The organism is Aestuariibacter sp. A3R04, from assembly GCF_018860805.1.
Taxonomy (GTDB): domain Bacteria; phylum Pseudomonadota; class Gammaproteobacteria; order Enterobacterales; family Alteromonadaceae; genus Alteromonas.
Map to the genome: position 1 here is coordinate 346,029 of NZ_JAHKQR010000002.1, position 42,057 is coordinate 388,085.

Genomic DNA, 42,057 nt, shown 5'->3' on the forward strand with positions numbered 1-42,057 from the left:
ATTGGGCCAGAGTCTTCGAAACAGATATTAGATAATTTAGATCTTGCGGTTTCTCTGTTCGAAAAACAACTTTCCGAGAATTTAAGAGAAAATCACTGGTGGCATTTAATTTCGTGGGTACTCACACTGCTGTCTGTCATTTTCGCTGTAAGACTTTTATTTACACCGCTGAGTCGGCTGATTGAAGCACAATTCGATGAGGTCAAAAGAGCCCAGTTAGATGCAAGACTTGAAAAAGAGCAAATCAATAAACTGGTAGCAACAAAAGAAGAGTTTCTCGCCAGCATGAGCCATGAATTTCGCTCACCTATCTCCGCGATAATAGGCGTCCTGGAGCTGCTTCCAAACATGCAGGAAAAACGGGAGCAACTTATCCAGCGAGCTGAACAGTCTTGTTTCCGCCTGCTTATGCTTACCAATAATCTCGTTGACAGTATGCAAAACCGGCAATTGGACGAGGAAAAAGACAAAGAAGAGTTTGACCTGGTACGCCTCCTCGACGATGCCCTTAGTCATTTTTTCTATCAATGCCAGGAAAAGGGCCTAAATTACGAAGTATTTAATGAAACAAGCCTACCGCATTTAGTCGTTGGCTCGCCCTCTCCGTTGAGCAAAGCGTTTAAAAATCTGCTGGATAACGCCGTTAAGTTTACTCACCATGGCATTATTTCTGTGTATAACCGGGTTGCCGTAAATGATGGCCAGCTCATTTTGCAAATTCGCGTAGTGGATACCGGAATTGGTATTGATGATGCTGCGAAAGAAAGCATCTTTGACCGCTTCTACAAAGCTCACAATAAACCCAAGCTCTATAGTGGAGCTGGCGTGGGGCTGTATGCTGCAAGACATCAGGTACGAGAAATGGGTGGCGACATTACCGTCGTCAGTGCACTGAATTCCGGATCAGAGTTTTGCCTGTCTGTACCCCTGCAAATGCCCAGCGAAAAGGAAAAGCATCCTGTCGCAACTGCAAAAGGAAAATTTGCAGTGGTGGATGACCAGGAAATTACCAGGCTACATCTCTCGTACATGATTGAACAGGAAGGTTTTGCAGTAGACACATACAAGTCCGGTGCAGAACTCCTCAGTAATCGCGATGTAATTAAAGACTACGATGGTATCATTACCGATTATTTTATGCCTGGAATTAACGGTACCGAGCTGGCGAATTACTTACAAGCCATGCTCGGCAAACACACACCACCGCTTATTTTGGTATCAGCAGCTCCCCAAATCGCCAACATTGTTTCGAATTCAGAAATTAATGCTTGGCAGGTGTTTGTTAAACCCATTGATAGAAATCGGTTTATCGATGCCCTTAAATACCTGTCTAAACCTGGATATACCCTGTCTCCGTTACCTTCTTCGGCCTCAATACTCATAGTGGAAGACGAACCAATAAATGCGGAAATTCTGTTAGACATGATAGAAAACCTCGGATATCGCGGAGACGTAGCAGAAGACGGAGAGCGGGCGTTGTCAAAAGCGGGTAATAATCACTATGATGTTATCCTACTGGATCTAAACTTGCCGGATATCAGTGGTTTTGAAGTAGCTACGATTTTGAACGAACAGGGTACTCAGGCACAAATGGTTGCCGTAACAGCCAGTGCTTACGAGACCGATCGAGCGCGCTCCCTGGCCACAGGCATGAGATATCACTTGGTTAAACCCGTTGCTTATCAGGAACTAAAAAATACCCTAAAGCTTCTTCTTTGCAAGCCGGTAAACTAAATTGGCTTAACTTCGGATGCTGTACTTGGCGCGCACGAAGTGCGGTTTCTGCCATTGTTTTTTGACCGATAAAGTGCTTGATCAGCTTTTTCCAGCCACGCCATTGGCGAAGGATATTTCGGGCTAAATTCACATAATCCGATACTTACTGTGAATTGAATTTGCCGCCCTTCAAATTCAATAAACATGGCCTCGCACAACCGGCGAATGCGTTCGGCTACGCAATGGGCGTTGTGCGCGGAGGAATCAACCAGCACAATCGCAAACTCCTCTCCCCCGTAGCGCCCTGGTAAATCCGTTTCTCTGATACTTTTGCGAATGACTTGTGCCAGGGTTTTAATCACTTCATCGCCGGCCTGATGCCCGTACGTATCATTAATTTTCTTAAAGTGATCAATGTCCAGCATTAGCGCTGTAGAGGGCGTCTCCCGTCTGAGGCTCAGCTTGAAAAGTCGCTCGAACTGCTCTTGCCAGTAACGACGATTAAAAAGCCCAGTTAAACCGTCAACCCGACTCATGTGTTTGAGCTCGTCATTTAGCCGTTCCACCCGCAATTTACTCAGCGCCTGATCGGTAACATCGTAAACCAGCATACACATTCTTTCCACTTCTCCGGTTTGCGCAGTCAACGGAAACATGGTGATGTTCTGAAACATCTGTTTGGCATCAGATGTAATAGGTCTGGACGTGGCAAATTTAAACAAGTACGGACGTTGTTCCCAGATGATAAACACAGGCGTGTTCAAGTTAAACACAGGTTGTGCCTTGCGCGTTAGCCACGAGCGTTCAATTTCTGGAAACAACGAAAAAAGCGACTTTCCCAAAACCTCACTTGACAGTTTTTCAGCGTGGTTCTCCATAAACTGGTTCCACACCTCTATGCAAAAATCCCGATCTAACACCACTATACCCACTTCGATGGAACTGAGCAGCTCACTCTGTAGGTGCATGTGTTTTACAACCTCGGTCATGCAACACACTCCTCTTCAATCAAACGGCTAAATATCTTATCCATTGCCGTTTGCGGGAATAAAAGCAGCATATCAAAGCTGATGTCTTTGTGTTTGATGGCATACGCGATTTCCACCGCCATAACCTTTCCCCACCTCATGCCATTGCCACTGAGAAGTTCGTCGAGCTCATTGTGCTGACCAAGTAAAATAGGATGACTGTGACTGAACGCAACATGGAGTTGTGCCGACAGTGCGTTCAAACACGCACCAGTCAGAATATTCGACACGTCTATCAAGGCTTCTAGTTGGTTTTGTTCACTGTCAGCGTGACCGCCGTAATTGAGTAAATCAATGATATTTTCTACTTTCGTGTCGCTGAAGATAACCAGTGCTTCACCCCGTATTCCGGCACTGGTAAATCCTTTCGATACCGCTGAGACCCGCTCATTGCGGCCTATTTCTGCAATAGCCATATGCAGTTCATTGGACTCGATCAGGTTCACGTTGGGTACGGGTAAATCAATAAACTCCCCCAACAACCGAGCCAGGCTTTCGCCAGCCCGACCCATTGCAACATTCACCAGTTCACGGTAAACATCAATTTTGTCATGAATAGAGGATAATTGCTGCTGGCCCACCGCGACTTCACGCTTGGATGCAGAACTATCACCGGTGTAAATACCGTATTGAGATAGTAATGCATTAAGTTTCTGATTGTCGATGGGTTTGCGAATAAAGTCGAGGGCACCTAGCGCCAACATTCGCTCACGAGCACTTGGCTGCACATCACCAGAAACCACAATCACTAAACAAGGTAAATCGTGTTGCCGGATGTATTGCATAGTCTCATAGCCATCCATGACCGGCATATTTAAATCCAAAAAAATGACGTCAGCTTTTCCCGACCGTATCGCGCCAATGGCTTCTTTTCCATTACTGGCAAACGAAATAGCGACATCCCAGCCATCGGGGATAGCCCTCGCCATTTGCTTTCTGGCAAATGCGGAATCGTCACATATCAGTACAGGTGTGGCCATCCTTACCTCCTGAAAACAGGTAGCAACTGCGCTCAGAAACTGAGCAGAGTATACAGAGTATTATTATTATTAAATTAGACAGCTGAGGCTGCCTTCCTATTCGCACAGAATAGGTAGCATAAACAACTTCTTGTTTTAGGTCTACTTTGTATAACAAAAAGCCTATATAGCCGAGCTACGACCACTCTGGTAGAAGATGCGTTACCTCGTCGTCAAGAGAAGTTCAGTGTTATATTTACCGCAAGCGCCTCCTGGTTTGCCGTTAAATAAGTTGCCGATGTCATCCGGGCGGTGGAGCAAAAAGCCTTGTGCGAAGTCAATCCCAAGCTCCTTAACTTTCGCAAGAACTTCTTCTTGGGCGACAAACTCAGCGACTGTTTGGAGCCCAACTACATTGGCGACATCGACGAAACAGCGAACCGCAACTTCATCTAAAGGATCAGTCAAGAGGTCTTGAATAAATTGACCGTCAATTTTCAATACGTCAACATCGAGGTTTTTTAAGTAGCCAAACGAAGATGCGCCTGCTCCAAAATCGTCCAATGCAATTCGAACTCCGAAATTCTTCAAACGTTCAATAAATAGTGAAGCATCTGTAAGGTTCGTAATTGCGACCGTTTCCGTAATTTCCATACACAGCTTAGTTCTATAAAGTGGCTCGAGCCTCTCTAGAAGGCCACACACATAGTCATGAAAAGCCCTATCGCCATGCCGGGTTCTGATGGCGTGATCTGTATCGCAGAAAACGTGCACTCGATTGCGGCCTGCATCTTTCGCTGCAAAGCACGAACTATCCGCCGCCTGCATAAGGGATGCGGCTGTTGGCCAACGCTTATCCATTGTAACTAAACCAATACTCGCTCCAATACGGAACCGATGGTTGTTGTGAACGAAGCGAAATGACTCCATTTTATCGCAAATTTGCTGTGCAACGTGAATGGCTGCTTTCTCATTACAGTGCTCTAATATCACGCCAAACTCACTATGCCACTACAGAGGTTACTTTTGGCAGGTGAGGCCACTTCCAATAGCCCTTTTCAGACTTAACAGAGGAGACCGAATAAGTTCTATCGTCGTTGTAAATAGCAACATGGCGTCGAACCACTTTGTTGGTTTCCGCCCAAGCCAAAAACTCGAAGACTATTCGAAGGATATTGTATACATAGCTGCTTGCTTTACCTTGAGCATCTAGCTTGTCGTCCCGAAATTCCAGCAGGTGAGTGTCAGTAATATCGCTCCATTTAAAATTACTAACCTTGCTGTCGAAAAATTGTAGTGGTCAAGTCATTTTTAAGCTTTTCTAATAGCCTTTTAAGTCGGGTTGGAGTGCCATATTCTGAGTTAACCCCTGTAATATCACCTCCTTCCTTTTCAACTAAGTCACTTTCAAAGTGAGCAACAACATTTTTGCACCACTGGTATTTATCAAAACCGCGATAATTAGATAAGGAGCAGTGTTGAAAACCATATTTTTTTTGATGACAGAACGAGCTATTTTAACCTTATGCGTCGGCAGCTTTTTTGCGACTGAGCAACTCCTGAAGAAACGATGTTAGTTTCTCAGGAGTGTTATATCTCTCTAGCCCGACCATTGATTGAGGCTGCCTTACACCGCAACTGGTGCTGCTATCGCAGGGTGAGGGTCATAACCATCAAGTTCGAAATCATCTATCGTATAATCAAATAATGAATTGGGCTTACGTTTTATTACTAATTTAGGAAAAGTTTTAGGCTGTCGTTGTAATTGCTCATTTACCTGTTGGATGTGATTCATATAAATATGAACATCCATACCAAACCATACTATTTCGCCCACACCGTAACCTGTTTGTTCGGCCAGCAAAGTGGTTAAAAATGCTAAATTAGCGACATTGAAGGGTTGCCCTAAAAAACCATCAGCGGAACGTTGCACCATGGCACCAGATAACTTTTGGGTATTTGGGTCGACAAAGAATTGATAATGCTTGTGACAGGGTGGCAAAGCCATCTGGTCTAACTCCCCAACGTTCCATCCATCAAATAAAATTCGTCTCGAAGACGGATTATTTTTGAGCAGATCAACAACCTGGGAAATTTGATCTATCTCCTTACCATCTTCTGTTCGCCAGTGGCGCCATTGCTTGCCATATACGGGGCCGAGATCACCCCACTTTTCAGCAAACGTATCGCTGTCGAGTACCCGTTGTTCAAACTCTGCCATCGACAATGATTTGTCTGCGCTGCCTTCAGGTTGGGCGTCAATAAATTTCTTGTAAGGCCAGTCGCTCCAAATGTGTACATTCTGCTGAACTAGTTCCCGAATATTCGAGCCACCAGATAGCATCCATAGCATTTCTTTAAACGCCGTTTTCCAAAAAACACGTTTAGTAGTAAATACTGGAAAACCTTCTGACAAATCAAACCGCATGGTATGGCCGAAGATGGCTTTCGTACCTACCCCGGTTCGGTCTACCCTTTCACTCCCCGTATCAAGGATCAGTTGTAGCATATCCAAGTATTGTTCTTCAGGGTGTAAATGCTTCATTTCGTTTCGCCACCTTTATAAATGCTAAAATTAGCCTGTTTTTACCACGACCTTGCTACCCGATTTCTGGCCTTTATCATTCGCTTCGTCGTACAAAGTTTGCTTTATTTTTCCTGCTTTACTGGCCGGTAGTTGTAGGCCCAGGCGATCAACCCGAGACCTGATAAAATCATGGGAATGCACAACAACTGCCCTTGGCTAAGTCCCATGGAATAAAGCCCAATGTGCTGATCGGGCTCGCGGAAATACTCCACAATGAAACGGAAACTGCCGTACCCTAATAAGAATAAGCCACCTACCGAACCGGTTGGCCTTGGCCTGGCTGAGTAGAGCCAGAGAATGGCAAACAGCACTACCCCTTCTAAAGCAAATTCGTAGAGTTGAGACGGGTGCCGCGGTTGCTCACCCGCGCCGGGAAAGATAATTGCCCAAGGTACATCCGTTGTCCGTCCCCACAACTCAGCATTGAGAAAATTCCCTATTCGTCCAGCACCCAAACCAATGGGAACCAAGGGCGCTACGAAGTCGCCGATTTGCAAGAAAGTAGCATTCATGCGCTTGGCTTGCCATGCGAGGGCCACCAAAACCCCCAGAAGTCCGCCGTGAAAAGACATCCCCCCGGTCCATATACGAAACAGGTATGTAGGATCCTCTAAGAACATCCCAAATTGATAGAACAGCACGTAGCCAATGCGACCGCCAAGAATCACCCCAACGAAACTCCAAAACAACAAATCACTGAGTTGTTCGCGGCTCCAGTTAGTTTGCGAAAGACGTTTCTGTGCCAGCATGTACGCAGCGATAAACCCCACCAAATACATCATGCCGTACCAGCGTACACTCAACGGCCCAATACTAAAAATGACCGGGTCTATATTCGGAAATACCAGATAACTGCTTTCTGTCATGGTTTATTCTAATCCTACAATCATTCGTATACTCACCAGCACCAGTATGCCGGCAAGAATTCTTTTCAATAAACTCGTATTCATTTTCTGGCCTAACTTAGCACCTATATTCGCAGTAAACACTGAGGTTATAACAATCCCCAGTGTTGCTGGCCAATATACATAACCTATGGCATGGGCCGGTAGGTTTTGCTCGCCATGTCCGCTGAAAATAAAACTGGCGCTGCCAAACACGGCAACAACCAGCCCACTAAATGCAGCGCAACCAATGGCCTGACGAATGTGCACCTGAAGCCACACTAGCGCAGGGACTAGCAAAGCCCCACCGCCAATACCCATAAGTGCACTGACGCCGCCTGTTGCTACACCGACAGCCGCTAAACTACTTTTACCGGCGGAATGAGCTGATGGTTGTCGTTTGCCGAATAGCATATGCATGGCTACCGCAATAACAAGAACAGCGAAAACATTTTTCAAAGTATGACCGGAAATGGAAGTGGCAAGCAAAGCCCCTCCCACCGAACCAACAGCAATGCCCAATCCGCACCAGAGCATGATAAATGGGTCTAAATTACCAAGCCGGTAATGTGCCCTGGCAGATGAAATACTGGTAAATATTATCGTCGATAAGGACGTGCCTATGGCCATGGGCATAACCGTGTCGGTATCAACACCGAGAAAATGCACCATCAGGTAAGACAACGCCGGTACGATGATGAGCCCACCGCCTATCCCCAGCATACCTGCCAGAAGTCCAACACCCAAGCCTATCCCCATACAGGAAATAACAATTATTGTAATGGGATCCATTCGGCCTCTTCCTTAAAAAACGGGGGTAGCGTAACACAAAAAAACAGCCGGGATGACGCAGAAATTACAGGAATAGATGAATTGACGATTGCTTAAGAGGATCAGGAGCCTGCCCTTACCAAACCCCCAAGCCCCCGGTGCTCCAGGTACTGGTTGATATGACTGAATACCTCCTCGTGCGCAGAAGCGGTCAGGGCCTTAGTCAATAGCATTCGCGAATCATGCAGACTTACATTGCGAATAACCCAGTTAATTTTTCTCAAATTATGGGCGTTCATACTCAACTTTCGATATCCCATAGCAACAAGCAAAATTGCTCCACCTGGCTCACCGGCAATTTCACCGCACACAGTGACCGGCACCTGATTGGCATCTGATTGCTTTACGATGTCGTAGAGCGCGCTCAACACCGCTGGATGATAACTGTTGTACAAACCGGCAACACGGGTATTGTTTCTGTCAACAGCAAGAAGATACTGAGTAAGGTCATTACTGCCCACGGAAAAGAAATCAACTTGTTTGGCAAGTTGAGGTAACTGATACAACACAGACGGCACCTCTAACATGATGCCAAGCTTGGGCTTATTCAGCATCCTATCTGTGTGCTTGATTTCATCACAAATTTCGTCAAAAGCCTGTTCGATAAGACGACGGGCTTCGTCCACCTCCGACACCGAGGAGATCATAGGCAGCATTATTTGTAGGTTAGTGAGGCCAATACTGGCCCTTAGCATAGCGCGAATTTGTACCAGAAAAATGTCAGGGTGATCAAGTGTAAGCCTTATCCCCCGCCAGCCCAGAAACGGATTTTCCTCGTTTATGGGAAAGTATGGCAAGGGTTTGTCTCCGCCCACATCCAGTGTGCGCATGGTAATCGTCTGCTCAGGTGTTGCCATCAGAATTTGCCGATATAACTCTACCTGCTCTTGCTCCGAGGGGAAGCGCTGACGAAGCATAAACGGGATCTCGGTACGATATAGACCAATGCCATCTGCATTGGCAAACTGCGTTGCTTCGATATCGGCAGACAAACCGGCATTGACGTACAGTGCGATGCGGCACCCATCCTGGGTTTCACTCGCCAGGTTAGCATCGGCCTCTATGCGTTTTGAGAGAATTTTTTCTTCGTCTATCAGCTGAACAAATTCACTGCGAATGGTGGCCTCAGGAGAGACAATAACTTCACCTGAATAACCGTCTAACAACAACTCTTTTCCATTCAACAGTGCAGGGGACACGTTTTGGCAGCCCATTACTGCCGGTACGCCCATTGCCCTGGCAAGAATAGCAGCGTGGGAGTTATTCGACCCGCGAATTGAAATGATGCCTTGCAGGTACTGACGGGGAAATTCGGCCAGCATTGACGCACTGACTTCTTCAGCCACCAGTATACTAGGCTGTGTGGCTTCCCGGGCAGAGGGTTGTTGGCCTTTCTCTTCGTAGAGAATATTAATAAGAATGCGATTGGACAAATCTACTATATCAATAGCCCGCTCTTGCATATACGGGTCTTCCATATTCTGGAAACGCGCGGCGTAATCTTCCACTACCATTTTCAACGACGATGCTGCATCCCACCCCTCGCGAATCTTTGCTTCCACTTCCCGACCAAGGCTGTTGGCGTCAAGCAAGTGATGATACAACTGAAAAATGGATTTCACGTCATCGGGAATACCCAAATCAAGGCGTTCTGACAATATATCAACGTGCTTTCGGGTTAGTTCAACGCCCCGCCGGTACAACCGAATTTCCAGGTCTGGATCAGAGGCTCGTTTGACTACCCAGTTTCTCAGGGTAATAGAACTGTCAGTGGAAAACCCCGTGCCTATTGCTAAACCTGGTGACCCTGGAATGCCACGTACATTTTTTTGTATCGGCATTGACTCCACAGACGAGCTGTTACTCAACGCCCCACGTATCTCTGCATTGGTGACTTCTAGCGCCAATTGTGCCGCCAAGGTTACGAGAAAGGCTTCCTCGTTCTCGCTGAACCGGCGCATGGCTTGTTGTTGCATGGTGATCACGCCTAACACACGGCGCTGATGGATTATTGGCGTACCGAGAAAAGCGTTGTAGCTCTCTTCTTTCACCTCTGGATAGTGTTTGAATCGCGGATGTTTATGGGCGTTTTCAATATTTAGGGGTTCTTCACGTTGACCCACGAGCCCAATAAGCCCCTCAGAGAAACCTATTCGCACCATTTCCACTGCATCCGGATGCAAACCGTCAGTGGCTTTTAGGATAAAATCCTGTTTTTCTTCATCGGCAAGATAGATAGAACAGGAATCGACCTCCATGGTTTGCTTTACCCGGCTTGCCACACGAAAAAGCGCCTGATCCAATTCGGGGATCTGGTTCATCTCCTGAACAATGCGCTTTAGTGTAGTAAGGATATTCCCGGTTTCGGCCACCTGACAGTCTCCCTGAGTATTAGCCGTTGCGTCTGCGCTTGCGGTTGCGCTTACCGGAACCTGTCGATTGCGGACGCTGACCAGCCGGCATTGCCACGCCTGCAAATTCTTTCATCACTTTGCGATATACATCGCGTTTAAAAGACACGACATTGCGGATGGGATACCAATAACTCACCCATCGCCAGTCATCAAATTCCGGATGCCCGCTATTGAGCACGTCGACATCTTTCTCCTGGCAGTCAAGCTGAAGTAAAAACCACTTTTGCTTTTGTCCTATGCACACCGGTGAACTACCCTGGCGTATTAACCGCTTTGGCAATTTGTATCGCAACCAGTTGCGGGTAACCCCCAGGATAGTAACATCCTTTTTTGTTAACCCTACTTCTTCGTGCAACTCCCTGTACATAGCTTGTTCTGCAGTTTCCCCTTCATCAATTCCGCCTTGTGGAAACTGCCATGAATGTTGACCATAACGTCTTGCCCAAAACACCTGACCCATTTTGTTGCAAATCACTATGCCCACATTCGCACGGAATCCGTCGGCATCTATCACATAGACTCCCGGGCACGATAAACTTTTCTATTTCTGCATTCTTCCATAAACTATAGCCCTTTCAAAGCATTAATACGAATTCGTCGAATATTAGCAGGAGTAGCCTTTGCAGCCGCCAACACTACCGCCCTCAAATGAGGATGAATTACTGCGACGAAGCCATCAAATCGCCGGGCTTTCTTTGGGTGAACTCGCCCATTTTGCGGGCGTAGTTGCACCTGAGAACCTCAAGCGACACAAGGGCTGGCCGGGCATGCTCATTGAAAGATGGCTTGGTGCAACGGCAGGATCCAAACCGCAACAGGATTTTCCCGAACTGGGAATTGAGCTGAAAACCATTCCAATCGACAAACACTTCTCGCCGTTAGAAACCACCTATGTTTGCTATGCGCCGCTCATAAATCAGCCAGGTGTCACATGGGAAACTTCGAACGTAAGAAATAAGCTGCAGCGGGTATTGTGGGTTCCGCTGGAAGGAGACCGACAAATTCCACTGTCGAACAGACGGGTAGCCACTGCATTTTTCTGGCACCCCAGTGCAGAAGAAGACGCTTTACTGCAAAAAGATTGGGAAGAACTCACGGAGCTCATAACCCTTGGTCAATCGGAAACCATTACAGCCCGCTTGGGTGAAGCACTGCACATTCGCCCCAAAGCCGCCAGCGGACAAGTACTTACCGATGCATTAGACCCGGATGGCAAGAAAATAAAAACCCGGCCACGAGGTTTCTACCTGAGAACGTCATTTACGCATGGTTTGTTGCAGCGGCAGTTCGGCTAATAGTATTAACCTGAGTAAGTGGCAACACCTAAGACGACTGTTGATGGCGTTGAGACTTTCGCATGTGTCGAACCAGTACCTCGCCGAGGAACTTCTCTGAGTTCAAACCAAGGCGCTTTGCCACAACAGCTATATCCGCATCGGTGTGCAGTAGCACATTCTTGGCATAGTCAAGACGATACTTGTACACAAACTGGCGAAAATCTTTTTTCTCCAGCAGACGCAACGCGATAATGAGAATTGTTGGGTCAACCCCGCAATCCCGGGCAAAGTGTTTAAGAGTAAGAGCCGGAATTTTGTAGGCTTTTTTCTCGATCATTGTGCGTTCTGCCCGCATCAGCACTTCACGCATTACACCTGGCTCGGCCTTGAGCTCATCAAGGCGCACGTAATCCAAAGGCGACGGTGACACGTTTTGTGGCCTGACTAAGGCAATTAAAACTTGCAACATGGCGACGGCAAAGAGCACCGTATACAAAGATTGCCAGAATACGATGTTGAAGAAGCCAAATGCGCCGGCGGTCATCAGCAGAATGCAACAAAACGACAGGCCCACTGTAATACCCATAGCACCACCAACCCAGCGCAACCTGTATTCCTGCACCTCCACCACCTGACAGGGCAAATGTCGATGGTAGTTTTGTACTAGCTCTGTAATGAGAATACCGATTATCAACATACCAAACCCGGTGATCATGTAGGCCAGATAAATATCCCAGTTTTCTATTGGATGGCCCACCGGTGAAGCAGAAAGCCAAGCCAGCCGTTCACTTTGCGGAATAAATAGCACTGGAACTTGGCAAACCAAGGCCAGGCCCACCGGTACCCAAAGCAAAAACTTAGATGCAGGAGGGCTGTCAATGACCATGTTTTTCACACATCGATAGGCAAAAGACAGGCATAATAAGGGCACGAAAACCGTCAGGCCGGTTAATGCGCCGACCTCGACATTAAAAGCACGCATAACTTCATCGACCAGAATAAAAGGCCAGCAGATCAGCGCAGCCAGCACCCACTCCACAGCAATAATTCGCTTTCGCTCCACAATGCACTTTACCAGTAAGAAACAGTAACACGCAGCAAGTACAGCCAGTGTATAGCGATGCAACATTTAACCTTTACTCCTTTTCCCTGTGAAGATGAACAGTGTCTGGTATCACCAGTAGATATCGCCCTGCATTCCCGCCTGTCGGGTACGCTCCATTACGCGCATGAGACTTGCGAGTTTCTCTTCCACCCACGTGAGTACTTCGCCGATGTCATCCAGTTCAGACTCGTTAGCCATGGCGCGTAACATCAGCAGCGCTTTCATCTCGTCAATTCCTGTCAGGATATCCAGCCACGGAGCGCGAAAATGATGACGTTCTTCATCGAACAGCCCTGCCAGCAAGTAGCCGTTCCACAACGTCTGGCGCAACAACACTTCTATGGCAATGTAGTTTTCCGGTGTCATATTACGGCTCTTCGGCAGGGTTTGCTGAACTGTTTGCCAGCCCTGAGAAAGCCAGCCCTGAGCGTGTTCCATCACCGGCACATCATAAGCCTTGGAGTGAGAACGCCAAGGTTTTGCGGCGACAATTTCTGCCAGCGCCAGTTTAAGCTCATTGCTTTGCCCACTAAAAAACAGCGACTCGGGATCGTGAGCGTGGATCAAGCCCGCCTTGCGCCCCTGCAAATAACTAATTAACGCCGGAAACTTGCTCAAACACTTGTTGAACAAGCTTTTTTTAGACAGTAAATAGCGCAAAGACTGTAAATCATCCTGCCACAGCCAGTCCTGCATATATGCCATTAATAACTGGTGTACCGCTAGTAATTGCGGGCATTGCAACACCGGCAGGTAAAGTGAGACAGTTTGCATCAGTAAGCGCGCGCATTTGACTATCTCAGCGAGCACTTTCACTGAACCTGTTTCGTAAAATAAGTGCTCGTGCTTTTGCCAGTGAGACAAGGCATGCTGTACGGCTGAACAAAAAGCGGCTTCCGTTGTTTCCTGTTGTTGCAGCGGTAAAAAAGACGACAAAGGCACCACTACCGGAGAAATCCCGCTGAGCAACTGATAGCCCTGTGCGGCTTTAGACACATCACTTAGCCTGACAGGTGTGTGTCTGGCAATTATCTTTGCCAGGGTAAACAGCGACGCTACCGAGCCGGCTTTGAGTTCCAGCTCCACTTCACGTATGGGAGCACTGTTCTTCCCCGTTGTTGCTTCCCCTTCATCTACCACCACTTCAATACTGTCGCTATCCAGGGTGATATTAAAGGCTGTGCGCACAAAATGAGTACTGAATTGTCTTTCTAGCTGGCGGTTTACCTGTTCGACGTGCCACCCCGACGGCCACACATTTTTGTCAAACAGCGTAAGATCGGGCTCCGCGCTAACCAAATCTATATTGTATTCCGCTCGTTGATGCAGCCCGCCACTCACCTTGCCATGGGTCTTCATGGTCTGCTCAAAGACGCCGTTACAACCACGCACGCGAAAGCCCATCTTTTCATTTTGAAAGTGATGTTCAGGCGTGTCGTAGTAATCGTTTTGCAAACGCACCTCAGGCTCCCGGCTTATCTGGTAACCTGCTTTTTCAATGGCAGGCAGCACACTGGAGATAAACGGCGCGAGTGGGCGTTCTCGGGTGACAAATTTTATTTCAATTTCCGACATAGAATCCGTGGAAAATGATGGGAAAGTATGAATGACACAATACCTTTGTCTACCTTTTTTAGCAATGGAACAACATTGAAATCCGTGGTTTTTATGCGTGTTAACGGAACTGCAGCCAATGTTTCAGGTCGAAGCACGAAGCGTGCGCTTGCCTTTCTGGTGAGCAGCCCATACCATCACAGAGTTTTTATCACTATAACGGACGCATTATGTTACGAAAGTGGCTGACAATCGCACTGATTGGTCTATCTTTTCACGTTTTTGGGCAGCAAGATTCCATTGAGGAATCACTGCAGCAAAGCGCATCTTCAGCAAATTATATCCGCGACGACCTTTTCGTCTTCCTTCACGCAGGACCGGGCAGAAATTACCGCATCCTCGGCTCTATTGGCGCCGGCGCGCCAGTTACTGTGTTAGATACAGATTCAGAAGCAGAATTTACGCAAGTGAAGGACAACGAAGACCGCACCGGGTGGGTAGAAACTCGTTTTATCAGCGATACCATGTCGCGAGCAGAGCAACTCCCTCTTCTCACTCAACGCCTGGCAGACAGTGAAGCAAATGCACAGGGCCTGCAAACAGAGAATACGCGCTTAAAGCAACAGTTGAGCTCAACTCAGCAGGAATTGGCCTCATTGAAAAAAAGTACAGGCGCGCAGGAACGGGAAATCAAAAGCCTTACGGAACAACTCGGCGCCCAAAGCAAAGACGAAATGATTAAGTGGTTTACCTGGGGTGGCATTGTCGCTGGTGGAGGCGTGCTGCTAGGCGTCATTTTAACTTTCCTGCCGCGCAAGCGCAGACGCAATGACGAGTGGATGTAAGTCTTCACTGCGGCGTTAGAACAAACCGTAGAAGTATTTGTGTAAACCAACCCGTCTCAAAAAATGTGACGGGTTGGTTATTCTGGATTACTCGTCGTCTTCGATTAGGGTCATCAACGACGTATTCCCACCTGAAGCTGTTGTATCAATACTGATTGTCTTTTCGGTTACCAGGCGCTGAATGAGGTTGTCATTATACTCAGCAGTAATTACCGGCAATATCGCTCCCTCACGGGAAGATAACATGGCGGTAATTTGAGCGGTTCTCTCTGTATTCGAATCAACAACCACTCCTGCGAGATGCTCATGCATTAGCAGATCATTCAAATGACTCAATCTCGCTACCTGGAATACACCTTCAGCCGCACCAGTTTCATTGAAGTTCTTCTGGAAGGCCAGCGCCTCTTCATAGAAAAGATCGGATACGACCGACACCACCACGTTGCCAGTTGCCAGTGCAGTAACAATAGACAAGGTCCAGTATTCAAAAGTTACGCCTTTGTCGGCAAAACACACCAACACGCCACGAGGTTCGAGATACAGCTTGTTCGACTCCCCCGTAGGCCCTGGTAACTGTTTGGGCTTGGATAACTTGCGCTCCACACTGGTCAACTGCTGCCGCGATGTAGCCAGAGTGCGGTTCAAATCGTCTGCCAGTTCATCCACAATGTCTTCTTTCGCCAGTTTCGCCAGTAATTGACGTACCATTGAGATACGGTCGTTCAGCGGTGTGTGCCGCCATTTTGACTCTACGCTCACACCTTTATCCATCAGGCGAATAGCGGCTTCTTTATCTTGTTTTTCACCGCTCAAGGCGGCGTCCAGGTTGTCCAAATCATCCACCTGAGACGGTTTTGGTGTCGCTCGCTCCTGCATTAAACGACGCAAATAATTCGGTCCGCCGGCTTTGGGGCCGGTACCTGACAATCCACGTCCGCCAAAGGGCTGCACACCTACAATGGCACCAATCATGTTGCGGTTAATATAAACATTTCCCGCGCGACTGCGCGCCGCCAGTTCGTTGGCTCGCTCTTCAATACGCGAGTGCACGCCCATGGTCAAACCAAAACCAGTGCCATTAATTTGGTCTATCACGCCATCGATTGCTTTGCCGTTGAAGCGAATAACATGAACCACTGGCCCAAATACTTCCCGCTTCAACACATTAATATCGTCAATTTCGTATAGTGTCGGCGGGAAGAAATAGCCATCTTCATATTCCTTTGGAACCTGGGCGCGATACAGCAAGGTGCCATGGGTTTCCATGTATTTCTCGTGTTCCCTTAGACTATTAAAGGCCTTCCCGTCGATAACTGGGCCTACGTCGGTGCTCAACAAGGCCGGATCACCTATTGCCAACTCCTTCATTGCACCTGTGAGCATATCGATGAGGTCATCGGCAATGTCTTGTTGAACAAAAAGAACGCGCAAGGCAGAACAACGCTGTCCGGCGCTCTGGAAACCAGAATGGATCACATCATCTACCACCTGTTCAGGTAACGCAGTAGAGTCGACAATCATACAATTCTGCCCACCGGTTTCGGCAATGAGAGGCACTTGCTCTCCGCCCCGTTCCGCTAGCAACTGAGAAATCAAGGTACCGGTCTGGGTCGAGCCGGTAAACATCACCGCTTTGATGCGCTCATCTGGTAACAGGGTACTGCCAACGTGCTTACCCGGCGCGATGATGAGTTGCAGCGCGTCTTCTGGTAACCCCACGGTATGCATAATTTCTACAGCCCGTTTGGCGATAATACTGGTTTGTTCAGCCGGCTTCGCCACCACAGTATTGCCGGTAACCAAAGCGGCTGCCACCTGACCCATAAAGATGGCTAACGGGAAGTTCCAAGGGCTTATACAAAGCACCACGCCACGGGGCAGGAAGCGTTGATCTTCATCCAGTTCGCGGGCGCGAACGGCGTAATAACGGCAGAAATCTACCGCTTCACGCACTTCATCAATACTGTCTTGGGTTACCTTACCTGCTTCGCGGATACAGATGGCAATAAGCTCTCCCATGTGGCGCTCTAAAGCACTGGCCGTTCGCTCGAGGATGTCTGCGCGTTCATCGACAGAACGCTTTGACCAAGCAGCAAAGCCATAGTGAGCTCTCTCCAGAGCAACGGTCATATCATCAGGGCAAGCGTAGTGATGGTATCCCACCACATCCATTGTATTGGCCGGATTTTTCACCGCCGCGCAGCCCTCAGGCAAAGCACCGTCAATCACAGAATAGGTGTTTTTCCAACGAGCCAATTCGTGCTGCAACGCATTCACCGCATTGACATCAGTGAGATCCAGCCCCCGGGAGTTGTCCCTTTCCGGTGCGTACAAGTCGCGGGGGGAACTAATTTGCTTATTGTAGCGAACTTTAAGGCGCTGGGTTTTTTCCACTGGATCTTCGAGCAGTGATTCCACTGGTTTTTCATCGTCCACAATAGCATTTACGAATGATGAATTTGCACCATTTTCGAGTAATCGTCGGACCAGATACGCCAGAAGATCTTCGTGTTCACCTACCGGCGCATACACACGACATTGTATTTTTTCCTCAGTAACGACCTGGTCGTATAAGGTGTCGCCCATTCCATGGAGACACTGGAATTCAAAACCTTCCTTGTCTTCCCCCGCCAACTCAATAATTACTGATGCCGTGTAGGCGTTGTGGGTGGCAAACTGTGGGTAGATGGTATCTCTGTAATCCAGCAGGCGGTTTGCGCAGGCGTGGTAGGATACATCCGTCGATGATTTTCGGGTAAACACGGGAAAACCATCTACCCCAGCCTGCTGGGTAAGTTTAATTTCCGTATCCCAATACGCGCCTTTTACCAGACGCACCATCATGGAGCGCCCCACCTCAAGAGTCAGCGTCCGCAACCACTCGATAACGTGAATACTGCGTTTTTGATACGCTTGCACCGCCAGGCCAAAACCCGTCCAGCCAATGAGGTCTGGATCGCGGAACACGGCCTCAATAACATCCAGAGAAATATCGAGGCGATCTGCTTCTTCGGCATCTACCGTCAGACCAATATCATATTCTTTCGCCATCATGCACAAGGCTTTGAGTTTAGGTGGAATTTCTTCCATCACACGCTTGGCGTGCAAAAACTCGTAACGGGGGTGAATAGCCGATAACTTCACCGAAATACCCGGTGAACGTTTAGGGCCTCGGCCTGCTGCTGCCTTGCCGATGACGTGAATAGCATTGACGTAAGCGTCATAGTAGCGGTTAGCGTCCTTCATGGTACGCGCGCCTTCGCCCAGCATGTCATAGGAATAAACATAGCCTTTGGTTTCTTTTTCTTTGGCCCGCTCAACCGCATCATCGATGGTCTCGCCCATCACGAACTGTCGGCCCATTACACGCATGGCAATATTCATGGCACGGCGAATAACAGGTTCCCCCAACCGACCCAGTGTTTGCTTTAACAGCCCGAACTGTTCTTTGCGACGCTTATCCGCATAATTAATCATGTTTCCCGTCAGTAACAATCCCCACGCTGATGCATTCACAAACATGGAATCTGAGTTACCTAAATGCGGCGTCCACTGCCCCTTGGATAACTTATCGCGAATGAGTTCATCCTGAGTAGCCTTATCCGGGACCCTGAGTAACGCTTCCGCGAGGCACATGAGTACAACGCCTTCGGAGGTAGATAAAGAATATTCATTGAGTAAGGCATCAACCCCACCGTGACCTTCCTGCTCCCTTCTGATCTGTAATACCATCTTTCGGGCGCGCTCCCAGGCCCGGCTTCTGGCTCGGGGATTCACTTCAGCAATGGGGAGAATCTGATCGATAGCAGTAGACTCATCGATGCGATAGTGGTCGCGTATCCGCTGACGGATAGACGACAGAGTATTGAGATCGTCGTGACTGAGCATTGACACCTTCTTCAGTTAGTTTGCTGGTATTTACCTGATTGATTAACGTTTGACCGCACGTTGCACCAGACCTGTTCAAATAGCAAGTGAAGTCGCAAAACTGGCGGCAAAATTGTGTAAACTCTGATGGTTTATAGCAGCGCTGAGCAGGAAAGATCAGCGCTGCTGTCGTTTGCGGCGGATGCTACACAATATACCTCTCTGTCGCTAATAAAATATGCGCTGAAAATAATGAATGTGATGGCGAACGGTTTTGCACCTTCGACGTCTATAATTTGAAAAGCCGACGCGGTCAGTAGACCCGTGGGCTTTGAGTGGGCATAATAAACAACAGACAGAAAAACAGGTAAAGACTGTGTGGCAGGATAAATGGGTTACTATTGTACTGGTAATTTTACTGGGGTTGCTCCAGTACCGCTTGTGGTTTGGTAAAAATTCTATCCCCGATTACCTCAAGCTCGAGGACGAAGTGGAGCAACAAGCCATGCAAAACGCCAACCTTATCCAGCGCAATGACTTGTTAAAAGCCGATATCAACGACTTAAAAATTGGCCTTGAATCCATTGAAGAACGCGCACGTAACGAACTAGGCCTTATCAAAAAAGGCGAAACTTTTTACCGCATTCTTCCAGCAGAAAACGAATAATAGCTATGTCAGAACAATCCGTTGTTGCCGTTGTACCGGCAGCAGGTATTGGCAGCCGGATGCAGGCTGATAAACCCAAGCAATATCTGACCCTTGCAGGGAAAACCATTCTTGAACACACATTGCATACGCTATACAGCCATCCTGCGGTGGACAAAGTGGTGGTGTCGATCAATCCCGACGACCCATATTTTGTAACGCTAGACATTGCAAAAGCACACTGGCTCACGGTAGTAAATGGAGGCGAGACCCGGGCAGATTCAGTACTGGCTGGAATCACCACGCTGCAGGATGATACCTGGGCGATGGTTCACGATGCTGCCCGCCCCTGTGTCAGCCACAGTGATATCGACAAGTTGCTTTGCGTACAAAACCGCGCTGACGTAGCCGGAGGTATTCTTGCCACACCAGTAAGAGACACGATGAAACGGGCGTTGGACGGTACCACTGAAGTTTCTCACACGGAAAGCAGAGACAACCTGTGGCACGCACTGACTCCGCAACTGTTCAAAGCTGGCGCGTTAAAGGCCGCCTTAATGCGCTGTGCCGACGGTGAAGTAGCAATTACCGATGAAGCCTCTGCCATGGAGGCTGCGGGATATCGTGTGGCCCTGATAGACAGCAATCCGGCTAACATTAAAATTACTCATCCTGCTGACATGCCGCTAGCGGCATTTTATTTTCAGCAGTTAACTAAACAGAGGTAAGCAATGCGAATAGGCCACGGTTTCGATGTTCACAAATTCGGTGGGCATGGCCCCATTGTCGTAGGTGGTGTCAGTATTGACTATGAACAGGGTTTATTAGCCCACTCTGACGGTGATGTGCTAATCCACGCATTATGCGATGCGTTACTGGGAGCGGCGGCCATGGGCGATATTGGTAAGCACTTCCCGGATACTGATGACGAATTTTCAGGCGCCGACAGCCGAGGTTTACTTCGCCATGTTATTGGCTTATTGCAAAAAGACGGATATGTACTTGGCAATGCAGATATGACTATTGTTGCTCAAGCACCGAAAATGGCTCCGCACATAGCCACAATGCGCACACGTCTGGCAGAAGACTGCCAGTGCGACATCAGTGCGATTAATGTAAAAGCAACAACGACAGAAAAACTGGGATTCGCCGGCCGCAAAGAAGGTATTGCCGCCCATGCAGTCGTGCTAATCACAAAGGATCAGTCTTAATGCTGTCTTCTTCAAACTGGCGCTATGCCAGTAACGACAATAACCGCCCTTCGGCAATTTTAAAGCAAACACCAGAAGATTTCAGGGTGACTGAGGAACTGGGGTATGACACCTGCGGCGAAGGCGAGCACCAATATCTCTGGGTAGAAAAGAAACTGGCCAATACAGCCTGGGTAGCAGAGCAACTCGCCAGATACACAGGCTTGCCGCTCAGGCAGGTTACCTATGCGGGGCGTAAGGACAAGTACGCGGTAACCCAACAGTGGTTTAGTCTGCACGCACCGGGGGCGGCAAATTTTGACTTTTCATCCTTTGATTGCGAAGGCGTTAAAATTCTTGGCCATCACCGCCACAATAAAAAGCTTCGTACAGGGCAACTGCAAGGAAATCGGTTTGCCATTGCCCTAAGGCAGGTATCTGACCCTGAACGCCTGGTAGATAATTTAAAACGTGCCGCGTCTGAAGGTGTTCCCAATTACTTTGGTGAACAGCGTTTTGGCATGGTTCGCCTGGACGACAGCGGACGACGTCAGGAAGGAGGCAATCTTCAATTGGCCGAAAAAATGCTGAACGGAGAAGTTATTCGCAACCGCAACAAGCGCAATATGGCCCTATCTGCCCTGCGCAGCTGGTTGTTTAACGAGATCGTCAGCCAGCGCATAGCACAGGGTAAACTCGATACCCTCCTTCCCGGCGACGCACTCATGCTAAACGGATCAAACAGCTTTTTTATCAACGATAACAGTGACGATTTGCCCGCCCGTTACACGCAACAAGATCTCGCTCCCACTGCTGCATTATGGGGGAAAGGCACACCGCCCAGCCTCGAAGAAGCCTTGGCGCTGGAGATGTCTGTCGCACAAGCCACTCCAGCAGTCTGTGATTTTTTGCAGGACGCTGGTCTTAAACAGGAACGCAGGCCGGTGAAAATTTGGCCCCGTCAACTTGAATGGCAACATATCGGTGATACAGTGAGGGTTGAATTTAGTTTGCCCTCAGGCTGCTATGCCACCACTGTGCTTCGCGAGTGTGTAGATTTTTAGTTTTATTTAGCGATGCAACGGTAACCCGAACGTATGAAGGACAGCTAATGCGAATTTTATTGAGTAACGACGACAGCGTGTTTGCAAAGGGCATAAATGTGTTGTTCAGAACACTTTCAGAACAACACGACGTAACGGTAATTGCGCCAGACCGCAACTGCAGCGGCGCCAGCAATGCATTATCGCTGCACGACCCGCTGCGTATTCAGCAACTGGACAATGGCTTCTACTCTGTGAATGGCACACCATCAGACTGTGTTCATCTTGGGGTGAATTGTTTTTTGGACGATGACCCGGAGCTGGTGGTGTCGGGCATTAACCATGGCCCCAACCTCGGTGACGACGTCATTTACTCTGGAACAGTTGCGGCTGCAACCGAAGGCCGATACATGGGCCTGCCCGCTATTGCCGTGTCTTTGGCAAGTCACAATGGGAAGCACTTTGACACCGCCGCCCAGGTTGTGCTGCAAATAATTAGAAAGTTGCAGGCTCATGCCTTGCCGTCTAACCAAATTCTCAATATCAATGTCCCTGATATTCCCTACGACCAACTGGCCGGCGTCAAGGTAACCCGTCAAGGCAAACGACACAGGGCTGAAGCTATGGTGAAGTCTACCGATGCCTTTGGTCGTGAAATATACTGGTATGGCCCTGCGGGCGCTGAACAGGAAGCTGGCCCAGGTACCGATTTTCACGCAGTTGCAAATGGTTTTTGCTCCGTCACCCCGCTGAGCGTGGACATGACGGCGCATAGCAGTCTGGCCGAAATGGAAGACTGGATGAACAAAGACATTAATTAAATCCGCAGACAGGAACACACTCACTACAATGAGAACAACAAGAAAAGGTGAAATGCTCGCTGAGTTGCTATATGGCGAGGGCGTAAGAGATCAAAACGTGTTGACTGCGATTGCGGCAACCCCTAGAGACTTATTTCTGCCCGACGCATTGAAGCACAAGGCGTATCAAAATACGGCTCTGCCTATAGGACAAGGACAAACCATATCCCAGCCTTATATTGTGGCCAAAATGACAGAGCTATTATTAAAGGCCCCAAATAAACCTCAAAAAGTGCTGGAGATAGGCACTGGCTCAGGCTACCAGACCGCGGTGCTGGCTCAGTTGTTTGGCCACGTTTATACCGTGGAGCGGATAAAGTCGTTGCAGTTTCAAGCCAAACGCAGAATGAACCATCTGAATCTACACAATATTTCCATGAAACACGGTGACGGCTGGAAAGGTTGGCCCAGCAAAGGCCCCTACGACGCAATTCTGGTGACAGCCGCTGCGACCACGTTACCCCAAGATTTGTGTGACCAACTCATCGAAGGTGGGAGATTAATTATTCCCGTGGGGAGTGAACAACAAAACCTCTTGTGTATTGACAATATAGACGGCGAACTTAAATCTGAAACCATTGAAGCTGTCCGCTTCGTTCCCTTAGTTGCAGGAGAACTTCAGTGAAGCTATTTCAACCCTGCTACGATTTGGCGTTGCGATGGGCCAGACACAGGCACGCCAGCCGCTATCTCGTCGGCCTGAGTTTCGCAGAATCCATGTTCTTTCCTATCCCCCCGGATGTAATGCTCGCTCCCATGTCGATGTCACAGCCCCACAAAGCTTGGTTTTTTGCCACTCTCACCACCATTGCCTCAGTATTAGGTGGCATAGCTGGGTTTGCCCTAGGTTACTTTGCCTTTGAGATGTGGATAGAACCCCTTGTGGTATCAGCCGGTTACGAGCAAAAGTTAAATACGACAATGGGTTGGTTTGAGCAATATGGTGTGTGGGTTGTGTTTCTCGCCGGTTTTTCCCCCATCCCATATAAAGTATTTACCATTAGTGCTGGTGTGCTAAATATGGCCCTCTTGCCATTTATTGTTGCTTCCGCCATAGGACGGGGCGCCAGATTCTTCCTGGTTGCCGCGCTCATGCGATGGGGAGGGAAGGCAATGGAAACCAAGCTAAGAGAGTACGTAGAAATACTTGGTTGGATTACTGTGGCATTAGGCATTGTTGCTTATTTTATACTCAGACACGGTTAATTATGCTTGTGAAGCGTAGGAGTCTTGCCCTTATTGTTGTCTTTTTCGTCATTATTTTGACGGGCTGCAGTAACAGAAATGCCCCTGCACCGGTCACACTTTTGAATAGTCAGCCAGAAAAAAATAAATTGGGGTCAGTAAACGATACTTACGTAGTAAAAAAGGGCGATACCCTTTTCGCTATTGCTTGGTACACTGGAAACGACTATAGGGACTTAGCGAATTATAATGACCTTTCAGCACCTTACGCAATATTCCCCGGACAAACGCTCAAACTTAATGCCGCGGAAGTGGTTAAAAAAAAGCCTCACATTAAAAAAGAGCCTTATCCTAAAGTGCAAGAAAAAACTGGTACGACCACGGAAAATTACGACAAAAGGAGTGTTGACCGCCCCCCAACCCGGGCGTACGATGAGAGTGAAATAAATGTTAACAACCAAGCAGTTACGGTCGTCAAACCATTGACGGATAACGCCAAAAAGCCGACGCGAAGAGGCTTTGCGGAAAAAGTGTCAAAATGGTATTGGCCATCGAGTGGTAACATTATTTCAACATTTGATAATAGCGAATCTGGGAACAAAGGCATAGATATAAGCGCCCAAAGAGGCTCACCTATTTTTGCTGCTGCTGATGGTAAAGTTGTTTATGTTGGAAACGCCCTGCGAGGCTACGGTAACCTGATAATTATCAAGCATACCGACGCGTTGCTCAGTGCATACGCACACAACGACGAGTTCAGGGTGAAAGAACAACAATGGGTATCAGGCGGTCAGCAAATTGCCACTATGGGAGATAGTGGTGCCGACAGAGTTAAGCTTCATTTTGAAGTGAGATACCGCGGTAAATCGTTAGATCCGCTGCGCTATCTGCCCAAAAAATAATAACAATAAATAATAATAAAGCTATTTAGGAGAACGTCGCAGGGTAACCAACAACGCAGGAGATGCAGTCGTGGGTCAACAAAAAGCCGCTGTAATCGATAGTAAGTCTCATCGTGATGAGATGGACATGCCAGTTAGCACTAAGGCTGGTGAAGTTTTAACTGAAACCCTTGATGACACCGCAGATGATGCGGTGCTAGCACAGGAAGACCAACCCAAAAACCTAGACGCCACTCAACTGTATCTCGGTGAAATCGGCTTTTCCCCTCTGCTTTCAGCGGAAGAAGAAGTCTATTTTGCAAGACGAGCGTTGAAAGGCTGTGAACCTTCCAGAAAACGAATGATCGTGTCTAACTTAAGACTGGTTGTAAAAATAGCGCGCCGCTATAACAATCGGGGTCTGGCACTGCTTGATCTTATTGAAGAGGGTAACCTTGGTCTCATCCGCGCTGTGGAAAAGTTCGATCCTGAACGGGGCTTTCGCTTTTCAACCTATGCAACATGGTGGATAAGGCAAACCATTGAGCGGGCCATTATGAATCAAACCCGCACTATCCGGCTTCCCATTCACGTTGTGAAAGAGTTAAATGTTTATTTGCGTTGTGCTCGGGAGCTATCACAAAAACTCGACCACGAACCCACGGCAGAAGAAATTGCTGCTGAGTTAGATAAGCCCGTAAGTGAAGTTAGCCGCATGCTTCGTTTGAATGAGCGCATAACCTCAGTCGACACCCCCATTGGCGGTGAGAATGACAAAGCTCTGTTGGATATTCTTTCCGATAGTAACGACTGCGGCCCTGAAGACAACCTTCAGGACAACGACATGAAAGCCAATATTGTAAAGTGGCTTGAAGAGTTAAACGCCAAGCAGCGCGAAGTTCTGGCCAGACGTTTCGGTTTACTGGGCTATGAACCATCTACATTGGAAGACGTTGGTGCCGAGATTGGTCTTACTCGTGAACGCGTGCGCCAAATACAGGTAGAAGCGCTTCGCCGGTTAAAAGATATGCTTGGCCACCAAGGGTTAACGCTGGAAAGTATGTTCGACCAAATGGGTGAATAAATTTCCAGCCTTATATAACTAAAAGCCATGTACTATCAACATGGCTTTTTTTTGGCAAAATTTACTGGCGCTGAAGTTTTTCAAACTTATACGAATATGGGTTTTTCTCGTCAGCGCCGTGAGAAGACGTCCACACACATTCCCAAATGCCCGCAGCCTGATAATCAGGAAATTGCGTATCGCCCTCAACAGTGAGATCAATGTGCGTCAAATAAAGCACATCAGCCCGCGGAAGAAACGCCGAGTAAATTTTGCCGCCGCCAATTATCATCACCTCGTCACTGCCATTGACCAAGCTTGCAGCTTTCTCTATTGCTTCTTCAGGGGACGCAACTACGTAAGCCTCGTCGGGTAAACCATGGAACTGCTGGCGAGTAATGATGATATTAGGTCGTCCTGGAAGTAACCTACCAATTGATGCAAAAGTACGTCTGCCCATAATGACAGGTTTACCCAGCGTTACAGCTTTAAAGTGCTTCAAGTCGGCCGGAAGGTGCCAAGGCATGTCATTATCAGCACCAATGACCCTATTGTTTGCCATGGCGGCTATCATTGCAATTTTCACTCTACTACCTTACTAACAGCACTGAGCTCTATTCTTTTGTGTACACCACGTTGGGATGATCATCCCACTCATCGTCATCGTCATCGTCATCGAAATCTTCACTGTCGTATTCCAGGGCTTCTTTGTGATAAGTATCCCATTTGAATTCAACCTCTTCTTTATCTTCTTCCGAAATGATTTCTGTAGGAAGGGTTTCAATGAAGTTCATGATGTCATGACAAAGCGGATCAGTATTTAATTTCTGAAAGGCCGATATTTGATAGACAGGTCCATCCCATTCTAGTTGCTCGGTGATACTTGCACACAACGCATCTGCTTCTTCCTCAAGCAGTAAATCTACTTTATTAAAGACTAACCAGCGAGGCTTTGCCGCAAGTTTAGGACTGTACTTTTCCAGTTCAGAAATAATTTTCTTCGCGTTTTCAGCAGGGTCGCTTTGATCAGCAGGCATTAAATCGACCAGGTGTAACAACACGCGGCAACGTTCAAGGTGCTTTAAAAAGCGAATACCTAAACCGGCGCCTTCAGCGGCGCCTTCGATTAACCCCGGAATATCGGCAATCACGAAACTGCGCTGAGAGTCTTGTCTTACAACGCCTAAATTGGGTACCAAGGTAGTAAACGGATAATCTGCCACTTTCGGTTTAGCCGCCGAGACAGAGCGGATGAAGGTAGATTTACCTGCATTGGGCATACCGAGCAGACCAACGTCAGCCAATAGCATAAGCTCCAACTTCAAATTGCGGATTTCACCGGGTGTTCCATTGGTCTTTTGTCTTGGTGCACGGTTGGTGCTACTTTTAAAACGCGCATTACCAAGGCCGTGAAAACCGCCCTGGGCGACTTTTAAGCGCTGACCGTGTTTGGTGAGATCACCCAAAACTTCAGCGGTTTCCACATCCGTGGCACGGGTACCAACGGGTACGCTCAACGTTAAATCAGCGCCACCGCGGCCAGTACAATTGCTCCCCTGACCATTCTGCCCTCTTTCAGCGCGATGAAAACGTTCGAAGCGATAATCAATAAGCGTATTCAGGTTTTCATCAGCCTGTAGATATACTGAGCCACCGTCACCGCCATCCCCGCCGTCAGGGCCGCCTTTAGGGATGTATTTTTCACGTCTAAAGCCAACTACGCCGTTACCGCCGTCGCCGGCTTCAACACGAATTTCAGCTTCATCAACAAATTTCATTTATCACTCCGAGTCGTAATCGACGACTGTATTTATTGTGTTAGTTTACACCATTGAACATTAGTTCGACAGGTTCACTAAAGGTGCATCACTACATCGCACTACCAGGATATTCAGATCCACGTCCCACCCTTTCTCGGGTGTTTAAAAAAAAACCCCGCTTGCGCGGGGTTTTTCTAAGCCTGTTCGGCGAGAAGCTTTCGCGCTTACTCAGCTACGATGCTCACATATTTACGGTTTTTCGGTCCTTTAACGTCGAACTGAACTTTACCGTCTTTCAATGCAAACAACGTGTGGTCTTTGCCGATACCCATGTTGTCACCAGCGTGGAAACGCGTACCACGTTGACGAACAATGATGTTACCAGCGAGAACTGATTCACCACCAAAGCGCTTAACACCCAGGCGTTTACTTTCTGAATCACGACCGTTTTTGGTACTACCACCAGCTTTTTTGTGTGCCATGTGTTCGTGCTCCTCTTATGCGTTGATACCAGTGATTTTCACTTCTGTGAACCACTGACGGTGACCCGCTTGCTTGCGAGAATGCTTACGACGACGGAACTTAACGATTTTAATTTTATCGCCACGACCGTGTGTAACCACCTCAGCAGTCACCTTACCACCAGCAACGATTGGCGTGCCGATTTTTACATCGTCACCGTTGCTTACCATTAAAACTTTGTCAAATTCAACCGTTTCGCCTGGGGCTACTTCGATTTTTTCAAGACGAACGGTTTGGCCTTCGGCCACACGGTGTTGTTTACCGCCACTTTGGAAAACCGCGTACATAGTTAACTCCGCTCTGCGTACACTGACGCTTCAATTCAAAAAACAGGGCGCGAATTGTACGTGAAACATCCGTAAATCACAACCCCGAAAAACACAAAATTTGATTATTTTTCACCCTTCACCGTTTTTCGTGGCCCAGAGCGCGATAATAAAGGGTTTTCTCCTTAATATTGCAATTTTACCAGCTTATTTTGCGATTAGCTCACGGGTTTTTTAGTTATCCGGGTGGATACCCATAAAGTTTCAGGTACAATCACATCTTTATACAAAAAATAACGAATTAGCACGCACATAATGTCAATGGATATAAACACCATTCGCGAATTGGCAGCCGACGATATGAAAGCGGTCAATGCCCTCATCCAGCAGCAAGTTGACTCTGATGTTTCCTTAATCAATCAACTCGGCTTTTACATTGTCAACAGCGGTGGTAAACGCCTTCGTCCACTGCTCTCCGTCCTCGCTGCCCGGGCGATGGGGATCACCACAGGTAAACATCACACTCTGGCAGCCATCATTGAATTCATTCACACATCCACTTTACTCCACGATGACGTTGTCGATGAATCGACATTACGCCGCGGACAGGAAACGGCTAATGCTATTTTTGGCAATCAGGCCAGTGTGTTAGTAGGTGATTTCCTCTATTCCCGCTCATTCCAGATGATGGTGAGTTTAAACAGCATGCGCGTGATGGAAATACTGTCTGATGCCACGAATCGCATTGCCGAGGGCGAAGTGCTGCAGCTCATGAACTGTAACGACCCGCAAACCACTGAAGCGCGCTATTTTGATGTCATTTACGGCAAAACTGCACGTTTGTTTGAAGCAGCCACTCAATTGGCCGCTGTGCTCACAGACCAACCTGCCCATATCGAAACTGCCATGCAGGACTACGGCAAGCACCTGGGCACCGCGTTTCAACTTGCCGACGACATTCTGGATTACGCGGCAGACGCCGATGCAATGGGCAAGAACACGGGTGATGATCTCGCTGAAGGCAAACCTACACTGCCATTGCTTTATGCCATGTGGCATGCAAAAACACCGGAAGACAAAACACTTATCCATGAGGCCATCGAAAAAGCTAACGGGTTGCCACATCTTACCCGAATACAGCAAATCATGGTGGACACCGGAGCACTCGACTACACCCGAAAATGTGCAGATGAAGAGAAGGCTAAAGCCATCAGAGCGCTGTCTGTTATTCCCGCGTCGCCTTTTAAAGAAGCACTAATAGGGCTGGCACACATTGCCGTTGAGCGTACCAAATAGCCAACGGCCTTTTAAAAAAAACACAGTTAGTGGGCTGATTCCAGCATAAAACCTATCATGCCAATCAAAAAGCCCACTATGGCGCCTAGAGGCGGCAGCCACTTATTTTCCATGGGAATTTGCGGTGCCATATCCTGAAAAACTGAATACAGGATCCCTCCTGCGGCGAACAACATAATACCGCCGATCAGGGCAGGATAATCAGCCAACCACATGTAACCTGCCCACGCGCAAAGCGGCCCGAGCAAGGCCAAAGTCGTAAATTTCAACATTAGTCTTTTTGGGTTAGACGCCTCAGAACTTGCCATTTCACGGTATGCATTGAACCCTTCTGGCAGGTTTTGTACCGCAATGAGTATACCGAGTAATAGGGTACTGCCCCCCATCGCCGCCGTGGTGCCCAGTGCCAGCGATTCCGGGATGAAATCACTGAGCATGGCGGCGAGTTGGCTAGCTGGCGTTTGATGCCTTGCCAAATATATATCCAGTGCCATGAAAGCAAGTGCACCCGTTACAAAACACAAAGAGGCACTTACCACATTGTGATGGGCTACTCCGTCCGGAACCAAAACCAGAGCCACCGCTGAAATGAGCGCACCCGCCCCCAAGGCAATAACCCCATGACGAACTTCCTGTTCCAGCCAACGGGGCTGGATGGAATCGTTAAAGGCCAATAACGCCCCCGCTGGCATCGTCATGCCCGCCGCCAGAGCAATAAGCACCACATTAAGTAACTGCCCGTCTTCGAACACTAGTTTAACCCCAGGTCTCGTGTCATGTTTTCATTTCTGTCTCGATGGACAATGATGTTGTCTTCAATGCGGATACCTCCATAAGGCCGGTACTGTTCAACGGTCCCCCAATTGATGTACTTCGACGCTTCCGAAGATTTGAGTTCTGCCAACAAACTATCGATAAAATACAAACCCGGCTCAATGGTGAATACCTGGCGGGCTTCGACTAGTCTGGTGCAACGCAGGAAAGGATGCTCTTCTGGCGGTGGTTTTGGTGTGCCACGGTCATCGTTAACCAGCCCTCCCACATCGTGTACCTGCAATCCGAGGAAGTGGCCAATACCGTGGGGGAAAAATGTTTGGGTAATCTTATTAGCCACTATGTCTTCAGGACTCAGGTTGACTAAACCGACATCGTGAAGAACTTGAGCAATACCGTCGTGTGCCAGTAAATGGATATCGGTATAAGCCACACCGGGTTTTAACGCATCTGCTAGTGTTGTGGTTATCTTGTCTACCTGTGCAATTAATTCAGCAAAAAGATTGTCGCCATTGGAGTAAGTACGGGTAATGTCTGCGGCATAACCATGATAGGCGGCACCCGCATCAATCAAAAAAGAGCGAGATTGTGCAGGGGCATCGAGATCACAATGCATATAGTGGAGGATTGACGCGTGTTCATTTAACGCAACGATGCTAGTGTATGGCAAATCGTTGTCGCCATGACGGGCAGCACTATTGTAAGCCTGTTTGATGACAAACTCGCTCTCGCCGTTAAAAAATGCCTGCTTTGCCGCGTTGTGGCCAAGCACTGCCAAGCGGTTTGACTCACGCATGCACATTAGTTCGTAATCAGTTTTACAGGCACGCTGATAGTGCAAGTAATGCAACGCCCGATCTGGATTCACATTCGTAAAACCAAGGGCACTGGCAACTTCGATGTATTCCCCCACATACGCGTAGTTTTTCTTGTCGTATGGCAAGTATTTTTCTACGGCATCCGCCTGTTTTAACAACGTGATATCAAAGCTGTCGGTCCAGAAATCGTTGGGTTCAGGGGGCACTTTATGCCAAAAGTCCACAGGGCGGTAAAAAATGAGTTTGGGCTTGTCAACACCATTGACGACCAACCAACAATGGGGATTGTCCACCACAGGCACCCATGCCTTGAAATGTGGATTCACTTTGAACGGATAGTCGTTATCATCTAAAAACAAGCGTTTGCTTTGCCCTGCATGAATCACTAACCCTTCGAGCCCTTCGCGCTGCAGTGCTTCTTTTGTTCGACGCTGAAGTGTTGCTATATGTTCACAGTAAGCATCAGAAAGTAATGTCATAAACCCTCAGTAATATTCACAGACTGTATTTTCGTTTCTAAAGAGTAGCTTAACACGTCAGGTGAACTATAGTTAAAGCACAAGGTTATGAGACGTGTTAATTTAACTCTCTTGTACGCATTCTTTGATCTTTTTGTCTAGTGAAGTGCCTGTTACATGAAAATTAATGCTGCTTCCTCCTCTCTTGAGGAAAGTAAAGATATGGTGGCTGATGTACTAGCCCAACTATCGGTTAGTGAACCGCCGTCGCTATTGTTCGTGTTCCTCAATGCCAATCACGACGCTGACGACATTCGACAGTCTTTATACGATGCCTTTTCCTGTCCGCTGATCATTGCCACTTCCAGTAGTGGGGGATTTATCTGCACATCAGAAATTTGTGACCCCCGCGCTTCGCTGACAGTGCTGGCTATTGTCGACCCGGATGGAAGCTATGGCGTAGGAACCGCAGCGGTACTTGATAACAACGACCGTCAGGCTGCATCAACAGCAACCCAGCAAGCACTTCAGAATTCTGCCACGCCCTATGAATCTCCTTCGCTCATTTGGTGTGTTCCCACACCAGGCACGGAAGAAAATATGCTCGAAGGGGTTGCGGATGTAGTCGGCCCGAACATTCCCGTATTTGGTGGTAGCTGTGCCGACAATGACGTGTCCGGCAACTGGCAGACGGGTAATCAGCACCAGGTCGGCTCTGCTTTTATCACTATAGTAGTCATGACACCATCGTCCCCTCTTGGCATGACATTTAGCTCGGGTTATCAAACCACAGAAACTGCGTTAACTGTAACCGAGGCCGCGTATCGCAAGCTTATTACCATAGATAATCAACCTGCCGCACAACGCTATAACACCGTCACCAAAGACATAATTAAAAACGCCCTAAACGGCGGGCAAATTCTCGCTCAATCGTCGTTGCATCCCTTGGGGCTGGAAATCGCATCACCGGTTGGCATAGCGGAATTCTTGCTGATCCATCCTGCCAGTGTTACACAAGACAGTAGCTTACAACTTTTCGCAAACGTGACGACAGGCACCACTTTACACCTAATGGAAGGAAGCATTAAAGGCTTGGTTAATCGGGCGGAGAAGGTCATTCAAAACGCGGTGGACTTGTTACCTCCATCACAAACACCCGCAGGGGTGCTGCTTGTGTACTGTGCCGGCTGTATGATGACAATCAGAGAGCAACTTCCCGTGATGTGCAGCCAGGTGCAGGCTCGCTTTCCCGGGTTGCCCGTGGTTGGTATGTATTCCTTTGGCGAACAGGGACGGTTTCTCGACAATCAAAACCGACACGGCAACCTCATGATATCGGCAATCGCATTTTCCTCATGAAACAAGACCAAGAAGCCTTAAGAGAACAACTCAATCTGGTATACCGGCTTAAGGAGCAGGCAGAGACACTTGAGCGTCGCACCCGCCATATGCTTGCGGGCATGAAAGATATCCTCGAAGCTAAGGACGCAGACGACCTCTACATCCGAATGTTCTCTCATTTCAGAACGTTGCTGCCCTATGATGTTTGCATGGTTCTAGAACAAGAAGAACCCGGTTATATGCGTTGCGGTGCAGCAACACTGCCCTCGGTGAGAAATACATTGTGGGAAGTAGGCGACATGCTTAAAAGGGTGTTAGCGGGGCATTCCGTAGCCCTGTTTAACATTAACGTCCACCCGGAAATCACCAACCTAGGCTTTCTGCAGGAAGCCGGCGTTTCCAGCTTGCTACTCAGTCCGTTCCAGGTAAACGAGGTAGATGCCGTGGTCGTTTTTGCCCGCAGAGACATTGGCTTTTACACCCAGGAACACGTTCAAATTGCCGATGCACATCAGGCCTTTACAGAACAAGCGCTGCTTAGTGTAAACGCTCGTCTGCAAGCGCTTGAGTCTGAACAGCTGCGGCGTGAAAAGGAACGCGCAGAACAATCGCTACTGATGTCGGAAAAAATGGCATCTGTGGGTTTACTTGCTGCTGGGGTTGCCCACGAAATAAATAACCCTGTAGGCTTCATCAGCAGCAACATCAGCTACTTAAAACAACACATACCAGAGCTAGAGCGCTTCTCAACGCTGCTAAACCGTTTATTTAACGCCCATTCAGAACTCGCTATCCACGATGCGCTAGAGGCCTGCAAAGCATGGTACGATGACAACCATTTCCCCCACTTGATACGGGATATCAGAGACATTTGCGACGAGTCTGACGAAGGGTTGAAACGGGTTGCTGACATTACCACTAGCCTAAAATCGTTTACCAGGGCTGATTCGTCCTCCGAAGACAGTACCTTCGATGTTAACCAGTGTATTGAAGATACCATGCCGTTAGTGAACCCCGAACTTAAACACCACGTGACCACACAGCTTACCTTAACTGATGTGCCCGCCGTACAAGGAAGCCCAAGAAAGCTCAGTCAGGTGATCATTAATCTTATGGTCAACGCGGGGCAGGCCATTAAAAACAACGGCCACATCATTGTTAGTACCCGCACAATAAGTGAAAACGGCAAGGATACCGTTGTTATTAAAATTACGGATGACGGCTGCGGGATTAAATCGGCCGATCTTGAAACCGTATTTCACCCTTTCTACACCACCAAACCTATTGGGCAGGGAACCGGCCTGGGATTGTATATCTCATTGACAATTATTGAATCGCTGGGCGGTAGAATTTGGGTTGAAAGCAAGCTCAACCGTGGCACCACGTTTACCATTCAGCTTCCCGCGGCAAAAAGGGAAATGGTTATTTAGGCGCATATACCCCACGCTGAGCCCGTTGGGGCACGGCAAGACCAGTGACAGGTGGAATAGCAGAAGCCGCCAGTTGCAAGAACAATTCCGAGCTACTTCCTAGCTGTTGCTCATAAATATACCGGTATGCCATCACGGCTTTTACGTAGTTGCGCGTTTCTTTGTAGGGAATTGTCTCAATCCATATATCGGTTTCCACGTTTTTATCTGCAGGTAACCATTTCATCACTCGCTGCCAACCTGCATTGTACGACGCTGACACAAGCACGGGATTATCACCCATTTTATCCATCAGATAACGCAGGTATTGCACACCAAATTTCACATTGTGTGTGGCATCGAATAAATCGTCAGTGGCAACTCTTCCTTCAGAAATGTACCGTGCTGTTCCCGGCATTAATTGCATGAGCCCCCTGGCACCCGCCGGAGATACGGCATCCACCATGAAGGAGCTCTCTCTGCGCGCAATGGCCATCGCAAATGCAGGATGAACATCGTAGGCTTGCCCTACCGCAGAGAACTGTTCAGTATAAGCCAAAGGAAAACGTTTCTCGACATCGTCCATAAACCCGCTTTGAGTAAAGGTGATAATAGCCTGATCAAACCACCCCCAATCACTGGCAAGCAACGCGGCATCTTTTACTTGTGAACTGTCTAAAGAATTAACTAAAAAACGCCATTCTCGTCTGGCGTCAATCAGCCGACCTAATGCAAGAAACTCCTTTGCACGCCGGGCAGCAGGACGCTGGGCGATCATAGTTATATTTGCATCATCCCGCGGTGCCGGCTGGTGCTGTAAAGCTGGTTGACGATTCACTTTGGCACTGGCCATAAACCCGTAATAATGCCGTTCATTTGCCAACGTTTCGTAAAGTGATAACGCCTCGTCGGTCTGCCCCAAAGCCTCCAGACTTCGAGCCTGCCAATAGCGGTAGCTCTCTTGCGTTTTAACAGCGCCAGGCGCTTGCTCTATCAGCGCCAGTACCGCCTGCCACTTTTTGTGTCTGAGTAAATACGCTACATGCCAGTGCTTAACATCCGCTTTTGCTCCCGTTACATCCGCACGTTGAAGCCAAACTTCGGACTGAGGTTTGTCGTCAATGGCAAGGCTCAATGCGATGGCGCGGTTAATGGCGAGTACCTGAGAGGTGGAAAACAACTTTTTCGGCTGCCAGTAACGGTGAGCTTTAATCGCGCGTTCTGCCTCTTTCCAAGCGAGCTTTTCTAATCCATATGTCACAATCTTCATTTCTGACTCTGGATGTTTCAATGGAAATTTGCCGTGTGCTAGCACCAGTTCTGGATTGCGACGCACTTCGTACCAAAGATCCGCCAAATACTGCTGAGACGGCGGTAATTTCATTTTCAGATAAGGCACTAATTTCGGATTACCGGAAAGCGCAGCCTTTTCAATGCGCCCCAACACGTGCGCATCCGTCATCATGCCGGCATCTTTCCACTGTTTAAACACCGGGTCACATTCATCTGGCTGTGAATAGCCAGATAACCACAGCGCTTCTACTTTGCCCAACCAATAATTTGGCTGACTGGCATCTTCGAGTTGATACTGAAGATACTGACACGTAATAGTCGCTCCCATGCCATCGCGGTAGTTCGCGAGAAACGCTTTTTTCTCGCCGTGCTTAGCCAGATAACGCAACCAGCGCCCGCGCAATCCGTAAGTAAAGGGTTGATTGTGGTAGGTTAGCAAAAATGACTCAATTTGGTCACGATGCGCCATATCCATTGTTGCATCGATTTGCTGGCGTACTAAGTAAGGATACAGGGGATAATCTGACAGCGCACTGACAGCCGGTTGCAACGAATTGGCCTTTTTAGGCGTAGCGCGCCCCAGTTGCTTCTCAAGTTCTGCAAACTGAAGCCGCTGTTCCGCTAGCACTGGTGAGACCGTGTTCTCTGTTGCACTCACCCCGTGCGTCATTGCAACACACAACAAACACGTGGTGACATAACAAGAGACCTTAATACGCTTGAGCATATTTATCGCGACTGTTCGCATAGCACCATCCGAAAAAAAGTGAACCTTTGGTACGTTAACCGATGTAAAAACCGCAATGAAAAATTATTCATTCCAAAGGCTAATTTACACTGGCGAATCGCCCTTTCTCCTACCATTATACTAGCAGGCTTCATTAATTCGAGCTTGAATTTCATAACGTGCGTCGCCACATCATGGTAAAAATGTAAACACTTGTTTGAATTTTTATTGCAACTTGTGTGTTGGGTTGTCAAAATCAATGTACCCTAACCTGTCAGAATTAGGCGCGGCTAAATAAAATCAGCCCCGGCAATTCTGACTCCTCGCCATTGCCGAAGGAGAATAGAATGATTTACGAAGGCAAAAGTCTGACCGTTACACTGTCAGATGATGGTATTGCTGAGCTGATTTTCGATGCAGCGGGCTCAGTCAACAAGTTTGACCAACAAACTGTTCTAGAACTAGATGAAGCAACTTCCGCTATGGCCGCCCATGGTGATATTCGCGCAGCCATAGTGCGAAGCGGCAAACCCGCCTTTATCGTAGGTGCAGACATTACTGAATTCACTGGTATGTTTGAAAAAAGCGATGAAGAGATTTTGAACTGGGTAGCAAAAACATCGCAAGTCTTCGATCGCTTCGAAGATCTACCTTTCCCTACCATCGCGGCGGTGAATGGCTTTGCGCTAGGCGGCGGTTGTGAAATGGCATTGGCGTGTGACATGCGAATTGCGGACACCACAGCTTCAATTGGTTTACCCGAAGTTAAACTAGGCCTTATGCCTGGTTTTGGTGGTACGGTTCGCTTACCTCGCCTTATTGGTGCAGACAACGCCCTTGAGTGGATGACCACCGGCCGCGATAGAAAAGGCGCGAAAGCCTTAGCAGAAGGCGCAGTAGATGCAGTTGTAGCGCCAGAAGCACTAATTGAAGGCGCGCTTTCAATGGTGAAAGACGCTGCTGAAGGAAAATTTGACTGGCAGGCTCGTCGTGCGGTTAAAAAAGCCCCACTACAGTTAAATAAAAACGAAGCCATGATGAGCTTCAGTACTGCTCAAGCGATGGTATTTGCACAAGCAGGCAAACATTACCCAGCACCACACAAAATGGTTGAGACAGTGCAAAAAGCCTCTGTACTAGACCGCGACGGTGCGCTAAAGCTTGAAAATGAAGGCTTTGTAGCGCTTGCGAAAACCGACGCAGCGAAAGCACAAATTGGTATTTTCCTTGCCGACCAACTTGTTAAGAGCAAAGGTAAAAAGCAAGCGAAAGCAAGCACAAGAGACACTAAACTTAACGCTGTACTAGGTGCAGGCATCATGGGTGGCGGTATTGCATACCAAAGCGCTGTGAAAGGCACGCCGGTAATTATGAAAGACATTAACCAAGGTGCACTGGACCTTGGCCTTTCAGAAGCAGCGAAAATTCTTGGCAAAGGTATGAAGCGCGGCAAAGTTGATGCGACTAAAATGGCGCAAACACTTAACGCTATCACACCTACCCTTGAGTACAGCACTCTAAAAGATGCAGACCTTGTCATTGAAGCGGTGGTAGAAAACCCGAAAGTAAAAAGTATTGTACTTAAGGAAGTAGAAGACAATGTAGCAGACGACGCTATCATCTGTTCAAACACCTCTACTATCTCTATTAATCAGCTAGCTGAAAGCCTAGACAAGCCAGAGCGCTTCTGTGGTATGCACTTCTTCAACCCAGTGCACCGCATGCCACTAGTTGAAATTATTCGTGGCGAAAAAACGTCAGAAGAAACCATCAATGCAGTAGTAGCGGCAACCCTTAAAATGGGTAAAACCCCTATTGTGGTTAACGACTGCCCAGGGTTCTTGGTAAACCGCGTATTGTTCCCATACTTTGCGGGCTTCAGTAAGCTACTTATCGACGGCGCTGACTTTGTAGCGGTTGATAAAGCAATGGAAAAAATCTTCGGCTGGCCTATGGGCCCGGCTTACCTAATGGACGTTGTAGGCATCGACACGGGCGATCACGCAGCAGACGTAATGGCAGCGGGTATTCCAGAGCGTATGGCTCGCCTGGACAACGACCCGGTAACCCTGTTCTATAAAGAAGAGCGTTTAGGTCAGAAGAACGGTAAAGGTTTCTACAACTACGGTGTTGATAAGCGCGGTAAGCCTAAGAAAACACCTGCTGAAGAAGCATACGCACTAATGACACCACATGTCGCCGAGAAGACAGACTTTGAAGCTGACGACATTATTGCACGCCTAATGATCCCTATGGCAAACGAAGCAATTCGCTGCCTGGAAGAAGGCATTGTAGATAGCGCAGCTGAAGCAGATATGGCGCTACTTTACGGCTTAGGTTTCCCACCATTTCGCGGTGGTATTTTCCGGTGGATTGAAACCATTGGCTTGGCGAACTTTGTTGCTATGGCAGACAAGTACGCTGAACTTGGTCCAATTTATCAGATCTCAGACGGCGTTCGTGAAATGGCCGCTGCTGGTAAATCCTATTTCGCATAAGACCCGGAGGAAAATCTAATGAAAGAAGTGGTCGTAATCGATTGCGTACGTACCCCTATGGGTCGTTCAAAAAACGGTGTTTTCAGAAATGTGCGTGCAGAAGACCTATCTGCTGCGCTGATGACCGCGCTACTAGAGCGTAACCCTGGCGTAAACCCAGCGGAAATTGAAGACATCATTTGGGGCTGTGTTCAGCAAACGAAAGAACAAGGCTTCAACGTTGCACGTAATGCGCAACTACTAACAAAAATTCCACGCACTACAGGCGCGGTAACGGTTAACCGTTTATGTGGTTCATCAATGCAAGCCCTTCACGATGCAACAAGCGGCATCATGACTGGTCGCGGTGACATTTACATAATTGGCGGTGTTGAACACATGGGTCACGTACCGATGAACTACAACATCGACTTCCACCCAGGCCTTGCTAAATATACGGCGAAAGCGTCGGGTATGATGGGTATGACTGCCGAGCTACTTGGCCGTCAAAACGGTATTACCCGTGAGCAACAAGATGCATTTGGCGCGCGTTCGCATCAGCTAGCGCACAAAGCACACCTTGAAGGCCGCTGGGCTAACGAGATTGTGCCTGTAGAAGGCCATGATGCAAACGGCGTGTTAAAGCTCATTGACTACGATGAAGTAATACGCCCAGAAAGCACTGCTGAGAGCATGGCGGCACTTCGCCCAGTGTTCGACCCAGTAAACGGTACGGTTACTGCGGGTACGTCTTCTGCACTGTCTGATGGTGCATCAGCAATGCTGGTAATGTCGGCAGACCGTGCAAAAGCCCTTGGCCTTACGCCACGTGCGAAAATTCGCTCGATGGCAGTGGCAGGTTGTGATGCGGCAATTATGGGTTACGGCCCGGTTCCAGCAACACAAAAAGCCCTTAAGCGCGCTGGCCTAACGATGGACGACATAGAACTTGCAGAGTTTAACGAAGCGTTCGCCGCACAGGCACTATCGTGCATTAAGCAACTAGGTTGGATGGACCACCTGGATACTAAGATTAACCTTAACGGTGGTGCTATTGCACTTGGTCACCCACTAGGTTGTTCTGGTTCACGTATCTCAGGTACGCTTATTAACCTAATGGAGTCACAAGACGTGAGCCTAGGTTTAGCAACAATGTGTATTGGTTTAGGCCAGGGTATTGCTACCGTATTTGAGCGTGTATAAGCGTTTATTTGAGTGTTTCAAATAGCGATTAAATAGCTAACCTTTGAAAAGGGCCCCTGGGCCCTTTTTTGTTGGTTATGAAGTCATTGAGTGGTTGTGCTAAATGGCTATTTAAGTATACGAGACAGCGGACTCACCACACCTTGCGCACCTTGCTGAAGTACGTGGGTATAAATTTGCGTGGTCTTCACGTCTGAATGCCCTAACTGTGTTTGTACCGTTCTAATATCAGCGCCGGCTTGCAGCAAGTGCGTAGCAAAAGAATGGCGCAGTGTGTGAGGTGTTACTTTCTTTTTAATGTTGCAGGCTTTAGCTGTATTTCGTATTGCCTTCTGTATGCTCGACTCATCAATATGATGCCGGCGCACACTTTTGTCTTCAGGATCGACAGACAGTCTTGGAGAAGGAAACAAGTAGTGCCAACCCAATTCTCTTGGCGCGTTTTTATATTTCTCTCGCAATCTATGTGGTAGGTAAACACCGGCATATTTAGGGTTTTCTAAATCGGCCGCCAAAAAGTTTTCGACTGTGGCTATTTGCCGGGTAAGGCCAGGCTTCAATTCTGCAGCCAACGTAACAATGCGGTTCTTGCCGCCTTTTCCATCCCAAATTCGAATGGCGTTGTAATCAAAATCAATGTCTTTCACTCGCAGCCTTACCGCTTCCATTAGCCGAAGGCCGCTTCCGTATAGCAAAGATATGGGTAATTTTAAGTTGGCGGGGATTTGCTCGAAAAGAGAAACAACTTCTTCTTGCGTAAGCACTACCGGAAGCTTAGCTTGCCTTCGGCTTGCAACAAAGTTGAGCTCTAGCGACAGAGGGCTTTCCAATATGTCACGATACAGAAAAGCCAACGCATTAAGCGCACTCGCTTGTGTAGCAGGAGCGACATTTTTAGCGTTAACCAAGTGAGACAAAAATGCCTCAACCTCTATATTTCCCATTTCAGATGGGTGCCTATTGTTGTTGAAGCGAATGAAGCTAATTATCCATTTACTATATAGTTCTATCGTACGTTTAGCATAGCGACGATTTCGCATATGCTCGACTACCATTCGCATAAACATTGATTTCATTTTTTCGTAACCTGAGCACTGGATATTAATACAGCATTGCATTTCTTTAAGGCAACGTAAAATAAAAAGGAAAGATTCCGTACTTTAGTACTGTGTTTTCAGATACAAAGTGTAGGGTGTTGATGCACATGACATTACGTGCGAAAGTGGGTAGATTATTAAAGTAATATACGGATTTTATCCACGTTGCATAAAGGATTTTTCCCGTACATTAAATTGTTAGGTGCCGGTTTAGATTCAAATGATTTTTCAAAGTAAAAAAGCAAATACGATTCTTGTTCTTAGCAGCATCTTATGGAGCTTTTTGGCTTACCGTAATCTAGGCTTTTTGTGCTTATTTATTTTTATCGCTGCTTTCATTTTTAGCAGAAATCAAAACGCTAAAATTATTGCTTGGTTTGCATTCTTTGTTTCGACGCTTATCCCTCTAGACTTCACTTTTATCGACTTGGATGGACCTCCAAAAATTGTGCCTTATGTAATGGGCTTACCTACAGAAGAAGCATTCGCAGCTGCTGAACGTGGGGAACTAGTGTTGGGTAGTTGTATGGTTAATGGTTTAGAGCCAAAAAAAGTTGTAGTGTGGTAATGGCGCAAGCACCTAACAAAAAAATTATGTGGGACACAAACACGCAGGCTCTGCTTCGCAGTTTAGCCTACGAGTTTGTGCCCCATATTTAGGTGTTATGCGTCACGAGACAT

Annotated in this window: 37 protein-coding genes (1 of these 37 cut by a window edge); 18 read left to right on the forward strand and 19 right to left on the reverse strand. The window is 47.9% G+C overall.

Features of this window, described 5'->3' with window-relative positions:
- On the forward strand, positions 1–1,734 hold the 3' portion of the coding sequence (locus tag KO518_RS04760; protein WP_216024686.1) for a response regulator. 456 nt of this gene lie to the left of the window's left edge; the window shows 1,734 of its 2,190 coding nt (coding positions 457–2,190); the start codon falls outside the window, past its left edge; it ends in the stop codon at positions 1,732–1,734.
- Here the strand turns inward: KO518_RS04760 and KO518_RS04765 are convergent.
- From KO518_RS04765 to rppH, 8 genes are all read right to left on the reverse strand, one after another.
- Positions 1,731–2,705, reverse strand: a complete 975-nt coding sequence (locus tag KO518_RS04765; RefSeq protein ID WP_216024687.1) for a diguanylate cyclase — start codon at positions 2,703–2,705, stop codon at positions 1,731–1,733. The two genes, KO518_RS04760 and KO518_RS04765, sit on opposite strands and share 4 nt — an antisense overlap.
- Positions 2,702–3,724, reverse strand: coding sequence for a response regulator (locus KO518_RS04770; RefSeq protein ID WP_216024688.1), 1,023 nt, complete (start codon positions 3,722–3,724; stop codon positions 2,702–2,704). The genes KO518_RS04765 and KO518_RS04770 overlap by 4 nt, the downstream gene beginning before the upstream one ends.
- 201 nt (positions 3,725–3,925) lie before the next feature.
- Positions 3,926–4,696 carry a GGDEF domain-containing phosphodiesterase gene (locus tag KO518_RS04775; protein ID WP_216024689.1) on the reverse strand — a complete coding sequence of 257 codons (771 nt, stop codon included), beginning with the start codon at positions 4,694–4,696 and terminating at the stop codon, positions 3,926–3,928.
- Between the two features lie 634 nt (positions 4,697–5,330).
- Positions 5,331–6,248 carry a thymidylate synthase gene (gene thyA / locus KO518_RS04780; RefSeq protein WP_216024690.1) on the reverse strand — a complete coding sequence of 306 codons (918 nt, stop codon included), beginning with the start codon at positions 6,246–6,248 and terminating at the stop codon, positions 5,331–5,333.
- 104 nt (positions 6,249–6,352) lie between these two features.
- Positions 6,353–7,156: a prolipoprotein diacylglyceryl transferase gene (gene lgt, locus KO518_RS04785; RefSeq protein WP_216024691.1), complete on the reverse strand. Its 804-nt coding sequence runs from the start codon at positions 7,154–7,156 to the stop codon at positions 6,353–6,355.
- Between the two features lie 3 nt (positions 7,157–7,159).
- Entirely contained in the window at positions 7,160–7,966 is an 807-nt protein-coding gene (locus KO518_RS04790) for a sulfite exporter TauE/SafE family protein (RefSeq protein WP_216024692.1), read from the reverse strand.
- 101 nt (positions 7,967–8,067) lie between these two features.
- Positions 8,068–10,359: a phosphoenolpyruvate--protein phosphotransferase gene (gene ptsP / locus KO518_RS04795; protein ID WP_216024736.1), complete on the reverse strand. Its 2,292-nt coding sequence runs from the start codon at positions 10,357–10,359 to the stop codon at positions 8,068–8,070.
- A gap of 37 nt (positions 10,360–10,396) precedes the next feature.
- The gene (gene rppH / locus KO518_RS04800; protein ID WP_216024693.1) at positions 10,397–10,933 is read right to left on the reverse strand and encodes an RNA pyrophosphohydrolase; all 537 of its coding nucleotides are present in this window, start codon (positions 10,931–10,933) and stop codon (positions 10,397–10,399) included.
- A 106-nt stretch (positions 10,934–11,039) separates the two neighbouring features.
- Here rppH and mutH point away from each other — a divergent pair, with 106 nt between their 5' ends.
- Positions 11,040–11,714 carry a DNA mismatch repair endonuclease MutH gene (gene mutH, locus KO518_RS04805; protein WP_216024694.1) on the forward strand — a complete coding sequence of 225 codons (675 nt, stop codon included), beginning with the start codon at positions 11,040–11,042 and terminating at the stop codon, positions 11,712–11,714.
- A gap of 28 nt (positions 11,715–11,742) precedes the next feature.
- Here the strand turns inward: mutH and KO518_RS04810 are convergent, their stop codons facing one another.
- Together KO518_RS04810 and KO518_RS04815 are read right to left on the reverse strand one after the other, a co-directional pair.
- Entirely contained in the window at positions 11,743–12,825 is a 1,083-nt protein-coding gene (locus tag KO518_RS04810; RefSeq protein WP_216024695.1) for an AraC family transcriptional regulator, read from the reverse strand.
- 45 nt (positions 12,826–12,870) lie between these two features.
- Positions 12,871–14,376, reverse strand: coding sequence for an inorganic triphosphatase (locus tag KO518_RS04815; protein WP_216024696.1), 1,506 nt, complete (start codon positions 14,374–14,376; stop codon positions 12,871–12,873).
- Between the two features lie 209 nt (positions 14,377–14,585).
- On the opposite strand from KO518_RS04815, the gene KO518_RS04820 reads away from it, so the two are divergent.
- Positions 14,586–15,200, forward strand: a complete 615-nt coding sequence (locus KO518_RS04820) for a TIGR04211 family SH3 domain-containing protein (protein WP_216024697.1) — start codon at positions 14,586–14,588, stop codon at positions 15,198–15,200.
- Between the two features lie 87 nt (positions 15,201–15,287).
- Here KO518_RS04820 and putA read toward each other — a convergent pair whose 3' ends face one another.
- Positions 15,288–19,088 carry a bifunctional proline dehydrogenase/L-glutamate gamma-semialdehyde dehydrogenase PutA gene (putA, locus tag KO518_RS04825; RefSeq protein ID WP_216024698.1) on the reverse strand — a complete coding sequence of 1,267 codons (3,801 nt, stop codon included), beginning with the start codon at positions 19,086–19,088 and terminating at the stop codon, positions 15,288–15,290.
- Between the two features lie 355 nt (positions 19,089–19,443).
- Here putA and ftsB point away from each other — a divergent pair, with 355 nt between their 5' ends.
- The 9 genes from ftsB (at position 19,444) to rpoS (ending at position 25,956) form a co-directional block, all read left to right on the forward strand.
- A complete protein-coding gene (gene ftsB / locus KO518_RS04830; protein ID WP_216024699.1) occupies positions 19,444–19,734 on the forward strand; it encodes a cell division protein FtsB in 291 nt (96 codons plus the stop codon).
- A 5-nt stretch (positions 19,735–19,739) separates the two neighbouring features.
- A complete protein-coding gene (gene ispD / locus KO518_RS04835; RefSeq protein WP_216024700.1) occupies positions 19,740–20,441 on the forward strand; it encodes a 2-C-methyl-D-erythritol 4-phosphate cytidylyltransferase in 702 nt (233 codons plus the stop codon).
- Positions 20,442–20,444: 3 nt separating this feature from the next.
- A complete protein-coding gene (gene ispF, locus KO518_RS04840) occupies positions 20,445–20,924 on the forward strand; it encodes a 2-C-methyl-D-erythritol 2,4-cyclodiphosphate synthase (protein WP_216024701.1) in 480 nt (159 codons plus the stop codon).
- A complete protein-coding gene (truD, locus tag KO518_RS04845; protein ID WP_216024702.1) occupies positions 20,924–21,967 on the forward strand; it encodes a tRNA pseudouridine(13) synthase TruD in 1,044 nt (347 codons plus the stop codon). Before ispF ends, truD begins: the two co-directional genes overlap by 1 nt.
- Positions 21,968–22,014: 47 nt before the next feature.
- On the forward strand, positions 22,015–22,767 hold the full coding sequence (gene surE / locus KO518_RS04850; protein ID WP_216024703.1) for a 5'/3'-nucleotidase SurE: 753 nt from the start codon (positions 22,015–22,017) through the stop codon (positions 22,765–22,767).
- Between the two features lie 28 nt (positions 22,768–22,795).
- Positions 22,796–23,431, forward strand: coding sequence for a protein-L-isoaspartate(D-aspartate) O-methyltransferase (locus tag KO518_RS04855; protein WP_216024704.1), 636 nt, complete (start codon positions 22,796–22,798; stop codon positions 23,429–23,431).
- Positions 23,428–24,012, forward strand: coding sequence for a YqaA family protein (locus KO518_RS04860; RefSeq protein ID WP_216024705.1), 585 nt, complete (start codon positions 23,428–23,430; stop codon positions 24,010–24,012). Before KO518_RS04855 ends, KO518_RS04860 begins: the two co-directional genes overlap by 4 nt.
- A 2-nt stretch (positions 24,013–24,014) precedes the next feature.
- Positions 24,015–24,893, forward strand: coding sequence for a peptidoglycan DD-metalloendopeptidase family protein (locus KO518_RS04865; protein WP_216024706.1), 879 nt, complete (start codon positions 24,015–24,017; stop codon positions 24,891–24,893).
- Between the two features lie 121 nt (positions 24,894–25,014).
- Positions 25,015–25,956: an RNA polymerase sigma factor RpoS gene (gene rpoS, locus KO518_RS04870; protein ID WP_216024737.1), complete on the forward strand. Its 942-nt coding sequence runs from the start codon at positions 25,015–25,017 to the stop codon at positions 25,954–25,956.
- Positions 25,957–26,017: 61 nt separating this feature from the next.
- Here the strand turns inward: rpoS and folA are convergent, their stop codons facing one another.
- The 4 genes from folA to rplU form a co-directional block, all read right to left on the reverse strand.
- A complete protein-coding gene (gene folA / locus KO518_RS04875; RefSeq protein WP_371742242.1) occupies positions 26,018–26,521 on the reverse strand; it encodes a type 3 dihydrofolate reductase in 504 nt (167 codons plus the stop codon).
- A 28-nt stretch (positions 26,522–26,549) separates the two neighbouring features.
- Positions 26,550–27,713 carry an Obg family GTPase CgtA gene (cgtA, locus tag KO518_RS04880; protein ID WP_216024707.1) on the reverse strand — a complete coding sequence of 388 codons (1,164 nt, stop codon included), beginning with the start codon at positions 27,711–27,713 and terminating at the stop codon, positions 26,550–26,552.
- 206 nt (positions 27,714–27,919) lie between these two features.
- On the reverse strand, positions 27,920–28,177 hold the full coding sequence (gene rpmA / locus KO518_RS04885) for a 50S ribosomal protein L27 (protein WP_216024708.1): 258 nt from the start codon (positions 28,175–28,177) through the stop codon (positions 27,920–27,922).
- Positions 28,178–28,192: 15 nt separating this feature from the next.
- Complete coding sequence (gene rplU, locus KO518_RS04890) at positions 28,193–28,504, reverse strand: 50S ribosomal protein L21 (protein ID WP_216024709.1); 312 nt, start codon at positions 28,502–28,504, stop codon at positions 28,193–28,195.
- Positions 28,505–28,804: 300 nt separating this feature from the next.
- On the opposite strand from rplU, the gene ispB reads away from it, so the two are divergent.
- Positions 28,805–29,779 carry an octaprenyl diphosphate synthase gene (gene ispB, locus KO518_RS04895; protein WP_216024739.1) on the forward strand — a complete coding sequence of 325 codons (975 nt, stop codon included), beginning with the start codon at positions 28,805–28,807 and terminating at the stop codon, positions 29,777–29,779.
- A gap of 26 nt (positions 29,780–29,805) precedes the next feature.
- On the opposite strand, the gene KO518_RS04900 is transcribed toward ispB, so the two are convergent.
- Positions 29,806–30,477: a ZIP family metal transporter gene (locus KO518_RS04900; protein ID WP_216024740.1), complete on the reverse strand. Its 672-nt coding sequence runs from the start codon at positions 30,475–30,477 to the stop codon at positions 29,806–29,808.
- 53 nt (positions 30,478–30,530) lie between these two features.
- Positions 30,531–31,850, reverse strand: coding sequence for a Xaa-Pro dipeptidase (gene pepQ / locus KO518_RS04905; RefSeq protein WP_216024710.1), 1,320 nt, complete (start codon positions 31,848–31,850; stop codon positions 30,531–30,533).
- 156 nt (positions 31,851–32,006) lie between these two features.
- On the opposite strand from pepQ, the gene KO518_RS04910 reads away from it, so the two are divergent.
- On the forward strand, positions 32,007–33,188 hold the full coding sequence (locus KO518_RS04910; RefSeq protein ID WP_216024711.1) for an FIST signal transduction protein: 1,182 nt from the start codon (positions 32,007–32,009) through the stop codon (positions 33,186–33,188).
- On the forward strand, positions 33,185–34,600 hold the full coding sequence (locus tag KO518_RS04915) for a sensor histidine kinase (protein WP_216024712.1): 1,416 nt from the start codon (positions 33,185–33,187) through the stop codon (positions 34,598–34,600). The genes KO518_RS04910 and KO518_RS04915 overlap by 4 nt, the downstream gene beginning before the upstream one ends.
- On the opposite strand, the gene KO518_RS04920 is transcribed toward KO518_RS04915, so the two are convergent.
- Complete coding sequence (locus KO518_RS04920; RefSeq protein WP_216024713.1) at positions 34,593–36,620, reverse strand: transglycosylase SLT domain-containing protein; 2,028 nt, start codon at positions 36,618–36,620, stop codon at positions 34,593–34,595. The two genes, KO518_RS04915 and KO518_RS04920, sit on opposite strands and share 8 nt — an antisense overlap.
- A gap of 326 nt (positions 36,621–36,946) precedes the next feature.
- Between KO518_RS04920 and fadB the strand changes: the two genes are divergently transcribed.
- On the forward strand, positions 36,947–39,097 hold the full coding sequence (gene fadB / locus KO518_RS04925; RefSeq protein ID WP_216024714.1) for a fatty acid oxidation complex subunit alpha FadB: 2,151 nt from the start codon (positions 36,947–36,949) through the stop codon (positions 39,095–39,097).
- Between the two features lie 18 nt (positions 39,098–39,115).
- Entirely contained in the window at positions 39,116–40,279 is a 1,164-nt protein-coding gene (gene fadA, locus KO518_RS04930) for an acetyl-CoA C-acyltransferase FadA (RefSeq protein WP_216024715.1), read from the forward strand.
- Between the two features lie 107 nt (positions 40,280–40,386).
- On the opposite strand, the gene KO518_RS04935 is transcribed toward fadA, so the two are convergent.
- Complete coding sequence (locus KO518_RS04935) at positions 40,387–41,355, reverse strand: integron integrase (RefSeq protein WP_216024716.1); 969 nt, start codon at positions 41,353–41,355, stop codon at positions 40,387–40,389.
- Between the two features lie 241 nt (positions 41,356–41,596).
- On the opposite strand from KO518_RS04935, the gene KO518_RS04940 reads away from it, so the two are divergent.
- A complete protein-coding gene (locus tag KO518_RS04940; protein ID WP_216024717.1) occupies positions 41,597–41,944 on the forward strand; it encodes a hypothetical protein in 348 nt (115 codons plus the stop codon).
- Positions 41,945–42,057: the final 113 nt, after the last annotated feature.

Coding starts and splice junctions, on each gene's coding strand:
- fadA (WP_216024715.1), top strand. CDS start 39,116: ATGAAAGAAGTGGTCGTAATCGATTGCGTACGTACCCCTATGGGTCGT.
- putA (WP_216024698.1), bottom strand. CDS start 19,088: ATGCTCAGTCACGACGATCTCAATACTCTGTCGTCTATCCGTCAGCGG.
- KO518_RS04820 (WP_216024697.1), top strand. CDS start 14,586: ATGTTACGAAAGTGGCTGACAATCGCACTGATTGGTCTATCTTTTCAC.
- rplU (WP_216024709.1), bottom strand. CDS start 28,504: ATGTACGCGGTTTTCCAAAGTGGCGGTAAACAACACCGTGTGGCCGAA.
- KO518_RS04940 (WP_216024717.1), top strand. CDS start 41,597: ATGATTTTTCAAAGTAAAAAAGCAAATACGATTCTTGTTCTTAGCAGC.
- KO518_RS04790 (WP_216024692.1), bottom strand. CDS start 7,966: ATGGATCCCATTACAATAATTGTTATTTCCTGTATGGGGATAGGCTTG.
- KO518_RS04865 (WP_216024706.1), top strand. CDS start 24,015: ATGCTTGTGAAGCGTAGGAGTCTTGCCCTTATTGTTGTCTTTTTCGTC.
- KO518_RS04810 (WP_216024695.1), bottom strand. CDS start 12,825: ATGTTGCATCGCTATACACTGGCTGTACTTGCTGCGTGTTACTGTTTC.
- rpoS (WP_216024737.1), top strand. CDS start 25,015: ATGGACATGCCAGTTAGCACTAAGGCTGGTGAAGTTTTAACTGAAACC.
- truD (WP_216024702.1), top strand. CDS start 20,924: ATGCTGTCTTCTTCAAACTGGCGCTATGCCAGTAACGACAATAACCGC.
- surE (WP_216024703.1), top strand. CDS start 22,015: ATGCGAATTTTATTGAGTAACGACGACAGCGTGTTTGCAAAGGGCATA.
- KO518_RS04815 (WP_216024696.1), bottom strand. CDS start 14,376: ATGTCGGAAATTGAAATAAAATTTGTCACCCGAGAACGCCCACTCGCG.
- KO518_RS04765 (WP_216024687.1), bottom strand. CDS start 2,705: ATGACCGAGGTTGTAAAACACATGCACCTACAGAGTGAGCTGCTCAGT.
- pepQ (WP_216024710.1), bottom strand. CDS start 31,850: ATGACATTACTTTCTGATGCTTACTGTGAACATATAGCAACACTTCAG.
- KO518_RS04910 (WP_216024711.1), top strand. CDS start 32,007: ATGAAAATTAATGCTGCTTCCTCCTCTCTTGAGGAAAGTAAAGATATG.
- KO518_RS04935 (WP_216024716.1), bottom strand. CDS start 41,355: ATGAAATCAATGTTTATGCGAATGGTAGTCGAGCATATGCGAAATCGT.
- KO518_RS04915 (WP_216024712.1), top strand. CDS start 33,185: ATGAAACAAGACCAAGAAGCCTTAAGAGAACAACTCAATCTGGTATAC.
- ispB (WP_216024739.1), top strand. CDS start 28,805: ATGGATATAAACACCATTCGCGAATTGGCAGCCGACGATATGAAAGCG.
- thyA (WP_216024690.1), bottom strand. CDS start 6,248: ATGAAGCATTTACACCCTGAAGAACAATACTTGGATATGCTACAACTG.
- KO518_RS04920 (WP_216024713.1), bottom strand. CDS start 36,620: ATGCGAACAGTCGCGATAAATATGCTCAAGCGTATTAAGGTCTCTTGT.
- KO518_RS04900 (WP_216024740.1), bottom strand. CDS start 30,477: ATGACGATGCCAGCGGGGGCGTTATTGGCCTTTAACGATTCCATCCAG.
- lgt (WP_216024691.1), bottom strand. CDS start 7,156: ATGACAGAAAGCAGTTATCTGGTATTTCCGAATATAGACCCGGTCATT.
- fadB (WP_216024714.1), top strand. CDS start 36,947: ATGATTTACGAAGGCAAAAGTCTGACCGTTACACTGTCAGATGATGGT.
- KO518_RS04770 (WP_216024688.1), bottom strand. CDS start 3,724: ATGGCCACACCTGTACTGATATGTGACGATTCCGCATTTGCCAGAAAG.
- ispD (WP_216024700.1), top strand. CDS start 19,740: ATGTCAGAACAATCCGTTGTTGCCGTTGTACCGGCAGCAGGTATTGGC.
- cgtA (WP_216024707.1), bottom strand. CDS start 27,713: ATGAAATTTGTTGATGAAGCTGAAATTCGTGTTGAAGCCGGCGACGGC.
- rpmA (WP_216024708.1), bottom strand. CDS start 28,177: ATGGCACACAAAAAAGCTGGTGGTAGTACCAAAAACGGTCGTGATTCA.
- ispF (WP_216024701.1), top strand. CDS start 20,445: ATGCGAATAGGCCACGGTTTCGATGTTCACAAATTCGGTGGGCATGGC.
- KO518_RS04855 (WP_216024704.1), top strand. CDS start 22,796: ATGAGAACAACAAGAAAAGGTGAAATGCTCGCTGAGTTGCTATATGGC.